This is a genomic window from Phormidium sp. CCY1219 (assembly GCF_035615515.1).
GTDB lineage: Bacteria > Cyanobacteriota > Cyanobacteriia > Cyanobacteriales > Laspinemataceae > CCY1219.
The window spans coordinates 1-57,671 of record NZ_JAJENT010000724.1 but is presented as its reverse complement, the minus strand read 5'-3'; the positions used below and the strand labels follow the sequence as shown (position 1 = coordinate 57,671).

The 57,671-nt window shown below is 50.4% G+C and carries 45 protein-coding genes; 24 read left to right on the top strand and 21 right to left on the bottom strand.

Annotated elements, in window-relative coordinates; all coding sequences use genetic code 11:
• The first annotated feature begins 26 nt into the window (after nt 1-26).
• Nucleotides 27-176, top strand: a complete 150-nt coding sequence (locus tag LKK83_RS21715) for a hypothetical protein (RefSeq protein WP_324633432.1) — start codon at nt 27-29, stop codon at nt 174-176.
• Between the two features lie 37 nt (nt 177-213).
• Nucleotides 214-1,287: a fatty acid desaturase gene (locus tag LKK83_RS21710; protein WP_324633431.1), complete on the top strand. Its 1,074-nt coding sequence runs from the start codon at nt 214-216 to the stop codon at nt 1,285-1,287.
• Between the two features lie 532 nt (nt 1,288-1,819).
• On the opposite strand, the gene LKK83_RS21705 is transcribed toward LKK83_RS21710, so the two are convergent.
• The 3 genes from LKK83_RS21705 to LKK83_RS21695 all read right to left on the bottom strand — a co-directional run bounded on the left by LKK83_RS21705 (nt 1,820) and on the right by LKK83_RS21695 (nt 4,122).
• On the bottom strand, nt 1,820-2,581 hold the full coding sequence (locus LKK83_RS21705; protein ID WP_324633430.1) for a phycobilisome rod-core linker polypeptide: 762 nt from the start codon (nt 2,579-2,581) through the stop codon (nt 1,820-1,822).
• Between the two features lie 256 nt (nt 2,582-2,837).
• Entirely contained in the window at nt 2,838-3,551 is a 714-nt protein-coding gene (locus LKK83_RS21700; RefSeq protein ID WP_324633429.1) for a hypothetical protein, read from the bottom strand.
• Nucleotides 3,508-4,122: a phycobiliprotein lyase gene (locus LKK83_RS21695; RefSeq protein WP_324633428.1), complete on the bottom strand. Its 615-nt coding sequence runs from the start codon at nt 4,120-4,122 to the stop codon at nt 3,508-3,510. The genes LKK83_RS21700 and LKK83_RS21695 overlap by 44 nt, the downstream gene beginning before the upstream one ends.
• 222 nt (nt 4,123-4,344) lie before the next feature.
• On the opposite strand from LKK83_RS21695, the gene LKK83_RS21690 reads away from it, so the two are divergent.
• Nucleotides 4,345-4,515: an NblA/ycf18 family protein gene (locus tag LKK83_RS21690; RefSeq protein WP_324633427.1), complete on the top strand. Its 171-nt coding sequence runs from the start codon at nt 4,345-4,347 to the stop codon at nt 4,513-4,515.
• Nucleotides 4,516-4,725: 210 nt separating this feature from the next.
• Here the strand turns inward: LKK83_RS21690 and pstB are convergent, their stop codons facing one another.
• Complete coding sequence (gene pstB, locus LKK83_RS21685; protein WP_442957353.1) at nt 4,726-5,541, bottom strand: phosphate ABC transporter ATP-binding protein PstB; 816 nt, start codon at nt 5,539-5,541, stop codon at nt 4,726-4,728.
• 636 nt (nt 5,542-6,177) lie between these two features.
• Between pstB and bioB the strand changes: the two genes are divergently transcribed.
• From bioB to lspA, 3 genes are all read left to right on the top strand, one after another.
• The gene (bioB, locus tag LKK83_RS21680) at nt 6,178-7,227 is read left to right on the top strand and encodes a biotin synthase BioB (RefSeq protein WP_324633425.1); all 1,050 of its coding nucleotides are present in this window, start codon (nt 6,178-6,180) and stop codon (nt 7,225-7,227) included.
• A gap of 231 nt (nt 7,228-7,458) precedes the next feature.
• Nucleotides 7,459-8,028: a biotin transporter BioY gene (locus LKK83_RS21675; protein WP_324633482.1), complete on the top strand. Its 570-nt coding sequence runs from the start codon at nt 7,459-7,461 to the stop codon at nt 8,026-8,028.
• 114 nt (nt 8,029-8,142) lie between these two features.
• On the top strand, nt 8,143-8,628 hold the full coding sequence (gene lspA / locus LKK83_RS21670) for a signal peptidase II (RefSeq protein WP_324633481.1): 486 nt from the start codon (nt 8,143-8,145) through the stop codon (nt 8,626-8,628).
• A gap of 87 nt (nt 8,629-8,715) precedes the next feature.
• Here the strand turns inward: lspA and LKK83_RS21665 are convergent, their stop codons facing one another.
• Nucleotides 8,716-9,822, bottom strand: coding sequence for a hybrid sensor histidine kinase/response regulator (locus LKK83_RS21665; protein ID WP_324633424.1), 1,107 nt, complete (start codon nt 9,820-9,822; stop codon nt 8,716-8,718).
• A 541-nt stretch (nt 9,823-10,363) separates the two neighbouring features.
• Between LKK83_RS21665 and LKK83_RS21660 the strand changes: the two genes are divergently transcribed.
• The gene (locus LKK83_RS21660) at nt 10,364-12,628 is read left to right on the top strand and encodes a PBP1A family penicillin-binding protein (RefSeq protein ID WP_324633423.1); all 2,265 of its coding nucleotides are present in this window, start codon (nt 10,364-10,366) and stop codon (nt 12,626-12,628) included.
• Nucleotides 12,629-12,729: 101 nt separating this feature from the next.
• Here LKK83_RS21660 and LKK83_RS21655 read toward each other — a convergent pair whose 3' ends face one another.
• The 5 genes from LKK83_RS21655 to LKK83_RS21635 form a co-directional block, all read right to left on the bottom strand.
• A complete protein-coding gene (locus LKK83_RS21655; protein ID WP_324633422.1) occupies nt 12,730-12,999 on the bottom strand; it encodes a hypothetical protein in 270 nt (89 codons plus the stop codon).
• Nucleotides 12,996-14,261 carry a response regulator gene (locus tag LKK83_RS21650; RefSeq protein ID WP_324633421.1) on the bottom strand — a complete coding sequence of 422 codons (1,266 nt, stop codon included), beginning with the start codon at nt 14,259-14,261 and terminating at the stop codon, nt 12,996-12,998. Before LKK83_RS21650 ends, LKK83_RS21655 begins: the two co-directional genes overlap by 4 nt.
• 67 nt (nt 14,262-14,328) lie before the next feature.
• A complete protein-coding gene (locus LKK83_RS21645; RefSeq protein ID WP_324633420.1) occupies nt 14,329-16,431 on the bottom strand; it encodes an ATP-binding protein in 2,103 nt (700 codons plus the stop codon).
• A gap of 370 nt (nt 16,432-16,801) precedes the next feature.
• Nucleotides 16,802-21,655, bottom strand: a complete 4,854-nt coding sequence (locus LKK83_RS21640) for a PAS domain S-box protein (RefSeq protein WP_324633419.1) — start codon at nt 21,653-21,655, stop codon at nt 16,802-16,804.
• Between the two features lie 436 nt (nt 21,656-22,091).
• Entirely contained in the window at nt 22,092-28,436 is a 6,345-nt protein-coding gene (locus tag LKK83_RS21635) for a PAS domain S-box protein (protein ID WP_324633418.1), read from the bottom strand.
• A 366-nt stretch (nt 28,437-28,802) separates the two neighbouring features.
• On the opposite strand from LKK83_RS21635, the gene LKK83_RS21630 reads away from it, so the two are divergent.
• The gene (locus LKK83_RS21630) at nt 28,803-29,501 is read left to right on the top strand and encodes a glutathione S-transferase family protein (protein ID WP_324633417.1); all 699 of its coding nucleotides are present in this window, start codon (nt 28,803-28,805) and stop codon (nt 29,499-29,501) included.
• Nucleotides 29,502-29,590: 89 nt separating this feature from the next.
• The gene (locus LKK83_RS21625) at nt 29,591-30,949 is read left to right on the top strand and encodes a TrpB-like pyridoxal phosphate-dependent enzyme (protein WP_324633416.1); all 1,359 of its coding nucleotides are present in this window, start codon (nt 29,591-29,593) and stop codon (nt 30,947-30,949) included.
• A 163-nt stretch (nt 30,950-31,112) separates the two neighbouring features.
• On the opposite strand, the gene LKK83_RS21620 is transcribed toward LKK83_RS21625, so the two are convergent.
• The 3 genes from LKK83_RS21620 to LKK83_RS21610 form a co-directional block, all read right to left on the bottom strand.
• Nucleotides 31,113-31,463: a cupin domain-containing protein gene (locus LKK83_RS21620; protein WP_324633415.1), complete on the bottom strand. Its 351-nt coding sequence runs from the start codon at nt 31,461-31,463 to the stop codon at nt 31,113-31,115.
• A 342-nt stretch (nt 31,464-31,805) separates the two neighbouring features.
• Nucleotides 31,806-32,435, bottom strand: a complete 630-nt coding sequence (locus LKK83_RS21615) for a class I SAM-dependent methyltransferase (RefSeq protein ID WP_324633414.1) — start codon at nt 32,433-32,435, stop codon at nt 31,806-31,808.
• A gap of 40 nt (nt 32,436-32,475) precedes the next feature.
• Nucleotides 32,476-32,598 carry a hypothetical protein gene (locus tag LKK83_RS21610; RefSeq protein ID WP_324633413.1) on the bottom strand — a complete coding sequence of 41 codons (123 nt, stop codon included), beginning with the start codon at nt 32,596-32,598 and terminating at the stop codon, nt 32,476-32,478.
• 132 nt (nt 32,599-32,730) lie between these two features.
• Here LKK83_RS21610 and LKK83_RS21605 point away from each other — a divergent pair, with 132 nt between their 5' ends.
• Nucleotides 32,731-33,780, top strand: a complete 1,050-nt coding sequence (locus tag LKK83_RS21605; protein WP_324633411.1) for an endonuclease/exonuclease/phosphatase family protein — start codon at nt 32,731-32,733, stop codon at nt 33,778-33,780.
• On the opposite strand, the gene LKK83_RS21600 is transcribed toward LKK83_RS21605, so the two are convergent.
• Nucleotides 33,766-33,921, bottom strand: a complete 156-nt coding sequence (locus LKK83_RS21600) for a hypothetical protein (protein ID WP_324633409.1) — start codon at nt 33,919-33,921, stop codon at nt 33,766-33,768. The genes LKK83_RS21605 and LKK83_RS21600 overlap by 15 nt on opposite strands.
• Before the next feature lie 81 nt (nt 33,922-34,002).
• On the opposite strand from LKK83_RS21600, the gene LKK83_RS21595 reads away from it, so the two are divergent.
• The 3 genes from LKK83_RS21595 to LKK83_RS21585 all read left to right on the top strand — a co-directional run bounded on the left by LKK83_RS21595 (nt 34,003) and on the right by LKK83_RS21585 (nt 37,433).
• Complete coding sequence (locus LKK83_RS21595) at nt 34,003-34,203, top strand: hypothetical protein (protein ID WP_324633408.1); 201 nt, start codon at nt 34,003-34,005, stop codon at nt 34,201-34,203.
• A 213-nt stretch (nt 34,204-34,416) separates the two neighbouring features.
• Nucleotides 34,417-35,091 (top strand): SDR family oxidoreductase, encoded by a 675-nt coding sequence (locus LKK83_RS21590; RefSeq protein ID WP_324633407.1) that lies wholly within the window; start codon nt 34,417-34,419, stop codon nt 35,089-35,091.
• Nucleotides 35,092-35,504: 413 nt separating this feature from the next.
• Entirely contained in the window at nt 35,505-37,433 is a 1,929-nt protein-coding gene (locus LKK83_RS21585) for a sensor histidine kinase (protein WP_324633406.1), read from the top strand.
• A 248-nt stretch (nt 37,434-37,681) separates the two neighbouring features.
• Here the strand turns inward: LKK83_RS21585 and LKK83_RS21580 are convergent, their stop codons facing one another.
• Entirely contained in the window at nt 37,682-38,890 is a 1,209-nt protein-coding gene (locus LKK83_RS21580) for a hypothetical protein (protein ID WP_324633405.1), read from the bottom strand.
• Between the two features lie 365 nt (nt 38,891-39,255).
• Between LKK83_RS21580 and LKK83_RS21575 the strand changes: the two genes are divergently transcribed.
• Nucleotides 39,256-40,440 carry a glycosyltransferase family 4 protein gene (locus LKK83_RS21575; protein WP_324633404.1) on the top strand — a complete coding sequence of 395 codons (1,185 nt, stop codon included), beginning with the start codon at nt 39,256-39,258 and terminating at the stop codon, nt 40,438-40,440.
• Nucleotides 40,441-40,455: 15 nt separating this feature from the next.
• Here LKK83_RS21575 and LKK83_RS21570 read toward each other — a convergent pair whose 3' ends face one another.
• The gene (locus tag LKK83_RS21570) at nt 40,456-41,697 is read right to left on the bottom strand and encodes a glycosyltransferase family 4 protein (RefSeq protein ID WP_324633403.1); all 1,242 of its coding nucleotides are present in this window, start codon (nt 41,695-41,697) and stop codon (nt 40,456-40,458) included.
• 136 nt (nt 41,698-41,833) lie between these two features.
• On the opposite strand from LKK83_RS21570, the gene LKK83_RS21565 reads away from it, so the two are divergent.
• The 3 genes from LKK83_RS21565 to LKK83_RS21555 are packed head-to-tail and all read left to right on the top strand — an operon-like array spanning nt 41,834 to nt 44,064.
• Complete coding sequence (locus LKK83_RS21565; RefSeq protein ID WP_324633402.1) at nt 41,834-42,712, top strand: hypothetical protein; 879 nt, start codon at nt 41,834-41,836, stop codon at nt 42,710-42,712.
• 18 nt (nt 42,713-42,730) lie between these two features.
• Nucleotides 42,731-43,420: a hypothetical protein gene (locus tag LKK83_RS21560; protein ID WP_324633400.1), complete on the top strand. Its 690-nt coding sequence runs from the start codon at nt 42,731-42,733 to the stop codon at nt 43,418-43,420.
• A gap of 5 nt (nt 43,421-43,425) precedes the next feature.
• Nucleotides 43,426-44,064: an FHA domain-containing protein gene (locus LKK83_RS21555; protein ID WP_324633399.1), complete on the top strand. Its 639-nt coding sequence runs from the start codon at nt 43,426-43,428 to the stop codon at nt 44,062-44,064.
• 181 nt (nt 44,065-44,245) lie between these two features.
• Here the strand turns inward: LKK83_RS21555 and LKK83_RS21550 are convergent, their stop codons facing one another.
• Complete coding sequence (locus tag LKK83_RS21550) at nt 44,246-44,500, bottom strand: hypothetical protein (protein WP_324633398.1); 255 nt, start codon at nt 44,498-44,500, stop codon at nt 44,246-44,248.
• A 102-nt stretch (nt 44,501-44,602) separates the two neighbouring features.
• Nucleotides 44,603-45,268: an iron-sulfur cluster biosynthesis transcriptional regulator SufR gene (sufR, locus tag LKK83_RS21545; protein WP_324633397.1), complete on the bottom strand. Its 666-nt coding sequence runs from the start codon at nt 45,266-45,268 to the stop codon at nt 44,603-44,605.
• 276 nt (nt 45,269-45,544) lie between these two features.
• Between sufR and LKK83_RS21540 the strand changes: the two genes are divergently transcribed.
• The 7 genes from LKK83_RS21540 to LKK83_RS21510 all read left to right on the top strand — a co-directional run bounded on the left by LKK83_RS21540 (nt 45,545) and on the right by LKK83_RS21510 (nt 54,961).
• Complete coding sequence (locus tag LKK83_RS21540) at nt 45,545-45,907, top strand: ferredoxin-thioredoxin reductase catalytic domain-containing protein (protein ID WP_324633396.1); 363 nt, start codon at nt 45,545-45,547, stop codon at nt 45,905-45,907.
• 129 nt (nt 45,908-46,036) lie between these two features.
• A complete protein-coding gene (sufB, locus tag LKK83_RS21535) occupies nt 46,037-47,473 on the top strand; it encodes a Fe-S cluster assembly protein SufB (RefSeq protein ID WP_324633394.1) in 1,437 nt (478 codons plus the stop codon).
• A gap of 93 nt (nt 47,474-47,566) precedes the next feature.
• Entirely contained in the window at nt 47,567-48,355 is a 789-nt protein-coding gene (gene sufC / locus LKK83_RS21530; RefSeq protein ID WP_324633393.1) for a Fe-S cluster assembly ATPase SufC, read from the top strand.
• Nucleotides 48,355-49,722, top strand: a complete 1,368-nt coding sequence (sufD, locus tag LKK83_RS21525; protein ID WP_324633392.1) for a Fe-S cluster assembly protein SufD — start codon at nt 48,355-48,357, stop codon at nt 49,720-49,722. Before sufC ends, sufD begins: the two co-directional genes overlap by 1 nt.
• A 365-nt stretch (nt 49,723-50,087) precedes the next feature.
• Nucleotides 50,088-51,350 carry a SufS family cysteine desulfurase gene (locus tag LKK83_RS21520; protein WP_324633391.1) on the top strand — a complete coding sequence of 421 codons (1,263 nt, stop codon included), beginning with the start codon at nt 50,088-50,090 and terminating at the stop codon, nt 51,348-51,350.
• A 100-nt stretch (nt 51,351-51,450) separates the two neighbouring features.
• Complete coding sequence (locus LKK83_RS21515; RefSeq protein WP_324633390.1) at nt 51,451-52,101, top strand: Uma2 family endonuclease; 651 nt, start codon at nt 51,451-51,453, stop codon at nt 52,099-52,101.
• A gap of 349 nt (nt 52,102-52,450) precedes the next feature.
• A complete protein-coding gene (locus LKK83_RS21510; protein ID WP_324633389.1) occupies nt 52,451-54,961 on the top strand; it encodes a CHAT domain-containing protein in 2,511 nt (836 codons plus the stop codon).
• A gap of 66 nt (nt 54,962-55,027) precedes the next feature.
• On the opposite strand, the gene rppA is transcribed toward LKK83_RS21510, so the two are convergent.
• The 3 genes from rppA to LKK83_RS21495 all read right to left on the bottom strand — a co-directional run.
• Entirely contained in the window at nt 55,028-55,717 is a 690-nt protein-coding gene (gene rppA / locus LKK83_RS21505; RefSeq protein ID WP_324633387.1) for a two-component system response regulator RppA, read from the bottom strand.
• Between the two features lie 328 nt (nt 55,718-56,045).
• The gene (locus tag LKK83_RS21500) at nt 56,046-57,053 is read right to left on the bottom strand and encodes a copper resistance protein B (RefSeq protein WP_324633386.1); all 1,008 of its coding nucleotides are present in this window, start codon (nt 57,051-57,053) and stop codon (nt 56,046-56,048) included.
• On the bottom strand, nt 57,053-57,671 hold a 619-nt coding region (locus LKK83_RS21495; RefSeq protein WP_324633385.1), incomplete at its 5' end, for a multicopper oxidase domain-containing protein. The genes LKK83_RS21495 and LKK83_RS21500, both read right to left, overlap by 1 nt.

The window sequence follows — 57,671 nt, the reverse complement described above, 5'->3', positions numbered from 1 at the left end:
GACCCATTGAATTTTCTGATGCAATCATGCAAGTTATCCCTATGCTCCGACTCTATGCCCTGGACAAACCCCTTGGTTTGAGATTCGCCTCCCGTTGGGAATTGGCGATCGCCCTGGAAGCTTTGCTGAGTCACATACCGGGCTGCAAATTCTTTGGGGTCATCGGTGAAAGGTGAAATTTTGGCTTTAAAATCAGGTAGAATTGTAAGTTTCGTGCAATCAAACACTGTTCTCAATCAACCGACGGTAACAGCCTCATCCACCCGGACCGCAGAGTTACCCTTTACCCTGCAAGACCTCAAAACGGCAATTCCTGCTTTTTGTTTTGAACCCTCGGTGGGAAAGTCTCTGTTTTATTTTGTTCTCGATGTTTCGATTATCGCGGGTTTGTACGCGATCGCCGCTACCCTCGATTCTTGGCTTTTTTTCCCCATTTTCTGGGTGATGCAAGGCACCATGTTTTGGGCGTTGTTTGTGGTGGGGCATGACTGCGGTCATGGATCCTTTTCCAAAATCAAATGGCTGAATAATCTCATTGGGCACCTGTCCCATACGCCGATTCTCGTGCCTTTCCACGGTTGGCGTATCAGTCACCGCACTCATCATGCCAATACGGGCAACCTGGATACGGATGAAAGCTGGTATCCGGTGTCGGAAACCAAATACAACGAGATGAGGTGGTATGAAAAGCTGGTGCGCTTTTATTTACCGTTGCTGGCGTATCCCATCTATCTATTTAAGCGATCGCCCGATCGCGACGGTTCCCACTTTCTGCCCAATAGCCCCCTATTCCGTCCCTCGGAAAAATGGGATGTGGTAACCAGTTCTGCCCTTTGGCTGCTGATGGTTGGCTTTTTGGGTTTCCTGACTTATCAGTTTGGTTGGCTGTTTCTAGTCAAATACTACCTGGTTCCTTATCTTATCTTTGTGATGTGGTTGGATTTAGTCACCTTCTTGCATCACACCGAAGCGGATATCCCCTGGTATCGCGGAAAAGATTGGTATTTCCTGAAAGGCGCATTGTCCACTATCGATCGCGATTACGGGTTTATCAATCCGATTCATCACGATATTGGCACCCATGTGGCCCATCACATTTTTTCTACCATCCCCCACTACCATCTAAAAACCGCAACTGAAGCGATTAAACCGGTATTGGGTGATTATTATCGCCAGTCTAGCGAACCGATTTGGAAGAGCTTTATTCGCTCTTATTTCTCTTGCCATTTCGTCAGCGATCGCGGTTCCCAGGTTTACTATCAATCTGGTTGGAAGCGCTCTAATTAATTCGCTTTTTCCCCTTTTAATTGCCCGGTGCAAACCGGGCACTCTACCGACAAAGCCCGCCCGCGCGGGCTATTTTTTTGCCGATGTAATTTATATATTGCATAAACCCCGCGATCGACACCGCATCAGCCATGAAAGCTAGAGGCGGATGATGGAAGATATCCAGGTCTTCACAAGGAGTTTCTCGCGCCTCTGAGAGATTCCGAGATGACACCCCGCATCGGGTCGAGGGGCTGTTTTTCGCGTTACCCAAACAGGGCGATCGCATTTTCCTCCCCAACTTCCCCACCAATTGCAATTGTCAATTGTCAATTTCAGGACTTACGCACCACCTTCACGGGTAGGGTGGGCAAGGAGTTGCCCACCCTACGGCTCAAAATTACTCAATTCTTAATTTTCAATACTCAATGCAGTTAGGGGTCAAAGACTAGAAAGTGCAGCCGACGAGCCATAACTCTAGCCGCGCGCTTCTAGTCTGTGACCCCTAACAAAGCGATGGAACTGCGGTTAGTTCCAAATTAGCAAGGTGCAATTATTTTTTGCGAGGCACCAGAGCTTCGTAGTTCATGTTGAACGTAGAGACTCTTGGCGGTGGATTGCCTTGAGCGTTATTCAGAGAGCGCGCCATACCCAGATAGCCGGCGGGGTCGCCTTCGCGAAGCCGCTTGTCTTGGGGAATAAAGCGGCGCACTTGATTTTGCCAGACAACTTGGGGGAAGCCCAACTGACTGCGGTGGTACGCACCATAGCGGGGAGTTTTCAGGTTAAAAGGAGTATCGCCTTTAGCCTGCTGGGGAAGGATGCGACGGCGCTGATAGGGCACCGTATCGTAGCCGAAGTTGTCCAGATACTCTTCGCTATCGAGCACAGCATCGATAAAACCTTCCACGCCTTTAGTCGCGATGACAATCGACCAAGCGATTTTTTCCCGTTCGTTGTAAATATCGCGGCCCAAAATCCGCTGCACGCAGATTTCAGCAAAGCGATAGTTGCTGTTGGTTTCGTAATTGAGGGTCAAAAACGCCGGCGAAGTTGCCAAAGCGCGGATGAAATCGCGGACGGTGATTTGACCGTACCGCAGTTGGGACTCAGCGAAAGTTTGACGATTGCTCTTCAGGATTTGGTGTTCGCTGAACACTTGACGATAGCTGGCCCAAATCAACTCATCCATCTCAGTGGGAGAGGGTAAGTTTTCGGTGGAATAGACCTTGGGTTGTTCTTCGCTACCGACTTCGTATCCAGCAACGCGCTCGTTTTGGCTCTTTGGAGCGTACTGTAACAAAGGTATTGCCACGTCAGAATCTCCGTAATGTCAAATTCTAATTATCTGCGTTCGGCACAGAAGAGAAGCACCGGGGGTCCAACGTAACGGATCCGTACAGAGGGATGGGACTCCGAAAGTACGCGATCGCCGATCGTTGGCGGAGGATGCTTGCTCGCCGAGCGCCGATTTAATAAATAGACATCATTCAGATTACGGGATTACGGTAATCTGCGTCTAAATTTTCTCACCGAACGCAACAATCTGTAACATTTCGAGAAAAAAAGTATTATTCGCGACCCATCCAGAAGGCCAAAGAGTCAGCGGTGGAGCCACAGTGAGGCCAATTTCGCAAAGTAGCCTCCATTGTTTGGGGATCCATCCCCTCCACCACCGGGGGTGGGAGGCCCAAGCCCAAACACAGATGAGTCAGAACCTCGAAAAAGGGGCGATCGTGTCCGGGAGACTTCAAATGGGCGTGGGCATATTCATGCACCACGATGCTCAACCAGTCGGCGGGTGCAGTGCGACCCACATCAATCAGAATCACCACCGGATCCAAGAGAATATTGCAAAGGGCATCGATGCCAAATTCCGGGGCGATGGGGGCGGCAAAAATTTCGATCGCCCGCCTGTCTTGGGTGGGAAAGCACTGATGACAGGCGCAGAGACACTCCGCCAGTTCTTGGTTGAGGGCGTCAATATGTTCGCCGATCCAGGTACAGATGCGGATCCGATCGATGATGTCCTCCCCGCCGGCGATCGCATCCGAGGTCAGGGCTTTTTGACGCAACCCATTCAAATACTCCGATCCGCGCACGAACGGATCGCTCATCGGGTCTGGAAGTTGCGACGCCGGTGGGCGATCGCTCCGGGAGTGACTCCCCGGGGAAAGCACCGGGGAGAGACCTTCACTCGAGGACTTCGGCGGTTCCCCGGGACTCCCTTCCCGGTGTGGATCACCAGCCGAAGGCGGAATGGAACTGTGGGGGGGTTGTGGCATTCTCCGTGGATTCTGCTTTGCGATCGCTATGGCTGGCTGAATCTGGGGCGGCATGGATCCGGCTTTCGCTACAGAAAGAAGCGGTACTAAACCCGCCAAAGCGCGTTACCGTACTCGTCCGCAGACGCAGATCCGGACTGGCAAACCAAAAGCGCTCGATAACGCTCATGGTTTCGTATTCCGTAATCAAAACCAGCCCGTTTTCATCATCGATATGATACTGACCCGCCACCGGGACAATTTCTGCATAACCGCGTTCCCGCAATAGTTTGCCCATTGAGGGATTGTTCGGTTCTGGTACCAAGGCAAACACCGTGGATCCTTCGTGATTTTCATCCTCGCGGTCCCACGCCATCGACCCGGCCCAGGTGACATAGGCTCCCCCTACCGCCGTCCTTGGATCCACCTGATGCATTTCGCAGATCTCTATGACTTTGGGGTGATTTTGCTCCAGGGTTTCCACTTGGATTTGCGAATCCCCCATCTCCGCCCGTCTAAAGGCAAGATGGTGGGTCGTGCGCTGCGATCGCCAAGTTCCAGCACTTTGGCGAAAAAACTCCATTGCATCCATGAAAGTTATCTCCGTTGGGTGATGCTTCGCGGCTGTTTCCCTTTTATGATAAGGCTTACAGGGCTTTAAACCATTTTTTTTTTCAAGATTTTTGCCAAACTGTACATCATGGACAGTTTGTCAAGGGTTTGTTACGATAATTTACAAACCAAGGAATCAAACCCGACACTACCCACGTCTGGGTGAATAATTCAATCATTGAAAAACAGGAGGACAATTCTCATGGAGATGCCCACAGGTTTGAGCATGGAACAAGAATTCAAACTGCAAGTGTTGCGCGAACAAGTCGCTACCCTCACTCGGGAACAGGCGCAAGAGTATTTACTCGAAGTGTTGCGGCAAAATATGGTCAAAGACAATTTGTTCAAGTACCTACTGAAAAAGTCGGCGTAGGGAGGCGGCGAATGCAATTGCGATCGTCATCAAACCTATCGCGTAAAAGCAAATCGGGTGAGTTGCACCCTCGAGTTGCAAAGAATATTCTGGCGATCGCTGTTTCCCCCATCCCACTCAACTGTGTTTTTCGTTACTAATTGAATCGGGAGGTGAGTCCAACTCAATTCACACTCTTTCCCCCCATCGTTCGCTTCCTCGCAGAATTCCTTAACCAAAACGACCGCGAATATATTGTCGCGTTAAAGATTGAGCCGGATTCAAGAAAATCATCGGCGTTTCATCGTACTCCACAAGATAGCCGACTCTTCTGTGATTTTCACTGAATTCTACATTAAAAAAAGCCGTCATATCCGACAGGCGCGACGCCTGCTGCATGTTGTGCGTGACGAGCACGATGGTGTAATGTTGCTTGAGTTCTTGCAGGATTTCTTCCAGGGTCAGAGTGGATATGGGATCTAGGGCAGAACAGGGTTCGTCCATCAAAATCGCTTCTGGTTGCACGGCTAACGTGCGGGCAATGCACAACCGCTGCTGCTGACCCCGAGACAAAATCAAAGCACTTTTGCGGAGTCGATTTTTCACTTCTTTCCACAGATCCACTTGGATGAGCGATCGCTCCACTAACTCATCGAGATTCTTTTTTAATCCGATGCTTTTCGGACCAAATGCAATATTTTCGTAAATCGACATGGGCAAGGGATTTGGTTTTTGAAACACCATGCCGATCCGACGCCGGATTGCCACCGGATCCACACCAGAATCGTAGAGATTTTGCTGGTAATAGGAAACACTTCCTTTCAGACGAAAGTTTTCGATGCGATCGTTGAGTCGATTAAAGCAGCGAAGTAACGTACTTTTACCGCAACCACTCGGGCCAATAAAAGCGGTAATGTTGTTTTTGGGTATTTCTAAATTAATGTTACGCAGGGCGAGAGCATCTCCGTAATAAACATTTAAGTTTTTTGTCTGCAAAACGCTCTCGGTTTTTTTGACGGTGGGAATGCGATCGGGCATAGAAATCATCATCGATCCTAGGAATTTATAGTGGATCTCGCGGGTGAGTGGGCGACAAAAACACGCTCGGGGTACAGAGAGTTTGGCACAGGGTCGATGGCGGAAACGCGCCGATGATGGCGCAGGGGTATGAGAGCGATCGCGAGCATTTCACGAGGGAGTCTCAATTTAACCTGTGCTTAACCCGGCCATAAAATGGCACGCGCTGCTGTAGTTAGTATTACCGTAGTGCGAGAAATCTCTACCGTCTTTCCCTCAAAATTGGGTTAATTTTTAATACAGTAATTTTTCAGTTTGTCAATAAATATTGCAAAATATTGCGTTAGTTGCGCCAGAGTGCATAAGAATTGAGAATTGAGAATTGAGAGAACTGGCTGAAGGTTGGCGGTGTGAAGGTCAGCAGAAGGTTCAGGGGGAAGAATTGAGGAATTTTCCTTGACAAAAGAGAGGAGTTGTGGTATGTCAGGGAGGATTTGAAGGGAGGAAGTGGGAGCGGATCCGGTGGCATGAGGGGAAGGGTACGGCTTTGGCGTGGTAAAATGCCTAAACTTCACGAACACAGAACTCAAAGGGCTGAAAGTGGTTCAAGCACCCAGATCGACAACCTCAACTCCGTCAACCCCACGGTGGACTGGAAGCGCCGCCGTGCATCCAGGGGAGTCAACCCAGCAACTTCGCGAGTCTCTAGACCAGTTAGCCAAGCGGATTATAGCAGGCGATCGCCTAGAGCGAGAAGAAGCCCTCGCCCTCACCGAAATTGAAGGCGAAGAAAACATCATGCTGCTGTGCGAAGCCGCCGATCGCGTTCGACAAGCCTGCTGTGGCAACACCGTAGACCTGTGCAGCATCGTCAACGTCAAATCGGGCAATTGTTCGGAAAACTGTAGCTTTTGCTCCCAGTCAGTACATCATCCCGGGCAAGATTCGCCGATTTACGGTCTCAAATCCACCGAAGAAATTCTCGAACAAGCCAAATCCGCCGAAGCTGCAGGGGCGCGTCGGTTTTGCTTAGTCTCCCAAGGACGCGGACCGAAATACAGCAGTCCGAAATCCCAGGAATTCGAGGGCATTTTAGAAACCGTGCGGCGCATCATTGCCGAAACCAATATCAAACCCTGCTGTGCCTTGGGAGAAGTGAGTCCAGAACAAGCTCAAGCCCTGGCTGAAGCAGGAGTGACGCGCTATAACCATAATTTAGAGGCATCGGAAAACTTTTATCCCGAAATCGTCACCACCCATACCTGGAGCGATCGCGTGGAGACGGTGCAAAATCTAAAAGCTGCCGGGATCCAAGCTTGTACCGGGGGAATTATCGGGATGGGCGAAAGTTGGTCCGACCGAGTAGACTTAGCCTTAGCGCTCCGAGAGCTAGAAGTGGAATCGGTGCCGTTAAACCTGCTCAATCCCCGCCAGGGAACTCCCCTGGGCGATCGCACCCGGTTGGACGCCTATGAAGCGCTCAAGGCGATCGCGATTTTCCGCCTGATTCTCCCCACCCAAATCATCCGCTATGCTGGCGGACGAGAATCCGTCATGGGAGAACTGCAAGCCCTCGGACTGAAAGCGGGTATTAACGCTATGCTCATCGGGCACTACCTGACCACCCTCGGTCAACCGCCAGAAAAAGACCATGAAATGCTCGCGGAACTCGGACTCGAAGGTGGCGAAGCGCCGGTACCGGGCATTGAGAAGTGAGCGATCGCAAATTGAAACGCGATCGGCACTGAAATTGTGCCGTTCAATTTTGGATTTTCATCCGGAATCCGGTTGAGATAGTCTGACAAAACCCCCTACCCGACAAGGGTGGAGGTGAACAACTGTCGCCCGCCTGCGCGGGCTAATTTGAAAAAATACTTTTGTCAGCCGGATTGGCGATCGCCTCTCGATTCTACTAACGTCTTTATCCTTCAACTTTTTGTGTCCACCGTGTTTGCTCCACTGGAAATCATGTGGGCTTTAATTGGCTTAATTCTGACAATTGGCGGCACCTTTCTGGAAGCCTCAATTGCCAGTCCCTCCTGGAATGTATTGCAGGAGGGAATTCCCATATACTCTCTCGGTGTCACCTATCAAGTGGGAGCTGTACTTCTCGTGGGCTGTCTCGGGGGAAAAAATGCCGGCGCACTGTCCCAAATTGCCTATTTGGTTTTGGGGTTACTGTGGTTGCCGGTTTTTACCCACGGCGGTGGACTTGACTATATAAAACAGCCTACGTTTGGTTATTTACTCGGTTTTATTCCCGGGGCGTGGGTATGTGGATGGCTGGCGTTTAAACTCCCACCGCGCTTAGAATTTCTTGCTGCAAGCAGTTTGTTGGGTTTGCTGTGCGTTCACGCCATCGGGCTGTTGTTTTTGGTGGTGATTGTTCACGCCAATCAAAATGCCCTCGCCAATGCGGCGATCGCCTATTCGGTTTATCCGTTACCCGGTCAATTAGCAGTGGTTTGCGCCGTCAGCGTGGTGGCATTTATCCTGCGAACCATTATGTTTTATTGAAGCGTCAACAGTTCGTGCCAGCTAGGGCGAATTCTCCAGGGGAAATGCCTCCCCTTGCCATTTGCAATCAGTCACCAAACGAGCGATCGCTCACCCCCTGCCATGAAGTATGCCATGAAGTTGAAAAAAAATCGCATTTTCTGGATTATTGCTGCTGTTAGTGTGGTATTAGACCAGCTTACCAAATTTTGGGTTTTGCAAAATTTTGAACTCGACGAATCTTGGCCATTATGGGAAGGGGTTTTTCACTTTACCTACGTGACGAATACTGGTGCGGCATTTAGTTTATTTAGTAACAATGGCGGATGGTTGCGCTGGTTATCGTTAGTGGTGAGTCTGGGGTTGATGGCATTGGCGTGGTTTAGTCCGCGATTGAACAAGTGGGAACAAATGGGATATGGGTTGATTTTAGGCGGGGCGATCGGCAATGGTATCGATCGCTTTTTTTTGGGGCATGTCACCGATTTCCTCCATTTTACCTTAATTAATTTTCCGGTCTTCAATATTGCTGATGTGTCTATTAATATCGGCATTGTTTGTCTGCTCATCGTCGCCTTGAAAACCCCCCCGCAACAAAGCAAGGGAAAAGCCCGAAAATAGGGGGTAAAGTTGAAGTGGAAGGATAAAGAATAAAGGAGAAACAATAGAGAAATTTTTCCTTGAAACTTTATCCTTTTGCCTTTTTCATCACCCCTCACCTGCGGGTTTTGGCAAGACAACCCTGACGGTGGTGTAGGAAACACTCGGATCGCTGTAGATGGTTAATGTGCCGCCGTGTAATTCGGCGATTCGTTTGGCGATCGCCAATCCCAAACCGGATCCTTGTTGTTCGTGCAGTTTGCGCTCGAATTGCATATATGCGCCGACCTGGGCAATTTGTTCTGCACTCATCCCGCGCCCTTTGTCGCTGACGGAGAAAATCGCGCGATCGCCCTCGGATTTGAACGCCACTTCCACCGGGGTTCCCGCCGCCGAAAACTTCAACGCATTATCCACCAGTTCTCGCACTAACTTTTGCAATTTTATTGCGGATATTGCCACGGTGGTATTGTGCAGTTTCAGTTGCAAATCTGCTTGGCGATCGGCTTTTAGAGCTTGGTACATGATGCAATCGGCTAAAGCTGCATCGGCGGAATGAATCTGCTCATTTCGCAGGGCTTGAACTTGCTGCGGATCTGAAGCAATTAAATCCAGTTGCGCGCAGAGCAAAAAATTTTCGATTTGCCGCGATAACCGTTTTCCCGCATGATTGATGCTTTCTCCCATCTGTTGGATTTCTTCCGGGTGAAATTGGGAAGTTCCATTCATTAAGACTTCAGAAAAACCCAGAATAGAGTTGAGAGGTGTCCGCAGTTCGTGAGGCAGAGATTGGGCGATGTTGGCGCGTAAATTTGCCAGTCTGGCTTCGCTTTGGCGAGCGATCGCGGCTTGTTTGTCCAACCGCGCGGCGATCGCTGCCAGCATTTCTTCCGGTTGGCAAGGCTTCGTCAAATAATCATCAGCGCCTCGGGTCATCCCTTGGCGCAAATCCACTTTTTCGGCTTTAGCCGTCAGAAAAATAAACGGGGTCGTCTCCATTTTCGGATCTTGACGCAAGGCCCTCAGCACCCCGTATCCATCCAGTTTCGGCATCATAATGTCGCAGAGAATTAAATCCGGTTTTTTCTGCCTTGCCAATTGCAGACCCACAATGCCATTGGTCGCACCAAAGGTTTCAAACCCCTCGGCTTCCAGCAGTTCTCGAATATTTTCCAAGATTCCTTCTTGGTCTTCGATGACTAAAATTTTGGTCACTGACCCTTCTCCTGTGTACGAGTATGATTCAATTTTAAGTTTGGGATTTCCCCGTTGAGAATCCATAGGTGTATCGAATTGTGTGGTCTCTCCAGAAGACCAAGGGCAGCCATTTCCCCTTTCGGAAAATAATTGAACCGGTGTGATAAATTTTTGACGCCGGAACCGGGAAGCGGCTTAGGGTTTAACCTTGGTTTCAGTGAATTGATATCTTAAAACAGCCGTTTGATTAAATTGAATCGGTTAAATTTCAATCGTTCTGTTGGCCGTAACGGTTGACTAAATTGTAGTTTTATGATAAACCAAGCCAATGGGTGGGTAAAAATGGGATCGCATAGGGAGTCGAGCCATCTGTGGCGCAGCAAGCTATCATCATCAGAGAAGGGCATGTCTGCGAAGCAGCGGCGATGATGCAGGGCGTTTGCGTCTGGAAAAACGAGCCGATCCGTTGTAGTGATGCCCACGGTCGGCGTTCACTGGGGGTAAACCCCAGGCGTGCCTGTTGTGAATTTGGTTATTGTTGCTTTTTCGAGATTAGCAAATGAGTTCTTCTATGCCTCCCGGTCCCCCCCAAAAACCGAAAACGCTCCTGGGTACGATTACTCAAGCCACCCAGACGATGTTAGCCAAGGTTAATTTTTCGCAGTTGGTTCTCAAACCCAATGCCAGGGTGCCGGAACTGAGGATTTTCGATGGGGGGGCGAACAAGGCAGATGTGTATCCCTTGTTGGGCGATCGCTACATCATCGGGCGATCGTCGAAAACCAGCGATATTGTAGTCCGCAATCCGGTGGTCAGTCAAACTCACGCCTCCTTATCTCGCGATAGCAAACGTCCCCATACCCCGTTTTACCTGAAAGATGAAAACTCCACGAACGGCATCTATCGGGGCAAACGACGGATAAAGCATTCTCCCATACGTCACGGACAGAGCTTCACCCTCGGCCCGCCGGAACTCGCCGATAGCGTGGATATCCACTACTACGATCCGCCGCCGTGGTACATTCGCGCGGCACGATGGACCTTTTACAGCGCCAGTGGGTTGGTCGGTTTAGCCGCCGTTTATATCGGCATCGAATGGCAGAAATTTGAAGTGCGCCCGTTGCCGATTTCCCTTCACGGACCGGTGGTGGTATATGCGCGAGACGGACAAACTCCCCTGCGTCCGCCTTACAACAATGCCCACGTGGAAATGAAACAGCTCTCGGACTTTTCCGAATATCTGCCGCAAGCGTTAATGGCCTCGGAAGACAGTCGGTTTTATTGGCACTTGGGCATCGATCCGATCGGTACCCTGCGCGCCTTAATGGTCAATTTGCGCGGGGGAAGTCTGCAAGGGGGGAGTACCCTGACCCAACAGCTTGCCCGCAGTTTGTATCGCGATTATGTGGGCACTCAGGATTCGGCGGGTCGGAAAATTCGCGAGGCGATCGTGGCGTTAAAGTTAGAAACATTTTACAGCAAAGAAGAGCTGTTGTTAGCTTATTTAAACCGAGTTTATTTGGGGATTGACCTATATGGGTTTGAAGATGCGGCACAGTTTTATTTTGGCAAATCGGCGAAAGCGCTAACCCTATCGGAAGCGGCAACGTTGGTGGGGATTTTGCCCGGACCGAATGCGTTTAATCCGGTGCAAAATTACGATTTAGCGGTGAAGTATCGCAATGGGGTATTGTATCGGATGCAGCAGTTGGGGATGATTTCTCAGTCACAGGCCGATCGCGCGCGGCGATCGCGGATTGAAATTAACCCAAAAGCTCTAGAAATTATCGGCAATACGATCGCTCCTTATTATTACAATTACGTGTTTATGGAATTAGAGGAACTGTTGGGGGAGCAACTGGTGCGAGAGGGGAATTTTATCGTCGAAACGGCATTAGCTCCGCAGGTTCAAACACAGGCGGAGCGATCGCTGAAAAACTGGGTAGAAACTGCCGGCGATCGGTATGCTTTCGACCAAGGGGCGATCGTTACCCTGGACTCTCGTACCGGGGAAATTTTAGCCTTAACCGGCGGGGTGGATTACCAGGAAAGTCAGTTTAACCGCGCGACCCAAGCTCTGCGCCAACCGGGTTCGACGTTTAAAGTGTTTGCCTATGCTGCAGCACTTGCCGAGGGGATTTCTCCGAGGAAAGCTTATTCGTGCAACCCCCTGCGCTGGTCCGGTCAGTATTATAATGGCTGCGAGCGCAGTAGTGGGAATGTGGATATGTATCGGGGGGTGGCGCAGTCGGAAAATGCGATCGCTCTGCGGGTTGCCCGGGATGTGGGCTTGGGTAAAGTGGTGCAGATGGCACGCCGACTGGGGATAAAGTCGGAGCTGAAGGCGGTTCCGGGGTTGGTACTCGGTCAAAGTGAGGTCACGGTGCTGGAAATGACCGGGGCGTTTGGGGTGCTGGCTAATGAGGGGAAAAAAAATCCCCCTCATGCTATCCGGCGAATTCTCGATAGCAGCGACTGTGACGATCGCAACGACCCGAACACCTGTCGCGTGATTTATGACGCCGAACGCGATCCCAGTGCCAACCGACGGGCGATCGACCCGGATGTGGCACGAACCATGACCAATTTGTTGCAAGGTGTGGTGCAAGGAGGCACGGGACGCAATGCTTATCTCGGTCTCGGCGAAGCGGGAAAAACCGGCACTACGAATTATAATGTAGACCTCTGGTTTGTGGGGTATATTCCCCGTGAGGATTTAGTCACGGGCATTTGGTTGGGCAACGATGACAACAGCCCCACCTATGGCAGCAGCGCCCAAGCGGCTCAGCTTTGGGGAAATTACATGGATCGAATCCTGCCGTAGGCGGGATTGAGAGAAACTTCACCCTCTCATCGTGCGGGGAGTTGGTTGCGAGCTAACTCTGGATCAATGTACCTTCAGACACAGGCTTTTCGTGGGGGAAGCTATCTGAATGATGAAGAAGACACTAAAGTTGATACAATCTGAATTTGCGAGGCTTCCCGTTTAATAAACGAGATGGCTTTTTTGTCGTCAGTGGCGATCGCCCATCCTCGGTGAACGGCGATCGCACAGGAGGCAGATTCTCCATCACCCCTCAATTCAAAAACATAATTGACGAACAATTCTGCCTCTTCTATTGAGGCTAGGGGAAAATGGAGGGAAGGGCGAATGGGTGAGCGGGAGGGGAGGAGCGATCGCCTGGAAGCGCTCATCTATCCGGGGTGGAATCGGAGGGAGAGTGAGGTGGGCGGTGCTGACGAATGGGAATGGCGATCGCCAATTCAGTGCCCTCACCCAACTGAGAAACGCACTCTAATTTACCGCCATGTTTTTCCACCACAATTTGATAGCTAATCGTCAACCCCAATCCCTTGCCCGCGCCCACCGGTTTAGTGGTAAAAAACGGATTAAACACTTTCGAGACTAATCCTCGGGGAATGCCTACCCCATTGTCAGAAATCCGAATTTCCACCCATCCATCGTGGCGGGGGAATGTGCGAATTGCAATCTGCCCGGTGTCCTCATGGATTTGGCGCACCGCATCGATCGCGTTATTCAAAATATGCAGAAACACTTGATTCATTTCCGCCGGATAGCATTCCACCCGGGGGAATTCGCGATACTCCTTCATCAATTCAATTCCGCCGAGACGGTGCTGCAAAATAGACACAGTATTATCGATTCCTTCATGGATATCCACCGCCTTCATCTGCGCCTCATCGAGACGAGAGAAATTCCGCAGAGAAAGCACAATTTCCCGAATTCGCTCTGCGCCTCTTTTCATGGAGTGCAGCAATTTGGGAAAATCTTTCATCAGGTATTCTAGCTCGATTTCTTCGGCGAGTTCTTGCATTTCAGGCACCGGGTGGGGATAGTATTTTTGATAGTGATGCAAAAAATTTATCAATTCATCGAGATATTTTGCCCCATGACTGAGATTCCCATCGATAAAGGTCACGGGGTTGTTAATTTCGTGAGCGATGCCGGCCACCATTTGACCGAGAGAGGACATTTTTTCAGATTGAATGAGTTGAGCCTGAGTTTTTTGCAAATCGCGCAATGTTTTGCTCAGTTGCCGATTCGATTCGCTCAATTGCAACTGAGACTGATAGAGGCGAAGTCCGGCGCGCACCCGGGCGAGGAGTTCTGCCGGATCTACGGGTTTGGAGAGAAAATCGTCAGCGCCGGCATCGAGTCCTTGTACGCGATCGTCGAGGTCCACTTTGGAGGTCAAGAGAATAAAAAAAGTGGCGAACAAATCGGCATCGGATTTAATGCGGCGACAGACTTCCACCCCATCGAGATTGGGCATGACCCAATCACAAATAATCAGGGCGGGTTTAAAGGCGATCGCCGATTCTAACCCTTCTTCTCCATCTTTGGCCAGCTCCACTTCATGCCCTTCGAGCTTTAAATCGCGCTTGAGCAGTAAGCGGGTGGCGGAATCATCATCAACAACCAGAATTTTCGCCATTGTCTTCCTTAAAGATGTTTTCGAGCGCGGGTGAAATACCCATGTTGCATGTTACAATCGCCGAGGCTCATTCCAAACGCGGATCCCTGGTTTTTTCTGAGGTAGAGGGTTGGCCGATCGCCGTTTCTGGGGTCAAGGGCAGGCGCACGGTAAAGGTGGTTTGTCCCGGTTCGTTATCCCGGGCCAGTTGACTGGTGACGGACACTTCACCGCCGTGTAATTCCACGCATTTTTTCACAATAGACAACCCCATGCCGGTGCCGGATATTGCGCCCACATTGCGACAGCGGTGGAACGACTGAAAGAGATGGGGTAGGTCTTCTGGGGGAATGCCAATGCCGCGATCGGCGATGGTAAAAATGGCGTGGCGATCGGCACAAGATAGCTGGAATCGGATCTCACTGCCCGCCGGAGAATACTTCAGTGCATTGACCAGCAAATTATTGAGAATATGGCGCAGGAGCTTGTCATCCATTTTGGCGGGAATGCTGCGATCGGCAGCAACAAATTGAATCTGATGCTGATTAATATCCAGTTGTTCGATTTCGGCAATTAAACCTTGACAAAATTCGCGCAAATCCAGGGGAATGGGTTTCACCTGAAGGCGTCCGGTTTCTGAGCGATTCATCAATAAAACATCATCGATAAGTTGGCTCATATTCACGGCGGTGGTTTGAATGCGCTGCAAGCACTCTACTTTTTTCTCAGCTTTGTCATGGGGAAAGTCTTCCAGGTAATATTCTAATAAATCGGCAGAAGACAGAATCGCCGTGAGCGGGTTGCGAAATTCGTGAGATACGAGGGAGACAAAATGAGTTTTCAGCTCGTTGAGTTCCTTTTCTTTGGCGAGAGCTTTGAGGGTTTCTTGTTCGGCTTGCTTGCGTTCGGTGATATCTCGCCCCACGGCTTGGAACTCCACGATCCGATCGCCGGAATAATCAAACAAGGCGCGTTGGGTCCACTGGTGCCAGCGAACTTGTCCGTTGGGGAACCTCACCCGTTCTTCGCGCGTAATCACCGGATGGCGTTTCAAATCTTTATCGAGGGAGGGGCGAAAGGGCAGGCGGGTGCTTTGCGTCACCTCTTCTCTAGTGAGGCCAAAATTGCGACAGTAAGCATCGTTGACAAAGGTGAGAGTACCGTGGGGGTCAAAGCGACAGATCGATTCGGTTTGGTCTTCCACGATCGCGCGATAGCGGGCTTCGCTCTTTCGCAGGGCCACCAAAGCCGCCGAGCGATCGCGATGCACGGAAATGGCACCGGCGGCGGCTTGCAAAATCGAAATCAAAGCGCTATCATCCGGCGTTACCCGAGAGTTTTCCAAGCCGATCGCGCCAAATAATTCTCCCTTAACCATCAAGGGTAACATCAACAGCGATCGAATCCCGAGTTGGGTGAATTTTTCTCGTTTTGACGGGGGAAAATCCTCGGCGGTACAGGTGACGCTCTCACCGCGAGCGAGCAGGTCTAACCATTGAGAAAAGTCAGAAAAGGGACAGTAACCGGAGAGGGTTTTCCCCAAGTGAGAATCCGGGGAGCGATCGCCGGAATTCATCGTCGATCTGTCGGCACTTTGGGCAACCCACTCGCCCAAAAGCATCGCCTCGGGTTTGGGATTTTTGCGTTTTAATTCGCATAAATAAACGCGACTGGCTCCCGACACTTCTCCCAGGGGTTCTAACAACTCGGTGTAAGAGATCGGTTTGCTTTCGTTCTCCCATTCCACAGTTGCCAATAACCGCTGCTGTACCGCGACTAGGGCGGATAAATGTTTGTTGGCTTGGCTCAATTGCTGGGTGAGCTGGCGCAGTCGCAATCCCGCCCGCACCCGCGCCAATAATTCTTCATTTTCAATCGGTTTTGAGAGAAACTCATCGGCTCCCGCATCGAGTCCTTCAATGCGATCGCCGAGTTGTTCGCGCACGGTGAGCAAGATAAAAAATATGGTCGCCAATTCCGGGTCTGCTTTCAATTGCCCACAGACTTCCACGCCATCGAGGTGAGGCATCACCCAATCGCAAATAATCAAATCTGGGCGCTCTTCTCGGGCCAGTTGCAGTCCTTCTGCACCGTCTTTTGCGAGGATAACCTGATATCCTTCTAACTGAAGATTTCTTTTCAGGAGTAATCGAGTGACTCCATCGTCGTCAACTACCAAAATTTTTGACATGGTTTGTTCTCTCCTAGGTTTACTGTGGACGCTTTTTCCTTGAGTTTAAGAGTTCGAGCCTATCATTTTATGAAATAGACATAAAAGTTAATTTTTGCTCTCCTGGCGTACTCAATCCGCGTTCATTTTAAGTCAAATAATAGAAGCTTGCAAAGGAGATACGAGGAGGGAGGTTTGCCGTACCACTATGGCTCAGGAATTTCTCGTAACCATTATCCCTCCCCGGGGGGTAACGGTCGTCAAATCCGGGTGAGTCAATCGTCAAAGGAAAGACGATGGGGTGGATCGAAGTGCCCGGTTTAGAGGCAAAGTGTCAATGAGCCGTTTCTTGAGGTAGAAAACCATATTTCTCATCAACTTTAATAGATTTCTAATCTAGGGGAGCCGATCGCCGATCGCGCGATTGGATAAACGCCTCGATTTGCGCCACAATTGCTTCCAAGCGATCGAGGATTTTCTCTGCATTTTCCAGACGCTCGTTTTTGGCGTCTCGTTCCAGAGAGGCGGCGATTTCGGGCATTTCCAGAACCGCCACCGTGGCGCTACCGCCTTTGAGCTGATGGGCTTTGTGGGCGAGGGTGGTGGTATCCTGGGCGGCGAGGGCTTCTTGGGCTTGTGCGATATACGTGCGAGCATCTGCCACAAAGGCGGCGAGCAGTTCCACGGCGAAAGCGCGATCGCCCCGGGAGATTTGGTTGAGGCGATCGAGGTTCACCGGGAGAGGTTCGACGATCGCGCCGGGGGAGGATTGAGTTTGGCGCGTCTCGGGGTCGGCGCGGTTCTCGGGTGCTTGGCGATCGCCAGGGGATTCCCAGTTGTCCATATCCGCCGTGAAGCGCTCGAAAATCTCCTGCAAGGAGGCGAGTAATTCCCTGGCATCTTCCAGTCGCTCGGACTTCGCCTGCGCTTCTAATTGGGAGGCAATTTCGGGGATAAATCGCACGGCTACGGTGCCAGACGCGCCTTTGAGCTGATGGGCTTTTCGCGCCAAGGTCTGTGTATCTTGGCTTTCCAGGGCTTGCCAGGCTTGTGCGATATAAGTGCAAGCGTCGTTGGCAAAAGTGCTGAGCAGTTCCCGGGCAAATTCCGCATCGCCTCGGCTAATCTGATGCAGGCGATCGCCATCCACCGCCGCGATCGTCGGTTGAGGGTCGAGGGTGGAGGGGTTCTGCACTGTGGCGGGGGGATTTTCCCCAGTGGGTATGCGATCGCCGATATCCGTGACCCAGCGTCGGATGGTCGTTTCCAAGTCTTCCAGGGAAACCGGTTTGCTGAGATAGTCATCCATGCCCGCCGCCAGACATTTTTCGCGATCGCCTTTCATTGCATAAGCGGTCAACCCCACAATTGTTGTATGACGTTGGCTGTTGGCTTCCCGGTTTCGCAGGGCTTTCGTGGCGTCATACCCATCCAAAATGGGCATCTGACAATCCATGAAAACGATATCATACTCTCGCTCTTGCAATTTGTCAAGGGCTTCTCGACCATTATTCGCACAATTTGCCTGGAGTCCTAACACATCGAGCTGATTGAGCAGGACTTTTTGATTGATCGGCGTATCTTCTACCAACAAAATATCGATCGCTGAAGGAAGTGGAGTGCGATCGCTCGAGGGTTGGTCAGGGTAGAGAATCGCGGAGGATTGACCGCTCACCGTTGAAGCCCGATCGCATAAAACGCTAGCGAGACAGTCGAGCACTCGCCGTTCTTTTACCGGCTTGATTAAATACCCGGCAAATCCGAATTCAAGCAACTTTTGCGCTCTATTAACCTGACCCAAGGATATCATTAAGACTAATTTGGTGCGCTCCAAAACTGGCTTGAGGCGAATCAACTGTCCCAGGATGTTCGGATTGGGATGGAGTTCGTCAAAATCCAGCAGCGCCACATCATAGGGAGTGGTTTTCGCTGCGGAACATAACCGAGTTAATGCAGAAATACTGCTGTCTGTTTCTTCCACATTTATCCCCCACATTTGGGCAGAGAACTGCACCACGGTGCGATTGGTTAGATGAGAATCCATCACCAACAGTTTTTTTCCGCAGAGGGTTTCGCGAACTCCCGGCATTGAGGGAAATTCGGGGTAGCGATCGCCCACTTGGCCCAAGATGGCGGTAAACCAAAATTGCGACCCCACACCTTCTTCGCTGTCCAAGCCAATTTCTCCGCCCATAAGCTGCACTAACTGCTTGCAAATCACCAATCCCAAGCCGGTGCCCCCATATTTTTTGGTAGTGGAGGGGTCTACTTGGGAAAAGGATTGAAACAGTTTTTTCTGGTTTTCTGGGGAAATGCCGATGCCAGTGTCTTTTACTATAAAGCGAATCGGAATTGGCGGTAAATCATTGGCAGTGGAAGATGGGTTGGGGGAATATTCGCGAGGGAGGGAGCTTGCAGAAGCGCGATCGCGCGAGACAAAAATCGCCACTTCTCCCCCTTCGGTAAATTTCATTGCATTCCCGACTAAATTGCTCAAAATCTGTCGCAAGCGGCTCGGGTCGCCGAGTAAATGTCGCGGCACCTCCGGCTCTACAATTAAGGCAAAATTCAGATTTTTGCGCTCGGCTTGGCTGGCGAATAAATCCACCACTTCTTCCAAGCAAGCCATCAGCTCGAATTCTTCCACAGACAGCCGCATTTCCCCGGCTTCTAATTTAGAAAAATCCAGAATATCGTTAATAATCGTCAGCAGGTTTTCCGCACTGAGCAGTAAAGTGTGAGTGAAGTCCATTTGCTGATGATTTAGGGGAGTTTTCATCAGCAGTTCTATGGTGCCCAAAACCCCATTCATCGGCGTGCGAATTTCGTGACTCATATTGGCCAAAAACTGGGATTTCATCTTCGCGGCTTCGATCGCCTGTTCGCGAGTTTCCACTAATTCGTTGATAATATTCGAGACGATCGCGATGCCTCCCACAGTTGTCTCTTCGGCGGTGGAAGTCTCGGTCCCGGAGAGAGGCTTCTCGCTCTCGAACCAGGGTTGAATCGCCCAACTCAGATATAGTTTCGTGCCATCTTCTCGCTGCCAAACGTCTTCCGGGTGAGCGATGACCTCTCCTTGCAATGCTCTTTCCACCAAGGGTTTCCAACGCGGCGGAAAATCGGGAATCGCGTCATACAGCTTCATGCCAATCAGAGACGAATGCGGGAACTTGTAATCTCGCAACCAGCGCTGAGAATGTGCGATATAGCACAATTGGGAGTCGAACATCGCCATCGCCACTGGGGCGTGGGTGACGATTTGCTGTAGTTGCTGGCGTTCTCGCTCGATCGCGGCTTCATAGCGCTTGCGTTCCGTGATGTCGCGCATCACGGCGGCAAAGGTCTCGATTTCGCCATTCGGCGCGTATTGGATGGCAAAGCAATCAATGGATACATCAATGGCGTCCTCGGTTTGGAAGTGCCGCAGTTGACCTTCTCCATCCCAGTTTCCGCATTCCACCACCGTGGGAATGGCGGTGTCTCGCAGCAGGTTCCAGGTGAGTTCCGGATGGTAGTGGGCAAGATGAGCCACGGCGTTGCCCGCGCCATTTTCCAAGCCCACCAAGCGCTTGCCGGCTGCGTTGAGGAAGATTATATTGCCGGCAAGATCGGCCATACAAATAAAGTCGTTGCTGTTTTCCACCAGTAATGCGAGTTTCTGGCTTTCTTCTTCTCCTCGCTTGCGTTCGGTGATGTCGGTGGTAATGCCATCGATGCGGACCGCCATGCCAGTAACATCCTGGATCGGACGGCACCTCACGCGCAACCATCGCACTTCACCGTCGGGGCGCAAAATCCGATATTCCATATCTTGACTTTCGACCTCGAACAGACTGTGGAGGCTGTTTTTTACAAATTCCCGGTCTTCGGGATGGATGGTTTCCAGCCACAGGGTGGGACGCTGGAAAAAGTCCGCGAGCGATCGCCCATACACGGCTTCTGCCGGCGGGTTTACATAAAGCATTTGGAAGGTTTTCGCATCGATGGACCAGACGATATCCTGTAGGGAACTGAGAATATTGTCGATCCGCTCTTGGCTTTCGCGCAGTGCCGCTTCGGCTCTTTTTCTCGCCGAAATGTCTTGCGCCAGACAAATAATTCCTTGCAGATTTCCTTCGCGATCGCGCATCACCGATGCCGAAAACGACACCGGAATATGGCGTCCATTTTTGGCCAGCAATTTGGTCTCTTTTCTGCCTACTAAACTGGTTCTCGCTAATTCGTTGATTTCTAAAAAATCGCCAATATTTTTTTCGCCAAATAACTCCTGAATTGGTTTGCCAATCAGTTCTGATTCTTCATATTCTAGCAAGTAAAAGGTGGCTAAGTTAAAATCTTTTATCGTACCATTTTCGGGGTTTAAAACAATCAGAGACTCGCTGAGGTGTTTGATTAAATTATCTAAGTAGACTTTAGAAACGGTGGTTTGTTTTAAATTGTCTACCATTTGATTGAAGGCCGTAGCTAAAACTCCGAGTTCGTTATTGCACTTGGTGTTGAGCTTGGCCTCATCCAGTTGTCCCTGGCCGATTTTGACGGCTTTATCTTTGATTTCGATTAAAGGACGAGTGATTTTTTCCGCAAGTAGCACCCCGGTACCAATCGCGATCGCGCAAGCGACTAAACTAGAAAAAATGCTAATCCAAATCGAAACATCCGCGCGGTTCTCTGCCCTGGAAATTTCCCCGGCTAATCTCTGACGCTCTACTGCGATCCAGTCTTGGATTAAAGCGAGTAATTCTTGTTGTTTCTCCTCGAGTTCTCTCCCTTTGCTGCGAATTGCTTCGCCTGTGGCTCCGTTGCGATTGAGTTCGATGAGTTCTCTGGCGGTTTGGTAAAAAGCATCATGGGCTTGTTTGATGTCTTCATACCGCTGACGAGTTAACGGGTTAGATGGTATATTCAGTAAATATTCTAACCCGCGTTCCGATGAGGCTTTTGCCTCGGCTAAGGGGTCTTTGAGCGATGCTTGCGGTTCTGCTGGGAGGAGAGTGCGATCGCCACTGGCAGATCCCTCAGCGGGTTGCCAACCCCCTAACGCATCGCGCAATATTTCAGTCATCACCTGTAGGGAAGAAACTTTCATTTCTTCTAATACCAGCAGGGTGCCTGTTTTGGTGCGGGCAATGCGATCGAACTGGTGTTTGACCCGTCGTTCTTGTTGGATATTAATCGCCCCTGAAATGGCAAACAAACAGGCAACCGCTAAAAAAGCCGACAGAATTTGAGATTTTAATTTCATTGATTTGTCCCGTGATAGAAACCCCGATCTAAACCCCAGCTTATCTGATGGGTGAGGGCGCGATTCCGCAGAGGATAAACCCACTGTAGCAGAATCATGCCGTCGCCCAACCTCACTTTAGTCCCCGAACCGATTGGCTTCGGGGGAGGTTGCCCAATTTTGTGGCGACACACCGAGTTCCAAACAGAACCCACCCCTACAGAGGGAAAATTATGCCGCGCCATCTTGATGGCGGTACTCAAAAGCCATCTCAGGATCCAGCAACACTGGAAGACAACAAACCTGCTGGTAAAATAGCCCAGAACCCGAGAATCTGCGGCTAGGCAAGGGGGGTCTCGGTAAATCCCGATTTGTGCCATAACTGAGAGAATCGCCTCGCAATCGAACGGCAAACGAACTGAACCAGATAAGAGAGAATTTTCCCTCGTGTTTTCTATTATCCACCACTTTGGGCAGCAATAAAAGCGTTCAATCCATCCAAAGCTTGCTGTAACTGGATTAGAAGTTTCTCGGCATTTTCGCGATGATTTTTTTTGGCTCGCTCTTGTAAATTAGCCGCAACTTCTGGTATAATACGCACGGCAACGGTGGCAGATCCTCCTTTGAGTTGGTGCGCCTTGCGGGCGAGAGTGTCCCAGTCTTGCACTTCCAGGGCTTGGAATGCCTGGGCGAGATAGGTGGCGGCATCGTCGGCGAAGGCTTGTAGTAATTCTAATGCAAATTCCATATCGCCTCGGGCAATGTCATTGAGCCTTTCGCGATCGACGATAGAGGCGGGGAATTTAAAGTCGATGGCGGGTGTATTTTTTACCTCTGGGAGAGGTGGAGGAGAAGTTTTCGCCCCGGAATTCTGGTCATTGTAGTGCAACTGAGGGAGAAAAGCATCGAGGCGATCGCAAATTTCGTGCATCTGTACCACTAAACTTGTCGCATTTGCTAGCTGATTTTTTTTGGCAAGCTGTTCTAAAAACGCGGCAATTTCGGGGATAAAACGCACGCCGACGGTGCCCGCACCTCCTTTAAGTTGATGCGCTACTTTCGCCACAGTGGCGCAATCCTCAGAGGCAATTGCTTCTGTGGCTTGAGTTAGATAGGTTTTGGCATCTTCGGCAAATGCTTGTAACAGTTCCCGGGCAAATTCCTCATTTCCCTGGGAGATTTGTTGCAGGCGATCGCCATCGACAACGGTAGAGTTTTCCCCGGGAAGTAAAGCCAGTGGATCCGCGAGATTGGATGCGGATAAGGGGCAAGTTTCCCCCGGATGAATCCAGCGGCAAATTGTGTTGCTTAAGTCTTCCAAGGAAACCGGTTTGCTGAGGTAATCGTCCATGCCTGCTGCCAAACATTTTTCGCGATCGCCTTTCATCGCATAAGCGGTCAAACCAATCACAATTGCATGTGGGTTCGACCCTTCTGCCTCCCGAATGGCTTGGGTGGTTTGATAGCCATCTAAAATCGGCATTTGACAATCCATTAAAACAATATCGTACTGCCGCTCTTGCAATTTGTCCAGGGCTTCTTGCCCATTATTCGCACAATCCGCGATCGCCCCGAGGCGATCGAGTTGATTGAGAATCACTTTTTGATTGATCGGCGTATCTTCCACTAACAAAACATGCAGGGGATTCTGGAGTTGCTCCACAGGTTCTGCCGATTTTTCCGGGGCGAATTCTGCTGGCAACCGCTTCTGTGTTTCCTGCTCTTGACCTGCTAAAATAGGAGATTGACCGCCGAGTACCTGTAGCAAACATTCAAGCAGTCGGTATTCTTTCACTGGTTTGATTAAATACCCGGAAAAACCACTTTCGAGCAACGGCTTGGCTTTATTACTTTCATTCACCGAAGTCATCATAATTAACTTCGTTTCCCCTAACGCTGGTTCGCTGAGGATGAGTTCGCCAAGGGTTTCGCCGTCCATTTTGGGCATTTGCATATCCAGCAGAGCCACCGGATAAGGGTTGCCTGCTGCTGCGGCTTTTCGCAAGGTTTTGATGGCTCTCAATCCATCGGTAACTTCGGTAACATTCATCCCCCAGTTGCTCGCTTGCAGTCGGATTAATTGACGATTGGTGGGATTATCGTCTACCACTAACAGGTTTTGCGACTTGAGAATCGAGAGGGGAACAGAAGGGTGGGAAACGGCTACGGTTCCTTCGGATATTTGGGGAAGTAATCGGTCGGTAGTTTGGCTGAGTTTGGCGGGTTTAAATTGCGCGGTAAACCAAAAGGTAGAACCGATGCCAATTTCGCTTTCTACGCCGATTTTCCCTTGCATGAGCTGCACTAACTGCTGGCAAATGGCTAATCCCAATCCGGTGCCGCCATATTTGCGGGTGCTGGAAGAATCGATTTGGGAAAAGGATTGGAACAGTTTTTGCCGATCGCGTTTGGAAATCCCGATGCCGGTATCTTTGATGGCGAAGCAAAGCCGGATATCCGATGAGGAGGAACTGGTGGATTGCGGATGGGGTTTGACTTCGACGATGACTTCTCCGGCGTCGGTAAATTTAACTGCATTGCCCACTAAGTTGGCGAGCACTTGGCGCAAGCGGGATGCATCTCCTTGGAGCGATCGCGGCAGTTTTGGGTCGATGAATAAAACGATTTCTACTCCTTTTGGCGCGGCTTGCAAGGCGAATAAATCTACCACTTCTTCTAGGGTGCGGGTTAAGTTAAAATCATGGCAGTCCAGACGCATTTCTCCGGCTTCGAGTTTGGAGAAATCGAGAATATCGTTGATAATGGTCAGTAAGTTTTCGCCGCTGACTTTCAGGGTTTTGACAAAATCCAGTTGTTGAGAGGTGAGCGGCGTTTTCAAGAGCAATTCGGTCATGCCCAAAACGCCATTCATGGGGGTACGAATTTCGTGGCTCATGTTGGCCAGAAATTGGGATTTCAAGCGGGCGGCTTCTAGGGCGGCTTCCCGGGCTTGGACTAATTCATCGATCGCGGTACTGGCGATCGCGATTCCGCCCACGGTCAATTCGGGGGTGTACCAGGGGTGTATCGCCCAATTCAAATATACTTTACTCCCGTCATCCCGTTCCCACAGATCTTCGGCGCAGGAAATCGCTTCTCCTTGCAGGGCTTTTTGGTAGAGGGTTTTCCATCGCGGGGGGATATCGGGCAACAGGTCGTAATGACACAGCCCGATCGCGTCTTCGGCAAGGTGATAATCGCACTTCCAGCGATTGCTGTGCGCCAGGTAGCGCATCTCGCTGTCGAACACTGCCATTGCGACTGGGGCGTGAGTGACGATTTGCCGCAATTGCTGGCGTTCCCGTTCCAGGGCGGCTTCGTAGTGCTTGCGATCGCTGATATCGGTAGCCAAACCATCCATGCGAATCGGGGTTCCGCTTTTATCGTAAAGCACCCGGGCGCGATCGCGCAGCCAGCGCACTTCCCCATCGGGTCTCACGATCCGATATTCCAGGTCGGCGCTACCGGTGGCTAAAATTTCTTGCATCTTGGCCTCCACGCGGGGGCGATCGTCGGGATGGAGAATCTCCAACCACAAGTGAGAATTAGCAAAAAATTCACCTAAGCTGTGCCCGGAAATTTTCTCAGCCGCCGGATTCATATAAATCCGTTCGTAACTGGGCAGGGAAACGGACCACAATACATCGTCGATGGAACCGAGAATGCTGTCGAGTCGTTCGCTGGTTTCGCGCAATGCTCGCTCGAAGCGCACTTTATCGCTGATGTTACGAATGATAGCAATGGTTTGCTGATTTTGAAACGGCACGACCCGGGCTTCGTAATGTTCTTCCCCGTCGCTTTTGGGCAAGGAATATTCCATCGTCACGATGGAATTCGCCTGCTGCACTAGGGCGATCGCTTCGTCAAATTTGCGGTTCACCGGTTCGGGTAAAACCTCTTGAATTCTGTGCCCCAAAAACTCTTCTGGCGGGAGATGCAAGACTTCTTTGTCGGCTTTATAATCGAGAATGGTGCCATCAGAAGCCAGGCGAAAGAATAAGTCGGGAAATACGGCAAAAATGGCTTCCATTTCGGCGTTTTTTTGCTGCAGTTGGGCTTCGGCAGCTTTGCGATCGCTGATGTCTCGGCCAATGGCTTGAAATTCGATAATGTTACCCGTTCCGTCAAAAATCGCCCGATCGCTCCAATGGTAAATTCGCGCTTCTCCCTGGACGAGGGCTTGATGTTCGATGGTTCTCACTGGCTCTTCCGGCGTGAGCTTTAACAACGACTGGTGGTAGCGTTCTATCTTGTCCCGGTCTGCATCGCACACCATGCGGTTCATCGGTTGTCCGATGCAGGCTTCCCGGGACATGCCCACGAAACGACAGTAGGCTTGGTTGACAAACGTGAGAGTTCCGTCGGGTAAAAAGCGACAAATCAATTCGGTTTGATCTTCTACAATCGCCCGGTAGCGATTTTCGCTCTCGCGCAGGGATTGTTCGGCGAAAACGCGATCGGTGATATCATTCAGGGTGCCGGATGCTCCCACCACCGTGCCATCCGCCGCCATTTGCCGAATGCCGAAGACTTCCAACCAGCGGGTTTCTCCCCTTTTGGTCAAACATCGAATCTGGCAATGACACTCTTCTTGTTCCCCAGACATTAAGGCGGCAAATCGCTCGCCACTGGCGGCACGATCGTCGGGATGAATGAAGTTTAAAATCGGTTGTCCGAGGCTTTCGGCGATGGAATAGCCGATGATTTTCGTCCAAGCAGGATTGAGGAATGTCCAACATCCGCGATCGTCGGTTTGGAAAATTACTTCTTTGATGTTTTCTACCACCGAGCGATATTTTTCTTCGCTGTGGCGCAATGCGGTTTGTTCTTGCTGCAGGCGGTTGTTAATCCGCTCTAATTGTGCGGTGCGTTCTTCGACTAATTCTTCCAACCGTTCGCGATATTGACGCAATTGTTCGTCGGCAAGATAGCGATCGCGCTGTTCGATGCCCAGGGCGACTAAATCGGCAATGGATGCGGCAAATTGTCGCTCTTCTAATAACCACTGGCGATCGCTTTGCGTTCTTTCGCAACACACCAGCCCCACCACTTCCCCGCCTAAGCGAATCCCTGCATCCAGACGGGCTAAACTGGGGGGTTGACGGTTTCCACGCGAGGCAGTATCACCTAAGTTTAATTCCTCGGGCACTACAATTTCAAACGTCGGCAATTGAACCACTATCTCGCGGCGATTATTCAAAGCAAGGGTTCGCTGGGTAACTAATGCTTGAAAATAGTCTCCATAGTTGGCATAATTGAAGTTTTCTCCCCGTAAATACGCCTGGGTATGGCCATCGTAAATCGCCGCGCATTCCCAGTGCGATTTGTCCGCCACTGGCAACCAAATACTGACGCGATCGACCTCTAAGGTTTCTGCGGCTACGGCGGTAATCTGCTGACAGGTGGCTTTTAATGCCCCGGCTTTTAAGCGATCGCAAGTGGTGAGTTGAACTAAGGCGTCATTCTGTCGGCGCAGAATGGTTTCTTTGCGGCGCAGGGTTTCTTCGGCGGCGACGCGATCGGTGATGTCGAGCACTAATGAGATGGCTCCGATGGGGCGGTCATTGCGATCGCTTAAGGGGGTATTATACCACTCGCAGAGAATTTTTTTTCCGCTTTTGGTCACATTTTCTTTGACGATGCGATAGCCGCCGGAATTGGTCAAGCAAGCTGTGGCCATCCCCTGGCGTTTTTTGGTATTTTGGGGTCTTAAAAAGCTAAAATTTCGCCCGATCGCTTCGGCGCGAGAATAGCCAAAAATTGCCGAGGCTGCGGGGTTCCACCCGGTAATTTCTAACTGATGATTCCATTCGATAACGGCTAGGGCGGTTTGCCGAATTAATAGAGATTGTTTTTGGGCAAACTGCTTGAGTTGTTGTTCGATGGCGATGCGATCGCTAATATCTCGGGCAATGACAATTAACCCGATAACATTGCCTTCGGCGTCGCTGTAGGGACTTTTCGTACATAAAAAGGTATGGGTTTCTCCCTGAATCGGCATCACTTGTTCGACCACTTTGGTTTGCCCACTCGCCATCACATTGCTGTCGTCCCATCGAATGCCAAATGCTACATCTGAGGGCAACAAATCGGTGTCATCTTTGCCAAAAATATCCTCGGGAGAGCGACCGAATAGCAGGGCGCAACTGGAATTAACTAATAAATATCGCCCTTCTAAGTCTTTGACGAAAATCGGATCGCTGGTGCCTTCTACTACTGCATACCACAAGTTATAGCTGCTTTCTAGGGCGGTTTCTACTTGCTGGCGCTGCTCGATTTGCGTTTGTAATTCGCAAATGACCTGACTTAATTCGGCGGTTCTTTCGGCAAAGCTACGTTGCAATTGTGCGGAAGTTTGCTGCAATTGTTGCTGAATTGCCCCGCGCCCGATCGCGTGGCGCAATGCGTTGACCAGCGATCGGGCATCGATTTTTCCTTTCACTAAATAATCTTGGGCACCGACTTGAATCGCATCGGCGGCGAGTTGTTCGTCATCGATGCCGGTAAAAACCACAATTGGGGGCATCTGGGCACGGGCGATCGCTTCTTTTTTTCTCCCTTCTTCCCGAAAATTTAAAATCCGCTGCAAGCTGTGGAGTCCCTGACTGTCTGGCAAGGATAAGTCGAGCAGAATCACGTCAAATTGCTGTTGGTTTAAATGGGCGATCGCCCCCGTTAAGTTCTCCACATGGGTTAGCTCAACCTGAATGCTCTCGGTTTCGGAAAATATGTCTTTAATCAGTTCGGCTTCCCTGATGCGGTCTTCTACTAGTAAAATTTTTAAACCCGTGCTGTCGTTCATACCACTGACCACTCACTCGCTTAAGCTAACCGGGTAGAAACCGGGAGACAAAACACTTCTGATGAAAGCCTCCCTCTCGTTCCCCCTCTGACAAATACTAGCCCATTCTGCTTAATTTTTCGAGTTTTTTTACCCAATGTTACAAAACTTTTCAATCCTTCCGATTTGGGGCATCTTTTGGCCGCGTCCCGCCCCCTACAGAGGACTTTCACATTCCAGAATCCCTTACTCGGGCCTGAGTTTTCGCCATTCACCGAGGGTGGAGCCAATTTGGCCTCGGATCGGGAGAGGCGATCGCGCCCCATCGAAAAACTTCTGCATTGTCGTTGGTTATGATAGTCTGTAGTTGCTAACCGACCTTTCTAGATGCTGGATAAAGTGAAAATTTATAGCGCGAAAGTTTGTCCCTATGCCCAACGCAGTCGAATGGTACTGCTGACAAAAGGGATTGATTTTGAATTGGTGGAAATTGACTTAAATCATAAACCGTCTTGGTTTACCGAAATATCGCCCTATGGGAAAGTGCCGCTGCTGCAAAATGGCGAGGACATTCTGTGGGAATCTTCGATTATTAATGAATATTTAGAAGAATGCTTTCCCGCAAGACCCTTAATGCCCGCCCAACCCGGAGAACGGGCCTGGGCGCGCATTTGGATCGATTTTGCCAATACGAAATTAACCCCGGCGTTTTACAAATTGATTCTCGCCCAAGAGCGGCAAAAACAGCAAGAGTGGCGGGAAGAATTGCGGAATTATTTATTGTTTATCGAACGAGAAGCACTGCAAAAGCGATCGCAAAACGGTCCGTATTGGTTGGGAGAATCGGTGAGTTTAATCGACCTGACATTTTATCCCTGGTTCGAGCGCTGGTGCGTGGTGGAGCATTATCGCGGGATCGCGATTCCGGCGGAATGTGCCCGCTTGCAACAGTGGTGTGAGGCGATGCAGGATATCCCTGCGGTGCAGCAGACGCAACAGCCCCCGGAATTTCATATCGAACAATATGCCAAATACGCCAACAATACCGCCACGGGGATAACCGCCCGGGAGATGCGCCGCGATTGAATCGGCGATCGCGCTAGGGTTGTCGCCCCTTCCCACAAGGCGTCAAGTCTGGCAAAATAAAGTCTGGACAATTGTTGCCAATCAATTCAATGGACACGATTAAATACCTGCTCTCAGAAGACCAAATGCCCACCGCCTGGTATAATATCCAGGCCGATCTGCCCAAACCGGTGCCGCCGGTCCTCCATCCGGGAACCCACCAACCGATTACGCCGCAGGATCTTGAACCCCTGTTCCCTGCGGCGCTGATCGAACAAGAAGTCAGTCGCGATCGCGACATCGAAATTCCCGAGGAAGTGCAGCAGATCTATCGTCAATGGCGACCGACTCCCCTGTATCGCGCCAGACGCTTGGAACAAGTCCTGGATACGCCAGCCAAAATTTACTATAAATACGAAGGCGTCAGTCCCTCGGGCAGTCACAAACCCAATACCGCCGTTCCTCAAGCGTATTACAACAAAATGGCCGGGGTCAAGCGCCTGACCACCGAAACTGGTGCGGGACAGTGGGGGTCTTCCCTGGCGTTTGCCGGCAGCTTGTTCGGGCTGGAAGTGGAAGTGTATATGGTTAAGGTGAGCTACGAGCAAAAGCCTTACCGTCGGGCGCTGATGGAGTCCTACGGGGCGCGGGCGATCGCCAGTCCCAGTTCGCAAACGGAAGCCGGACGGCAGATTTTGCAAGCGAATCCGGACAGTACCGGCAGCTTGGGTATTGCGATCGGGGAAGCGGTAGAAGTGGCGGCGCAAGATGAGAACACAAAGTATGCCCTCGGCAGCGTCCTCAATCACGTCTTGCTGCATCAAACCGTTATCGGGTTGGAAACCCTGGCCCAGTTGGAAATGGCGGGGGATTATCCGGATATTATCGTCGGCTGTACCGGGGGCGGGAGCAACTTCGCCGGTATTGCGTTTCCTTTCATCGGTGCCCAATTGCGCGGCGATCGCCCGGTTCGCTGTATCGCCGTGGAACCCGCCGCCTGTCCCACTTTGACCAAAGGACAATATGCCTATGACTTCGGCGATACCGCCCATCTCACTCCCTTAGTGAAAATGCATACCCTGGGTAGCACTTTCGTCCCCCAAGGCTTTCACGCCGGCGGTCTGCGCTATCACGGTATGGCACCCCTGCTCAGTCACCTGCTGCAATTGGGTCACATCGAACCCACCGCCTATCCCCAACTCAGTTGTTTCGCCGCCGGTGTCACCTTCGCGCGCACGGAAGGGATTTTACCCGCCCCGGAAGCCAACCACGCCGTGAAAGGGGCGATCGATGCCGCATTGCACTGCAAACAAGCCGGTGAGAGCAAAACCATTCTGTTTAATTTGTGCGGTCACGGTCATTTCGACATGCAAGCCTATATCGACTATCAAGCCGGAAAACTGCGCGATTTGGAATATAGTTCTGAAGAAGTGGCAATGGCTCTGGCTGGTTTGCCTGTGGTACCCTAAGTAAGATAAATCGGAAAAAGTCCCTGGGCCAGAACTATACCAACCAAGCCCGCCTGCGCGGGCTTTTTGTGAGACAATTCGAGCGATTGAAATCTTGCCTATGCAGGCTATAGTCCGCGGAGGCGGACTATTTTTTTTTACATCTATTCCGGCGGAGAGAATGTCACCCTTTGCCTGTCTCGACTTTGAGGCCAAAATAGGTTAAAATCAACTCGGTTTTCCCCGTGTTGGCCACTTCGTGAGCTTCTCCGGGTTCCACTGCAATGCAACTGCCCGGTGTCAGGGGATATTCTCTCCCGTCAATGTGAATAGTTCCCGACCCTTGGGAGACAAAAAACACTTCGCACATATCGGCATGGGCGTGGCTGGATGCCACCTGTCCGGGGGCAAATTTGGCCTGGGAAAAATTGGTTAAATGGGGCAATTCTCCCGCGCGCAACATCACTTTTTTCTGAATTTCTCGATTGTGGGAAACTTCTTCCCACGGTAGGTCATTGAGAGCGGTTCGTTTCATGTTCTTTGGCAACAATAACGGTGAATCGATAAACTCTAATCGAGCGGGTCTCAATGATTCGTTTCATTGATGACCGGAGTGGGAGCCTCTCGCTACTTCCATTAATAGCAAGCTAGAGGCTCGCATCCCATTTATCATTTTACCACTAAAATCGATTGTATTTAGGGGAATAAATTTATCCGAAAGCATGGCGATTGTTTGGCTTCCCAACTGAAAAAAGGCGGAGCTTCGGTAGAACCGTTCCCAGCATGAGCTGGGAACGAGTCAACTTACTTAAAAAAAGGATTAGTCCGCATAGGCGGATTAAAGTTTTTGCCTCGGCACAATTTCAATCGCCTTTGATTAACCATCGAATTGGGCTTTTTTAACCGCTACGCCTTTGTACATATAACCCACGGTTTTGGGAACGTTGGGCGCATAAAAACGCTCTAGTTTGACCAGATGAAATTTGCTTTCCACTAAATTTTGGATGGGACGATTCAAATGACAGCCATCGCCGACCAGTTTTTGCAAGGGAGTCAAGCGATGCTGCCACACTTGCACGTTGGGTTCTTCGCTCAGTCCATGCTCGATAAAACAGAATTTTCCGCCCGGTTTGAGGACGCGATAGATTTCGTCCAGGGCATTTTCTACTTTGGCAATGCTGCACAAAGTCCAGGTACTCACGACGCTATCGAAGCTGCGATCGCCAATCGGCAATTTTTCCCCATTAATGACTTTGTTTTCCACCGGAATTGAGGCATTTTTTAGCCGCTTCTCGGCGATTTTTGTCATGCCAGGATTGGCATCAATTGCGGTCAGTTGGCGCACGGTTTGCGGATAATGGGCTAAGTTCAATCCGGTGCCAAAGCCAATTTCTAAGACCTCTCCGGATACTTCCGATAGCACCTCTTGGCGGTACTGTGCGAGGCGCGAGTCGGACATGGTACGATCCATAAACCGAGGCAGGATAACCTGTGAATAAAAACCCATTGGCACGTTCCTTGTGGTAAGAGGGCGATCGACGACACTGTTAGTTTAGCACAAAATGGGCTGGGGTGACATGCTGGGGGAAATGGGGAAGTGACGGGAAGATAGATAAAACCGAGAGAGGCACCTCGCCAGAGACGGCGATCGCCGGGGTTTCCCAGGGCATAGATTCTCCTCTATTTCGATAGTGTTACTGGAGATTTCGCCAACCTTTAAGATAAGTAAATATTTCTAGACATTTGGAAAATCGAAGTTATGTTGGAAGTAAAGCTGACTGAATGATAAAAATTAACGAACGATGATTAAGCCTTACCGAATTTTGAAAAGCGCCACTGCAGGGCTAGCTTACACCTACCTCGGGGTGCTGATTGTCTATTTAATTCTGCGCCTGCTTTTCTGGGATACCCTGTGGATTGTTGCCTTGGTTGGTAGCTTGATACCTTGGATTTTCTTTCCCTTATTTCTGTTGCCGATTGTCTCCCATTTTATCCTGAAAAAGCGCAGGCTTTTGATTGCTTCATCGATTATTTGTCTGTGGTTTGTGGGATGGTTGCACGCGAACTACTGGTCTCCCAATCCCAGCGCAATGGATGATTCGGCGACCCGAATTAAGATTTTATCGCTCAACTGCACCTGGTACAAGACTACGCCAGAAACCTTAGTCAACCTGGTGGAAAAAAACCAGCCGGATATTGTTTTTTTGCAAGAAGTGGTTGCCCCGCATGTGAACCGGGCCTTTCCGGAGTTAAAAGCCTCCTACCCCTATCAATTTTCTGCGCCGCGAATCGCGATTATCAGTCGATATCCGATTCTGTCGAAAGAGAAAATCCATCTGGCGGGTCACGAAGAATTCCAAAGCCGAAATATTATTCAATTACCGGGACAGGAGATTGTGGTTTATAACGTACAAACCATCGCTCCTTGGATTCGAGAGCGTCAAGTATTGCCGTTTTTGACCCTACCGAAGTTTGAATACGAACAGCGCACGGCAGAGATTAAAGATTTAGTCCAGCGGTTGGAAAGGGAAACTCTACCGGCGATCGCAGCGGGTGATTTTAACCTAACCGACCAAGCGCAAGATTATTTTATTCTCCAGAAACAGATGGAAGATTCTTTTAAAGAATCTGGATGGGGATTTGGGTTGACTTGGCCCTATGGTTGGCCGTTAAGTGACTTATTTAAAAAAGCCACTTTGGAAATGAAATATCCCCTGTTTAGAATCGACTATATTTGGCATTCGCCGCAGTTTGGGTCTCGCGCCAGCCAAGTTTTAGACCCGACTGGTTCGGAACATTTGCCGATGATGAGCGAACTGATTTTACGTCGAGACTCTTCAATACCGAGTTAGAGAATGAAACAAGCAAATGGAGAGGCGATCGCCATTGAGTGAGTGAAAGCAGCGATCGCGGTGATGGCGATCGCCACCGTTGCGAGAAAGCGATCGCCCGATTCGCGCTTTCAAATCACAGCTTGTCGATAAAATTATCACTGGTGCGATGAGATAGAGGTCACACAGGGGATTTCCCACATTGGATAGAATAGAGTAAAAGATTGAATTGGAGATTGACCTATGAACGCACCACGAACCATTTCCCCGCATCCCGCCACAGTTCGACCCACGGACATGGAAACCACCCTGCGCGAGATGTCCCGGGCGATCGCCCTGTACTTCGCCTGGAGATCCACCGGGTTGCTCGATCCCAGAGAACCCCCAACCGCCTCACCCCTGGTAGCGCCGGAAAAACCCCCGGAACCCCGGGATTCCGGCTAGAGTGGGGGGGAATTCCACCCAAATTGCGACCCTGTAGAGACACGCTTAGCGCGTCTCTACACAAGTATCATTTAAACTGCAACTTTTTTTGCAGTGAAGGCCAAGAGATTTGTCAGCAGGGAATTGAGGGGGGGGAGGGAGCTAAATTGTAAGCAAAAGGCTCAATAAGCTATCCTAAACAATAGAAAAATTAATCGAAGGAACTGAATTTCCATGACTGACCCCTCCAATATTTTTATCGCCGGTGCCTCCCGAGGTTTGGGACTAGAAATTGCCAAATGCCTGCGGGGGAAACAAATCCCTGTCAAGGCATTGCTGCGCTCTGCCGATGCTGCGCCCGGATTAGAAGCAATGGGAATCAAAGTAGTAATGGGGGATGCACTCGATCGCGCCCGGATGGAGCAAGTGATGCAAGAAGAGCCGCTGCAGGCGGTTATCAGTACCATTGGCGGTTTACCCAAAGAAGGGCAACGCGCCGATTATTTAGGGAATAAAAATCTGATTGATGCCGCCTCCCAAGTCGGGGTAAAAAAATTTATTCTGATTTCTTCGATTGGGAGTGGCAATAGTAAAAACGCCTTATCAGAGACCGCGTTAGAAACCCTAGGAGCGGTATTAGCCGAGAAAGAAAAAGCCGAATCGCACTTGATAAATAGCGGGTTAATTTATACGATTATTCGTCCCGGAGGACTCAAATCAGAACCGCCCACCGGCAATGGCGTGCTAACCGAAAATACCACGGTTTCTGGCATCATTCACCGAGCCGATGTAGCGCAATTAGTCTGTGCCTGTTTGGGATCGGATGCCGCAAATTGTAAAGTGCTGTCGGCGATCGACCGTGAGATGGCGTTTGGGGAAGCGCAGTTTGAGGAGTTCAAACTCAGTTAACTTTCACCCTTGGCGCGCTATTGTTGTGAGTGTTTGCCTGCGGATAGAGACCTTGCGCCCGGGGTTTCTATCCTTTACAGAAACAAAATCAAGGCTAGGGAGAGGGGTTGGGGGGGGAAGGAAAAACTGCCCCTCAGTTTTGCTATCATAGCGCGAAAGACATGATGGCGAGTCTCCATTTCTGGTTCAAGGGCTGGAGTCTGCGTAAATCTGCGGATTTGTAAAAAAATGTAACAAAGGTGCTTTAAAACCTGCGCGGTGGTTTATAACAACTCTAAAGGGGTGACTCCAAGTAAAGCCAGTTAAAATAAATCAGTTAATCAAAAAGTTAAGCTCAACAATTGCCGGGAAGTGGATTTTGGCATTTTGCCAAACCTGCCGGCTGGTGGGCTGAGTAAAAACACGGAAACTACATGGGTAAATTCATCTGGAGAAAAGGCTCGCTTGCCACGAAACTCACCCTCTCGGTCACCACGTTTGTCATTGTCGCAGTGGCAAGCGTCACCGGGCTATATCTTCGCACTCAGCAGCAGACCTTGCGCGAAGAACTCGAACAGCAGGCGGAGATATTGCTCGATTCTCTAGAGGTTGGCGTAGCCGATGCGATCGCCGATGAAGACAGACAGTTTCTCGAGCAATTGGTGGAACAACTGGGGACGCAAGAGATGGCGATCTCGGGGTGGGTGTACCAACCGGACGGAACTCTTCTCGCCGAAACCGATGACTTGAGCGGACAGGAGCCGCGATCGAAGCCGGATCCGTTCGTGCAGGCGGTGATGGAAAGCAACCAAGTCATCTACCAGTGGACCGATGAGCGACTATTAGCCGGCACAGCGGTAGCACAAGGGGATCGGGCGATCGCGGTAGTCACCCTGGCTTTATCCACTGCACCGCTACAGCAAAAAATGACCGAAGCGATCGGCCTGAGTGTGGCAGCAATCGTTGTATTAGGGTCACTCGGAACTGCGATCGCCATGTGGCTCGCCCGCTCGATTGCAGAACCGCTGCAAGAAATCGCCGCCGGCACCGAACAGATTGCCGAAGGAGACTTAACCCATCAAATCGAGATTCATCGCGATGACGAACTCGCCATGCTCGCTCGTGCATTTAATACCATGAGCGAGCGCCTGCGAGAACTGTTTGAAAGCATGGCAGAACGTGCCGCCCAACTCCACCAAAGCGAAGCCAAAAATGTCGCCTTACTGCTTGCAATTCCCGATTTAATGTTTGGATTTACCGAAGATGGAACCTTTGTGGATTACAAAGGCGGAAGAGGCGACACCATCATCAGACCCCAAGGAGAAGGGGAACTCTTGCGAAAAAATGTAGAGGAAGTCTTCCCCCCAGAAATTGCCGATTTGTATCTCAATTACGTCCAGCAAACCTTAGCCACGCGCGAAACCCAAGTATTTGAATACGAGTGGTTTATCAACGATCGCCGTCGCCATTTTGAAGCTCGGTTTGTGGTCTGTGGCGAGCAAGAAGTGCTGGCGATCGTGCGCGATATCACCGAAGGCAAACTGGCCCAATTTGAACTGCAAAAGGCGAAAGAAGCTGCCGAGTCTGCTAACTATTCTAAAAGCGTATTTCTCGCCAATATGAGCCACGAACTTCGCACCCCGCTCAATGCAATTATTGGCTATAGCGATTTGCTCGAAGAGGAAATGGAAGATTTAGGTTACGAGGATTTAATCCCCGACCTGAATAACATTCGGCAAGCGGGGAAAAATCTCCTCACCATCGTCAGCGATATCCTGGATATTTCCAAACTCGAAGCGGGCAAAATGACCCTTTCCCTGGAAAATTTCGATATCTACACCCTCATCCTGGAAATCCAGACCCTCGTTCAACCCCTCGTGGATAAAAATCACAATACCCTGGAATTAAAATGCGCCAGAAATCTAGGCAGCATGTACGGCGATCGCACCAAAATCAAGCAGGTTTTGTTAAACCTGCTCAGTAACGCCGCTAAGTTTACCAAAAACGGCGTCATCACTCTATCTAGTCAACGCATAACTAAGGAAAAATCCGGCGACACCCAACTGCCATCTCAGGAGAAAAAGCCGCGTGAATTTATCATTTTTCGGGTAAAAGATACCGGAATTGGCATGAGTGAAGAAGAGCTGCAGCATATTTTCAATGCCTTTACCCAAGCCGACGCCTCCACCACCCGCAAATATGGCGGAACTGGTTTGGGACTCGCGATCGGTCAGCGATTTTGCCGCATGATGAGCGGTAAAATTGTGGTAGAAAGTCAGCTTGATGTGGGTTCCACTTTTACCGTGGTTTTGCCCGCAGTGGTGAAAGAACCTAAACAAAATACCGCCGCAAAGAAAGGGTAATAAATAATGCACAACCAGCCATTAGCCATTCCCTGGCCAACCCCCGAAGAAACCCGGCATCAGCGTAGCTTTAGGTGAAAAATTAGGCAAGAAAACGGCGTGCTAAACGCCCTTAATTGGATAGCTCGGTGGCTGCTGAATGGCAATTTTTAGGTAGAGTCTGGTAACAGAAATTAAGAGATAAGGTGGGCATTACCCACCCTACAGTTTTGCGGTGAAAAAACGGACAAATTATTTTGCAGAATTGCTTATTTTAACTCTTCACTCACTAATCTTCTCAAAATTTCCGTCACTTCAGTGGCCATCCGGGCGTCAATTTCTACTGCTTCGCGATCGAAGTTTCCTAATGCTCTCGCCCCGCGCAATGTCATCGCCACTGACATCGGCATTCCTTTGTAGGAAAATTGGGTAAAGCAGGTGTAAGTCAGTTCGGTACGCTTGCGACTGTTGCTATACCCAAATCCCATTTTCGAGAGAATCACGGGAGATTGAAGATTTTCGGTAATTCCCAGTTTGGCGATCGCCACATCCAGGTAACGGGAAATATCTTTCCCCAACGCCACAATAAATGGCTTTAAATTCTCCCACTCAATGGAAAATTGCGCCTCATGGGGCAGATGAAAGTGCCATCCCACCATTGACATTAACCGCGTTAAATCGTAAGCCGTCACCAAGTTTTCCCCCGGTTGAGTTTCCCGCTTTTTCGTTTCCGGGGCGGCGCTCAATATTTCCCGGTTTCCCTGACAGACTTTCGGCGATGCAATCAACGGTTCCTCGCCATAAAGTCCCTGGAATTCCGCATGATGATTTCCGGTGACGTTCATCATCCACTCTTCTAAACCCTGATAGGTTTGGAAACACTTAAACATTGCCGCGATCGCATTAGAACTGCCGATTTTTTCCTCATAGGTGACCACATCCTCAAACAGTTGCCACAAACTGAAACTTTTCTCCTCGCCCCGCACTTCACTGCTTTGCACGTCGGTTTTCAACTGAGAAAGTAAGTTGAGAATCGGAATAATTTTAGTCGCACTCCAAAACTGCTCTTTATCTAGGGCATTTCTACCCAACCAGCGCGCTTTCAACGGTCCCCCCGCCGATCCACCCACGCAGACACAAGCTTGTTTGATATCGGGATGAAGAAAATGTAAAGCTTGCTCATCAATCTCGGGAACTTCTCCCACATTCGGATAGGTTTTCGCCCCGGCTAATGCTAAAGTCGGTCGTTGGGTTAAGCGATTGGGATAATCCGATACCGCAGTGTGGTAAGGGGAGGTTTTAATTCCTTTGTCGAGAAATGCCAATTTCTGCGCGTTGAAGCCAGACTCTTGTTCGAGGAAATCTTGATAAACTTGTTCTCGGTTTTGTGCCATTGTTAGCATGTAGGTTTCGGTTAATAGAGTAAAAAATTCACTAATGAATTCCGGAATGGATTCGAGAGGAAATTCAAAATTCATGGTCAATGCACCTAAACAGAAAAAATCTTTCACCCGCAGAGCAAGGAAACCCTGGCAATGTACCCCAGACATTAGCCCCGATCGCCCCTGCAAAATTGCGATCGCCGACCAGTTTTTGAACTGACCCTTAGAAATATCCGGGCGACTAGAAGTCGCGACTGGGCAAACAAAGTCCGCCTGCGCGGACTAATTTTAATGCCGATGTTTGCTAGCCGGATTCCGCATTCTATTTTGCTTTCGGCGATTTGCCAATAAGGCTCTCTGCGATTATAGCCGGATTTCATCCCCCCTGCTTCTTGAATTTATTTTTTCTTCCTATTCCCTTAAAATATTTGAAAATTCACCATACTCGGAGTCACTTCAACGTGAAACGATTATTATTTATTACCGAAAGATTCCCCCCAGATATTGGCGGCGTAGCCAGAAGTGCCGATCGCATCACAGAAGCGCTCTGTCAACTGGGATTAAACGTCGATGTTTTGGTGTGGACGCGCTATTTGCAAGCAGGCGAAGTTGCCTTTCCCCACCGAGAAAATACCCCGGATATAGAGTCGCGCCAAATTTACCGCGTCGGGCGATATCGTCATTGGGATATGACCCTCAACCACACCATGAATCTGTTAGATTGGATGCAAGAAAACCATCCTTATGATGCCGTTTGGGGGCACTATCTTTTTCCAGCGGGATTTCTCGCCACTTGGTTTGCCGAATTAAACCACTTACCCTCCACGGTTAGCGCCAGGGGAAACGATATCGATCGCGGCATTTTTCCCCCGGGAGATTTTGCCCGCCTACAGTGGACTTTAGAGCGCGCTAGTTTGATTACCACCGTCAGTGCAGATTTGCAGAAAAAAATTCAATGTTTGACCCGACGGGATGATATTATTTTGCTGAAAAATGCGGTGGATACGCAGATATTTTCGCCCCCAGAAGACAGGCAAAACAGTTTGGATATGCGCCCCGATCGCCACGCGCTTGGCATCGGCGAAGATGAAGTGATTTTGGGCTTTTCCGGAGAGTTGCGCGAAAAGAAAGGTCAGCGGTTTTTATTCAGTGCCTTGAGTACCGTGCGACAGGTTTATCCCGCTTGTTTGTTAATTATCGGCGAAGTGCGCGAATCGCAAAAACCTGCCCTCCAATTGTATGGGGCAACCCACCCAGAAGACAGCGATCGCGTCATCATTACCGGACATTTAACTGATGGCAATTCTGTGGCCCAATACCTACAGCTTTGTGACCTTTTTCTCCTCCCTTCATTGTGGGAAGGAATGCCCAATTCCCTCCTCGAAGCAATGGCTTGCCAGTGCTGCTGTATTGCTAGCGATGCAGGCGGAATTCCCGAGGCGATCGAACATGGCAAAAATGGCTTTATTCTCTCGCGATCGCACCTGCATCATTTAGGCGATGCGATTTTAGAATCCTTGAAATTGCCCCCAGAAAACCGCCGCAAAATCGGCCAAGCCGCTCGCGATCGCATTTTAGCCGAGTTTTCCCCCGCCCAAGAAAAAGCCCGCCTGCAACAGGTCATCCACCGCTTAAATTCCGATTAATTCCAACCGACAATTTTAATTGTAGGAAACGGATGGTATTCCCAAGCGGTGATAAGCGGCAATTAAGGCATCGCCTGCTTGTTGCCAGGTGTAATGGGTTTCAATTCTTTGGCGGGCATTGCGCGCCAACCGGGCGGCGAATTGCGGTTGAGAATGGTACTCGACGATCGCATCTTTCAGGGAACCCGCCGAACCCGGTTTAACGAGTAGAAAATGCTCGCGATCGCCGCCAATTTCGCGCACCACGGGCAGATTGGTAGCAATGGTGGGGGTTGCGGTTGCCATTCCTTCCAGCACTTTTAGGGGGCAGCATCCTTGAATTAAATTGCGATCGTTGGGAGTTAAAGGGGCGACAATCGCATCGGCTTGATGAATCTGCTGCACTAAATTCCCTTGGGACATGGGCGATAAAATTCGCAGATTTTCGCTCACCCCTAATTTATTGGCCAGCTTTTGCAATCGTTCAATTTGCTGCGATCGCGCCTGTCCGATTGCCGTCAGTTTTGCCGGAAACCGTTCGTTAACCTGAGCTAATGCTTCGATTGCAATATTGACACCTTGCCAAGCAGAAAGAGTGCCAAAATAGATTAAATGATACGGGAAATTTTCCTCTAAATTCACCGCCGATGCTTGTTGTGGAGTTGGGGTAAAGATGTCTAAATCCACGCCGTTGGGAATCACGCAAATTTTTGCCCGGGGAACCTGTCGCCCTTCCAGATAATCCCGGGTGACGCCACTGGGGGTAATAATTAAATCCGCTGCATCCAGGCAGATTTGTTCTTGGGCGTGTAATTTTTGCAAGAGTTCGCGATCGTCTGCCACGGCGGGATAGCGATACTTGAGTTCGATAGAAGGTAGCCCGTTAACTTCAAAGATGAGGCGATCGCAGCATTTTTCTTTCTGCAAAGCAATCGGAAATCCCTCATAAATCGACCGAATATGCACCACGTCAAACCGTTTGTTTTTAAACCAACTGCCCAACATCGTGCGGAAATACATCACGCGATCGATGAGGGTTTTTCCCACCGCCGGTAACGCGGTTTGCATCACATTCGGGTAACGTTCTTGTGGATCCATAGCTTCCCAATTGGGAGAAACCGTCACCAGTTCGACATTGCCAAATGCAGCCCCTAACGCTCTAACAAAAGCAGCAATATGAATGGCTGCCCCTTTCGGTGCGGGTACGATATCGAAAGAAATGTAGGCAATTTGCGGCTGGTTCATCGTTGCGATCGTCCCTCGATTTGTTTCGCCCATCAACAGAGTCGCCAATCTGAAAACTCTAGTTTATAATAGGATGGCTCGATGCGGGACAGTTTACAAAAATTGATGATGTTTTGTTAAGTTTTTCACAACAATGCAGACCCTTCACTTAGGAGAATTTGCTTAGATTATGTCCATCGACCCAGACAAGTTGCTCGAAACCTTAACCTATAAAGCCACAGCACCTTCCTCAGAGATTTGCCAGGATTTGCATGACATCTCCAAGCTCGATCGCGTCGTCGAGAACAAGCAAGCCTTTTGGAACCGAGTTCGCAATATTGGCTTTGTGGGGGTTTTTCTGTGGTTTTTTGTCGCGTTTTTATTTTCCGGAGCCTTCCTTGCTGTTTTTATGATATTGTGGTTGGTCTTTTTGGGGCTGGCGATCGTCGGCTTGATTCAAGGGCATAACTATCACAAAAAAAATATCCCCAACCATCGCTATAGATTGGCAGAGAATTTTATCGACCTGCTCGATCGCGATCGGGACAAAAGTCACCCCCTGAGCATTCGTCTGATTTTGAGTCAACCCCTAGACGACAGCAAGAAAATCAGCACCGACCCCCATCCCACCCGTCGCGGGTGGAAAGTGGAGAGTTTTGAAGATAATTGGCTCGTCTTGCAGGGAGCTTTTGTGGATGGAACGGAATTTTTTATAAGTTCCACGGAAAATTTTCAAAGAAAATCCGGCACCAAGCGATCGCGCAGTGGAAAAACCAAATTTAAAAGCAAAATCAAATACAAAGGGGAGCAAATGGAACTGAGCTTAAACTTCCCCAAAAAGCGCTATGGCGGCATCAAAATTTTACAATATGACGCCAAAGGAGCCGTGCAACTTCCCAAAAATGCGCGCGTCAAGCGGTTAAAAGTTGCGGACAACAAAATGCAGCTCACCGTGAAACTCAAACCCGCATCCGAGGAGAGTATTTATCAAACGGTGACGATGATGTTAATGAGTTTGTATCAGGTGCTTAATTTAGCCCAAAAGCTGACAAAAAAAACCACGGCATAATGCCAGGAGTAGATGAAAATGAAACGGATTGTGAAAAGGGTTTTATCGGTGTCCCTGATTTCCGTGACCTTGTGTTTAGCAAGCTGTGGAAATAATGGCAATGCCCCCTCGCAAACGGACAACATGGCCAGTCCTAGCGTCCCCAGCGCGCCGACCCCGGAGGTGCCCAACCCGGACACCACCTTGAACAAAATTAAATTTAAACTCGATGGCGAGACCGAAGCTTTTTCGTTTAAATTTAAACCGGATGGGGCGAAATTGGTGGATGCCAGGGATGCCGAAATGGCGCGGCTAACCGTGGATGAAACGCAAAAAATCAAGATTAAAAATCCGGCAGATGAAGCGATCGGGTATGTGGTCAGCGAAAAAGGATATTGGAAGATAAAGAATGCCGACCAAACCCAGGAATTGTACGTGTTGCGGCGGCAAACCGATGGGGATTACAAGTTAGAGACGGGAAGCGATCGCCAAATTTACCGCATTAAAAAACGCGACTATGGCTACGAGATAGAAACCCCAGACAAACAATCGCTTTATAAAGTGAAGCTGAAAAATGGCAAACTATCTTTGAGAAATGCCAACGAGGAAACGGTTCTCTATACCAAAGACGACTTTTTGCCCATTGCCTTAGCCAGTTTTGGCTTTGACGAACTCACCCGCGAACAACAAGCCGCTTTGGCTTATGCGGTTTATCTTTCCGGAGGTTAACCCCGATGAAAATTCAGCTCGTTATCACCAATGTTTCCACCCAAGAAACGGAAACATTCCTGAGAGAAACGCCGATAGCCCTGGGTCGCGACCCGAATGCCATGCCCGGGGAAATTAACGGCGAATCGGTATCGCAGGTGGTGTTAAATGATGGGTTAGTCTCCGAGTATCACGCTGTCATTGAGGAAAATAACGGCGAAGCGATTGTGGTGGATTGTAATAGCAGCACCGGGATTGAAATCAATCGAGTGCAATTGCCAAGCAGCACCTTGGTGGATGGCGATCGCCTGCAAATCGGGTCCTACACTATTCTCGTACAAATCGGCAGTGGAATCACCGGCGACAACCGGGAAGGATGCAATCTGAAAGTCGGTTTTTTATTCAAACATCCCTGCGGGCGTCTCGACCCCACCGGTTGTCCGTATTGCGAAGGGGGTCAGCGCGATCGCGAGGTGGATTACCACGAATATTCATATTACTCAGGGTACGGGCGTTACGATAACTGGGGCAGCTACTATTACACCCACCGCCATTCCTACTGGTACGATCGCCACAGCGATCGGGTGGATTTTACCGAAGCGGATAACGAAGCCTTTGAAACCGAAAACGACACCGATTTTGAAACCGATATGGGAGCGAGTTAAAATAGAGAATTGAGAAGAGATAATTGAGAATTTTTCTCGTTCCCAGGTTGGGCCTGGGAACGAGTCAAAAAACAGCCCGCCTCGGCGGGCTAGGTTTGTATTTAGCCCTACCCTTGTTGGGTGCGGGGCTTTTTGAAAAAAACCGGGGGGTTCAAAGAGGGGATTGGCGAATCAAGGGGGATCACCACTTCAAAAACGCCGCATCTGGACCAATTTCGCGACGGATTTTGCCATCTTTTTCAAACCAGTCAATCACCTGCTGTGCCGTAAGTTCCTCCATCGGCACCGACAGATCTTGAGAGATATGCTTGAGCAGCTTTAAAGAAGAAATTGTCAATCGGGTTAGAAACTTTTCGTGGGAAGCGAGCAGCGCGCCATCAACAGCATAAGACTCTTCTGGGGTTAAAAACTGAGCGGAGGGTTGTTGAGGTTCCATGATTAAGGGGGGTGGAATTAGACAGCATGAATTGATGTCGCGAGGGGCGACAATATGAAATAATAGAATTTTGACTGTGGATTTTAAAATTAAAATCGGCAGTTATTTGTCGCGTGGCTGAGGAGTAATCAGATAGCCACACCGATGTTCCCCATCAATCATCCAGTAGGTGCGTTCCACCGTACAATCCGGGAGAATTGCGCCAAACATGTCCAACTCGTGACCGCAGACACTAGGGAAAGACTCAGCCACAGTAGAGATAGCGCAGTTGTGTTCGGTGAACATAAAGCGCTCGGCGATCGCATCCGGGGAGGATTCGACCGGATAATATTCTGCCATGTAGCCTTCTGCCTTGCGCAGTTCCACCAAAGCGGCGATCCGTTCTGCCAGAGAGCGATTGCCCAGGGCATTGCGATATTCCAGGGCCTTGCGTTCCCATTGTTTTCGCAAAATGGTGCTGACTTGATCTTGGCCCACAGTTTCCGCCAGGGTATCGAGCAGAGAGACGGCAAAATCATCGTAGCCACTGGGGAAGCGATCGCGACCCTTCGGGGTGAGTTCGTACTGATGCTGGGGGCGGCCCATGCCCACCTGCACCGTTTGATGCGCGATTAGCTTTTCCGCCTCCAAATCCTTTAAATGGCGGCGGATGGCTTGGGGGGTGATCGCCAAGACCTCAGCTAATTCCTGAGCTGTAGCCTGACCCTGCTTGAGTAAGTATTGCAGGATGTCCTCTTTTGTGGAAGGTTGGTGAGTAGTGGTCATCATCTTCCTCGGGGTTAAACGCCAAAACACTAAAAAAAATCAAATTTGGACTTTGACAACACGGATGTTGCTAAAATACCCTACAATGGAATTAAGCAACACTCGTGTTGTTTTAACCCTATTATATATAGACGGCGATCGCGAATGCCCATTTTCCGACAAAATCGGAAAGCGCGACGGTTGCCAGGACAAGCGGAAAGCCCCGCTTGCGCCGCCTGGAGCCTTCGTCCCCAGGCATCCGATCCCCAAGAAGTTAGCTGCTTAATATCAAATCGCATAATGAGTGCAGAAGAGAACCCCAAACAAGCCACAGACAAGAACCTAGAAGCCATGCGGCGCTTTTCGGAACAGTACGCGAAGCGCACGGGAACGTATTTCTGTGCCGATCTTGGCGTAACCTCTGTGGTGATCGAAGGACTCGCCAAGCACAAGGAAGAATTAGGTGCCCCCTTATGTCCTTGTCGCCACTACGAAGATAAAGAAGCCGAAGTCAAAGCAGCATACTGGAACTGCCCATGCATTCCCATGCGAGAGCGCAAAGAATGCCACTGCATGTTGTTTCTGACGCCAGACAACGACTTTGCCGGAGACCAACAAGAGATTGACTTCGAGCAAATTCGAGCGACCACGAATGAATACTGAAGAGAACCAAGCACAAAACGGCTAAAAGTCAACCCGTAGAAATACTTATTTTTTTTAAATCGGTTGACTGAATTGAGAACACCCGCCGCCGAAAAACCTGAAAAGAGAGAGAACACAATCACGCGAACTATGACTTCTACAGCAAAAACCTTAGTCAATCAACCCTACAAATACGGTTTCGTCACCGACGTCGAATCCGAGAGCATCCCTGCCGGTCTGAGCGAAGAGGTCGTGCGCTCCATCTGGGCTTTAAAAGAAGAGCCAGAATTCATGCTAGAATTTCGCCTCAAAGCCTATCGGCAGTGGGAAAAAATGCAGGAGCCGACCTGGCCCCACGTCCACTATCCGCCGATTAACTACCAAGATATCGTGTATTATTCGGCACCGAAGAAAAAGCCAAAACTGAATAGCATCGACGAGGTAGATCCTGCCATTCTCGAGACCTTCGAGAAACTAGGGATTCCCCTGTCCGAACAAAAGCGCCTGAGCAACGTAGCGGTTGACGCCGTATTCGATAGCGTCTCGATCGCCACCACCTTTAGAGAAAAACTCGCCGAAGCCGGGGTCATCTTCTGCTCCATCTCCGAAGCGGTACACGAATACCCCGAACTGGTGAAAAAATATCTTGGCAGCGTAGTGCCCGTGGGGGATAACTACTTCGCCGCCCTCAACTCCGCCGTATTTAGCGATGGCTCCTTCGTCTACATTCCCAAAGGAGTCACCTGCCCGATGGAACTGTCCACCTACTTCCGGATCAACAACGGCGAGTCGGGTCAGTTCGAGCGCACCTTAATTATCGCCGAAGAAAAGAGTTCCGTGTCCTACCTGGAAGGCTGCACCGCCCCCATGTTCGACACCAACCAACTGCACGCCGCCGTAGTGGAACTGGTGGCACTCGATGACGCCGACATCAAATATTCCACGGTGCAAAACTGGTACGCCGGGGATGAAAATGGTAAAGGTGGCATTTACAACTTCGTCACCAAGCGCGGATTGTGCAAAGGGAAAAACTCGAAAATTTCCTGGACCCAAGTAGAAACCGGTTCGGCAATTACCTGGAAATATCCCAGTTGCGTATTAGTCGGCGATAACTCCGTGGGAGAATTCTACTCCGTGGCGCTGACGAACAACAAACAACAAGCCGATACCGGCACCAAAATGATCCATATCGGCAAAAATACCCGCAGCACGATTATTTCCAAAGGAATTTCTGCCGGCAACTCCGCCAATAGCTATCGCGGGTTGGTGAAAATGGGACCGAAAGCCAAAGGCGCGCGCAACTATTCCCAGTGTGACTCGATGCTGATTGGCGATAACGCCGAGGCGAATACGTTCCCCTACATCCAGGTGGAAAACGAAACCGCCAAGGTCGAACATGAAGCATCCACCTCCAAGATTGGAGAAGATCAACTGTTTTACTTCGCCCAGCGCGGCGTCTCGGCGGAAGATGCAGTGTCGATGATGATTAGCGGATTCTGCAAGGATGTGTTTAACCAGCTACCGATGGAATTCGCCGTGGAAGCCGATCGCCTATTGAGCCTGAAATTAGAAGGCAGCGTGGGTTAAAACCACTTCCTGTTTTGCCCGGTTTCCCGCATCGGGGGAACCGGGCAACCAAACCGATCGCCATAGCACAATTGTCAAATCATCGAGGAGATAATGATTAACGAAAACAGCGAAGTGATTCTGTCCGTTCGCGATTTAACGGCGAATGTGGATGGCAATCAAATTATTAACGGTTTTAATTTAGAAATTAAAGCCGGAGAAATTCATGCCATCATGGGACCGAATGGTTCCGGTAAGAGTACCTTTTCTAAAGTATTGTCCGGTCATCCAGCCTATGAAGTAACTGGCGGCGAGGTAATTTTTAAAGGAAAAAATCTGCTGGAATTGGAACCGGAAGAGCGCGCCCGGGAAGGAGTGTTTTTGGCATTTCAATATCCCCTAGAAATTCCGGGGGTCAGCAATCTGGATTTCTTGCGCGTGGCGTATAATGCCCACCGCAAGCATGAAGGGTTGGAAGAACTCGATTCGTTTGATTTTGACGAGTTAATCCAAGAAAAGCTCGAAATTGTCAAGATGTCGCCGACATTTTTGAGCCGCAGTTTGAACGAAGGATTTTCTGGCGGCGAGAAAAAGCGCAATGAAATTTTACAAATGGCGCTGTTAGAGCCGAAGCTGGCCATCTTGGACGAAACGGATTCCGGATTGGATATCGACGCGCTCAAGATTGTGGCCAATGGAGTGAATCAGTTAGCCTCGGCAGAGAATGCGATGCTGGTGATTACTCACTATCAGCGGTTGTTGAATTATATCGTGCCGGATTACGTCCACGTGATGGAAGGCGGTCGCATTCTCACCAGTGGCACGAAAGAACTGGCGCTGGAATTGGAAGAGCGCGGGTATGACTGGGTGCTAGAAGCCGATCGGGCTAAGGTAGGTGTGTAATGACCGCTGAGGTTTCGAGTAAGCCAAAGGTGTCTTATCTGGACAATCTGCTGCGTCAGGCGTTTAACGGTGCGGCGCGGGTGATTCCGCAAGACTGGGGCATCGCGGCACCGACGGCGGCATGGTTGCAGCAGGTGCGCGATAATGCGGGAACCTGGGTGCGCGAGTTAGCGATGCCCACGAAAAAGGATGAGGAATGGCGGTTTACGGATATTTCGCCTTTATTGGCGGTGGATTTCGAGACTGCGCCGACGGTAGAGTTGCCGAAAGCAGCGATCGCGCCATTTGAATTACCGGAAGTGGCAGACAGCCGCTTGGTCTTCGTCAATGGCGTGTATGCCCCGCACCTGTCCGAGGTGTCCGGATTGCCGGATAGCGTGTTTGTGGGCAATCTGGGACAATTGACCCAGGGGCAACGCGATCGCCTACCGGAATATTTGGCCCAAGTAGAGGGAGGCAAAGAAATCTTTACCGCCCTCAATACCGCCGGGTTAACCGATGCGGCGGTGGTCTGGGTGGCCAAAAATGCGATCGTGGACACCCCGATTCACCTGCTCTTCGTCAGTGTCAAAGGCGAGAAAGCCGCCCTGGTGCAGCCTCGCACCTTGGTGGTGGCCGAAGGGGGCAGCGATTGTACCCTGATTGAAGAGTATCTGGTTGCCGGGGAAGAGTGGTGTCACGCCCAGGGGAAACAACCCTATTTTACCAATGCGGTGACGGAATTCTGGCTGGCAGACAATGCCCGGGTGAATCACGCGCGAATACAGCGTGAGGCGAGCGACTCCTTCCATATCGGCAAAACCGCGATCGCCCAAGGGCGAGACAGCCAATATACCTGCACGGCAGTCTCCACCGGCGCGAAGCTCTCGCGGCACAATCTGGAAATGTTCCAAAAAGGCGAAGGCACTTATACCACCCTCAATGGCTTGACCTGCGCCGAAGGGGAACAAGTGGCCGATACTCACAGCGCCCTCGCCCTCAACTACCCCCACGGGAACAGCACCCAACTGCACAAGTGCATTATCGGCGATCGCGCCCATACCATCTTTAACGGCAAAATCTTCGTTCCCAAACCCGCGCAAATGACTGACGCCAGTCAGCTCAACCGCAACTTGTTGCTCTCCCCCAAAGCGCGCGTCAACACCAAACCGCAACTAGAAATCACCGCCGATAACGTCAAGTGCGCCCACGGTGCCACTGTCAGCCAACTAGAAGATGACGAACTCTTCTACCTGCAAAGTCGCGGTTTAGATGCGACCACCAGTCGCAATTTGCTCATCGATGGGTTTGCCGGAGAAATTATCGACCATTTGCCGATAAAATCCTTGAAAACCCATCTGTCTCGCTGTATTGCTTGCCGCGCATAGGGAGAATTTTCCCCGGGTAACAGGGCAAGTCTGAGTTCAACTTTCCCTGACATTTGACCCACCCCCCCATCCCCCCGAAAGAATCAATTTCCGGAGAAACTTCCCGACTCGGAAGTCTCTCCCGGGGGGAAATTCCATTCCCGAGGGCTTCCTGCTTTTTCCCCGTAAATTCATTCTTGAGGCTGATAGCGCAACTTGGTTAAAACCCCCTAAACCTGAAAAAAACTACACTAACTCCTTATAATTTCTTCAGTCCTCCTCAAGAGGAATTGAGCGCTTAGCCTTCCGGGTTTTAACCCAGGGATGAGGAGTTTAACCCTCGATTCAATTCACCCTTTATTGTTTATCGTTCCTTCTTGAATCCCATGATAGCCACAACCGAAAAAACCTTAGCCGACCGAGTGCGCGACGACTTTCCGATTTTAAAGCAAGACATCAACGAGCAACCGTTGGTGTACTTGGATAATGCCGCCACCTCGCAAAAACCCGTGCAGGTTCTCGACACCCTGCGCCGCTATTATCATCTCGACAATGCCAACGTTCACCGAGGCGTCCATACCCTCAGTTCTCGCGCCACCGATGCCTATGAAGGGGCGAGAGAAAAAATTGCCTTCTTTGTGAATGCCGCCTCAGAAAAAGAAATTATCTACACCCGCAATGCCAGCGAAGGAATTAATTTGGTGGCCAATACTTGGGGGGCGAGCAATATCCGCGAGGGGGATGAAATTATCCTCACGGTGATGGAACACCACAGCAATTTAGTGCCCTGGCAAATTCTGGCGCAAAAAACCGGGGCAGTGTTGAAGTTTGTCGAACTGACGGAAACCGAAGAGTTCGACATGGAGCAATATAAATCCCTGCTCTCGGAGAAGACAAAATTGGTTGGGGCGGTTCATGTTTCTAATACCTTGGGCTGCATTAATCCGGTGAAAGAAATTGCCGCTTTAGCCCACGAATGGGGGGCGAAGGTGTTGATTGATGCCTGTCAAAGTACGCCTCACATGAAAATCGACGTGCAAGACCTGGATTGCGATTGGTTGGTGGCGTCGGGTCACAAAATGTGCGCCCCTACCGGGATCGGGTTTTTGTATGGGAAGTTGGATTTGCTGCGATCGATGCCGCCGTTTTTGGGCGGTGGCGAGATGATTGCCGATGTGTTTTTAGACCATTCTACCTACGCCGACGTGCCCCATCGCTTTGAAGCGGGAACGCCGGCGATCGGGGAAGCGGTTGCCCTGGGGGCGGCGATCGACTATATCAGCAGTATCGGCATGGAGCAAATCGAAGCTTACGAACAATATCTCACTAAGTATCTATTCGAGCGGTTAAACCAAATTTCGGAAGTGCGAGTGTACGGACCGCAACCGAAGCCCGATGGTTCTGGGAGAGCGGCGTTAGCCTCCTTTACCTGCGGTAGCGTTCACCCCCACGACCTTTCGACTATTTTAGACCGCGCCGGGGTCGCTATCCGCGCCGGACACCACTGCACTCAACCCCTACACCGCGCGATCGGGGCACAGTCCACTGCCCGGGTGAGTGTATATTTCTACAACACTCGCGAAGAAATCGACGTGTTTATCGCAGCGCTGAAAGAGGCGATCGAGTTTTTCAGCGGCATATTTAGTTAATTCAAATGGCTGGGCTTCCGCCCAGCCATCAGGCGAAGCACAAGGGCGTCAACAAGTCCCGGCGCGATCGCATTTTGTGACGCAGTGAGGCAACCCGCAGATGATAGCAACCAATCGGATTCCCGGAGAACAAAAAACTGTCCTCAAACCGATTAGCTGGCAAACCTTTACCGCTTTGCTACAAGAAACTGGTGAGGATCGCGGTTCTCGATGGGCTTATGATGGAGAACAACTCGAAATTATGACGCCTCTTTTAGAACACGAAAGCTATAAGAGCAATCTGGGAAATTTTGTCCTTGCCTTAGCGGAAGAATTAAACCGGGAACTCAAAAGTGCAGGGTCGATGACTCTGAAGCAAGAAGCGTTAGAAAAAGGCATCGAACCGGATAATTGCTATTATATCCAAAGCGAACCTGTGGTTAGAGGCAAGCAAAAACTCAATTTAGAAACCGATCCGCCACCGGATTTAGCGATTGAAGTGGATCTGACCCACAGTTCTATCAATAAGTTGGGCATTTACGCGGCGCTGCAAGTTCCGGAACTGTGGCGATATAACCGAGGGGTTTTGACGTTTTATCAGCTTGTCGAGGGAGAATATGTAGAGCGGGAATTGAGCGTTGCCTTTCCGGTGGTCTCGGTGCGCGATTTGGCGCGGTTTGTCGAGGAAAGTCAAACCAGCGGCGAAATTGCTGCGCTCAAAGCGTTTCGCAGTTGGGTGCGGGAGAAACTCCACGAAAGGGGCAGTTCTTAACCCCAGGGTTTGTCTGTTGATTGGCGATCGTCCGGGTTTGCCTCGCCCCCCCCTCTTGTAGAGACGCGATTCATCGCATCTGCTTCGGGGACTGGTGGGTACCCAACTCTAACACCAAAATCGAAAAATGGTAGAAGTTTTGGCCGGATAAAATTCCGGGTTGTAAAAAAAATATTAATTTTTCGCCTTTTTTATCAAAAATCCAATACAATTAGACAAATTAAAATGGAAATTTAGCCACCGCGAAGCGAAAGGGGTTTGTTTGGGGGGCAACGTTCTGCGGGTGGCTTTTTTATGGTACTGGAAAACCCTGCTTATGCTGTTCCAACTTCCTCGCCTTAGTGTTTTAGTGACGGCAACGATCCTGTTCTCTCTCCCCGGCGCACAGGGGTGGGGTATGCCGCCATCGGGAGATGCTTTGAGTGACAATGCCGATCGCCCATCGGCGCAGGTGCCGCGAGAGGTGTTAGAATTTGATGCGGGGATGCTGTTTCAACAGGGTCGATCGCAGTTATCCCAGGGCAAGTATGAAGACGCCTTGCAAACCTTCGAGAACTATCTGGAAGTGGTGCAAAAGTTGGGCGATCGCGAAGCAGAAGGAATTGCCCGGTATTATATCGGGTGGGCGCGGGCAAATCTCAGCGAATATCAAGCGGCATTAAGCGTGACCGAGCAAGCATTAGCCATTTTTCAAGACTTGGGGGAGGAAGGTTGGCAAGGAAACAGTTTTAACTTAATTGCTTCTATTTATGAGAGTATCGGGCAGTATGAAAATGCCTTAGAGTTTTACGATCGCTCGTTGGCTATTTATCAACAAATCGGCGATCCGTTAGGGGAAGCGACCAGTCTCAATAACATCGGTCTCCTTTACCGAGGGTTGGGACAACTGGAAAAAGCCCTGGATTTCTACCGCCGCTCTCTGGCGATTTTAGAAGCGATAGACGAACCGCGATCGCAAGCGGTTAGCCTGAATAATATCGGCTACCTTTATTCCGAACTGGGAGACTACGAAAAAGCCTTGGAGCTTTACGAGAAATCCTTGGCGATCGACAGGGAATTGGGGTATAAACCCGGACAAGCGAATGTGTTAAGCAACATGGCGTCAGCATACCACAGTTTGGGGGAATACGACAAAGCGCTGCAGTTGTACGAAGACTCGTTAACCCTGGAAAAAGAGATGGAAAATTTGGCAGGGTTTAGCCCGACCCTGCACGGGATGGGAAATGTTTATCTCGATCGCGGCAACTACGAAAAAGCGTTAGAGTATTACGAAGAAGCCTTAGAAATCGAAACCGAACTCGGCGATCGCATTTGGCAAGCGTGGAGCCTCGATCGGATTGGGTTGGCGCTGCTGCGGGCCGGGGACTTCGCCGCTGCAAGTGAGAAACTGTGGCGGGCGATCGCCGTCTGGGAATCCCTGCGCCCCTCGCTGACTGACGATAACAAAGTATCTCTGTTTGAGAAACAAGCGGATACCTATCTCTATCTGCTCGAATCGCTGATTGCCCAAAATCGAGCCGAAGACGCCTTAGAAATCGCCGAACGCAGTCGGGCGCGGGCATTTGTGGAACTGATCGCCTCGCGGATTGCGGAAGACTCTAAAGCGGCGATCGCCGCCGAACCGCCCACCGTGGAACAAATCAAAGCCATTGCCCAAGCGCAAAAGGCCACCTTAGTCACCTATGCCCTGGGATTGTCCGAGTTGTATATTTGGGTGATTCAGCCCCAGGGAACGGTATCGTTTCGCTCCGTGGATCTCGCCGAACTGGATCTGTCCATCGAAGATTCTGCCGAGCGATCGCGCGTTGCGGCGGCAACCGGAATCAGTCGCGGCACCGAATGGCCCACCCGCGCGGTGACTTCCGCAGTACGCGGCACTCGCGACGCCATGCAACTGAACGCGGAACGTCTGGTTTCTCCGGCACAGTTGGAAACCGAACCCACCCGGCGACTGATTCCGAGACTATATAAAAGTTACCAGCTCCTCATCGAACCGATCGCCGATTTGCTGCCTGAAAATCCCAGCGATCGGGTTATCTTCATCCCGCAAGGGGCGCTGTTTTTAATTCCCTTCCCCGCCTTGCAAGACAAACAAGGTACCTATTTAATCGAAAACCATACCATTCTCACCGCCCCTTCCATTCAGGTACTCGACCTCACCCGTCAGCAACGGCAACAAAATTCCCCGCAGACCTCACCCACCACTGGAGAGGATACGTTAGTGGTGGGCAATCCCACCATGCCCAGCATTCCCCTAGAGTTAGGGGAAGCGCCAGTCCCCTTAGAACCGTTACCCGGTGCGGAAGCAGAAGCGATCGCCATTGCCCAGCTATTGGCAACCGAAGCCATCATCGGCGATGCCGCCACCGAAGCAGCAATTGTGAGAAAAATGCCCCACGCAAGTATCATCCATCTAGCCACCCACGGCTTACTCGACGAACTCGAACACCTGGGATTTGGCATTCCCGGGGCGATCGCCTTAGCCTCCCTCGGCGAAACCCCAGACGGAACCCCCGCCACCGAAGATGGGTTTCTCACGTCCGGGGAAATCCTGGATTTAAACCTGAAGGCTTCTCTCGTCGTGCTGAGTGCCTGCAACACCGGCAGAGGCAACATTACCGGGGATGGCGTTATCGGGTTGTCTCGTGCTTTTATTTCTGCCGGCGTGCCCAGTGTGGTGGTGTCTCTCTGGGCCGTCCCCGACGCACCCACCGCCGAGTTAATGACCGAATTTTATCGGCAAATGCGGGACCGACCCGATAAGGCGATCGCCTTGCGAGAAGCGATGCTCTACACAATGGCACAATATCCCCATCCGCGAGATTGGGCGGGGTTTACCTTGATTGGAGAAGCGGAATAATTGACAGATAACATCGCCGATTGTTTCAATTTGCTTGCACCCAAAAAGTTGCCCCCCGGCGCAACTTCAATGTTTGAGGCGATAGCCGAGTCCATACACCGTTTCGATCGCCAGGGGGCAGTTATTGTCCGCTAGCTTGCGGCGCAACAGTCGGATCTGTGCCGCCACCACATTGCTTCCCGGTTCTGTGCCCCATTCCCATAACTGGGCTAAAATTTGGTCGCGATTGACAATTTGATTCGGGTGTCTCATAAAATATTCGAGTAACTGAAATTCTTTATTGGTTAAAGCGATCGGCACCGATTCACTGGGGGTTTTTTGGTGATAAAGAGTGCGACTGCCATAATCTAAGGTCAGATTGTCTAACTGTAGTTGCTGGGGTTGGATTTGAGGCGATCGCCGCTGCAGCGCCCGCAACCGCGCCAACAATTCCGCCATTCCAAATGGCTTCACTAAATAATCATCCGCACCAGCATCTAACCCCGCCACTTTATCGGCTTCTGTATCTTTTGCGGTGAGCATCAACACCGGTAATGAGTTTTTCCGGTCTCGCAGTCGCTTGCACAATTCCAGTCCCGATAAACCGGGCAGTAACCAATCGAAAATGGCCAAGGTATATTCCGTCCACTGACTTTCTAAATACCCCCAGGCATCGGTACCATTTTGCACCCAGTCCACAATATAAGCCTCGTGGGTCAGGGTGCGCTTAATTGCCGCCCCTAAATCCGGCTCATCTTCCACTAACAAAACTCTCATACTAATTTTTCCTGACTTAATCTCCGGCGAATGCCCTTAGCTCAATTAATCAGTCAAGGGCAGTAAGCAATGGATAGAGCAGTTTTCATGTAAGTAAGGTGTTGAATGGTTTCTAAATTTCCGCCCATGACAGATGTGGGCGGCGTGCTTTCCCTACATGAAAAATGCGCTCTTGGCGAGATAATTATAAACGAAATCGAGATGAGCGGAGACAGAAAAAGCTGGATCGAAACATTGCAGTACAGGAATCGGTAGTATTTCCTCCAGGAAACCCACCGATTCCATCAATGGGATTTAAAAGCATCCCCAACCCGATTGGCGCTCTGGCTTAAAACAACAGTCGCAGACCGCCAACCACTGCGAAATTATCCACGTCTTCTCCTTCTTCTCGTGCAAAGTCGGCAGTTTCGCCAAACTTGCGGCTCCAAGAAATTCCCGCATAGGGTGCAAATTCACGGGTAATTTCATACCGCATTCGCAGTCCTAAATCGATATCATTCAGACCGGAACCTACACCGAAATCCGCGACTTTCTGGGCAGAAACATTGACTTCAAATTCCGGCTGCAATATCAATCTTTGGGTGAGCAGCAGTTTATATTCGGCAGAAAATCGCGCCGAAACATCGCCATTTTCACTGACAAATAGCGCCGCATCAACCTCGAACATGTAAGGGGTTAAGCCTTGAACGCCAATCACCGCAAAGCCACGACCGCGATCGCCTTCCGAACCATAAAGTCTATCGTACCGCAGACCGGCCTGCACATCCCAGAAAGGGGCAACGAGCTGACCGTAAAGAAGCTGAACTTCAGCTTCACCGCCCGTGTCTTCCACGAGAGCCACCTCACCTTCAGTTTTCAACCAAAGCCGGCGGTAGTCGCCACCAACCCAACCTAATCCTTCCCAATTAAAGGAAGCTTCTCCCTCGTTGTTGCGAGATTCAAATTGCTCGATGAGTAAGGACCAATAAGTTCGACTATCATTGACGGGTAAAGGCCAGTCTTCTTGCGCGGTATCGTTAGGGATTTCTACAGGAGTTGTCAGGGTTTCTGGGCGATTTTCCCCTAGGGGTAAGAGCAATTCTGCGCCCTGGACTTGTGGGCGTGTTTCCCGATTAAATCCTCGGTTTTCTTGCTGCTGGTTTGTCACAAGCCAGCCTGGGTTTTTCCCGGTGTCATTCGCGGTTTCTACGGTGGAGTAAATGGTTTCAAATCCCGGGGGTTTTATCCCGGAGGGGGGGTGTTCTTCTGCCCGCATGTGCGGGGCGTAACTCATCAAGCTGAGAAGAGAAATTAACCCTGCCACAAGAGAGGGGAAATCTGTGCTTCGGAATTTCATTAGCTAGCCTCCACCGGGCGATCGACCACAGCGATCGTGCGGAACATTCCCGCCTTCATGTGATAAAGCAGGTGGCAGTGAAATGCCCAGTTACCCGGTGCATCCACGGTGACTTCTACGGAACAGCGTTCGGCAGGTTTGACGTTGACCACGTGCTTGCGAGGTTTATACTCACCCGCGCCATTGTCCAGTTCCATCCACATGCCGTGCAGGTGAATGGGATGTTCCATCATGGTGTCGTTGACAAAGGTCAGCCGCAATCGTTCCCCGTTGTAGAAGGTAATTTCTGGGGAGTCGGAATACTTCTTGCCATCAAACGACCACATATATCGTTCCATATTCCCGGTGAGGTGGAGTTCGATTTCTCGTTCGGGTTCCCGTGGGTCGTAACCGGGCTTCACGCTGCGTAAATCGGTGTAGACCAGTACGCGGTGGGTATCCGTACTCTCTAAGCCGATTCCCGGTTCGTGCAGCCGACTTCCCACCATCATCGGCTTCCCGACGTTGCCCGGACCGTGAGCGTCTGGGCCGTGCATGACGCCCTCGCTGTGAGACATACCATGTTGCGAATGTGCCTCATTGCCGTGAGACATACTATGTTGCGAATGTGCCTCCTCG

Coding starts and splice junctions, on each gene's coding strand:
- LKK83_RS21500 (WP_324633386.1), bottom strand. CDS start 57,053: ATGAAATTCCGAAGCACAGATTTCCCCTCTCTTGTGGCAGGGTTAATT.
- LKK83_RS21615 (WP_324633414.1), bottom strand. CDS start 32,435: ATGGGTTTTTATTCACAGGTTATCCTGCCTCGGTTTATGGATCGTACC.
- LKK83_RS21630 (WP_324633417.1), top strand. CDS start 28,803: ATGCTGGATAAAGTGAAAATTTATAGCGCGAAAGTTTGTCCCTATGCC.
- LKK83_RS21620 (WP_324633415.1), bottom strand. CDS start 31,463: ATGAAACGAACCGCTCTCAATGACCTACCGTGGGAAGAAGTTTCCCAC.
- sufD (WP_324633392.1), top strand. CDS start 48,355: ATGACCGCTGAGGTTTCGAGTAAGCCAAAGGTGTCTTATCTGGACAAT.
- LKK83_RS21540 (WP_324633396.1), top strand. CDS start 45,545: ATGAGTGCAGAAGAGAACCCCAAACAAGCCACAGACAAGAACCTAGAA.
- LKK83_RS21660 (WP_324633423.1), top strand. CDS start 10,364: ATGAGTTCTTCTATGCCTCCCGGTCCCCCCCAAAAACCGAAAACGCTC.
- LKK83_RS21555 (WP_324633399.1), top strand. CDS start 43,426: ATGAAAATTCAGCTCGTTATCACCAATGTTTCCACCCAAGAAACGGAA.
- LKK83_RS21695 (WP_324633428.1), bottom strand. CDS start 4,122: ATGGATGCAATGGAGTTTTTTCGCCAAAGTGCTGGAACTTGGCGATCG.
- LKK83_RS21625 (WP_324633416.1), top strand. CDS start 29,591: ATGGACACGATTAAATACCTGCTCTCAGAAGACCAAATGCCCACCGCC.
- LKK83_RS21640 (WP_324633419.1), bottom strand. CDS start 21,655: ATGAAATTAAAATCTCAAATTCTGTCGGCTTTTTTAGCGGTTGCCTGT.
- sufR (WP_324633397.1), bottom strand. CDS start 45,268: ATGATGACCACTACTCACCAACCTTCCACAAAAGAGGACATCCTGCAA.
- LKK83_RS21515 (WP_324633390.1), top strand. CDS start 51,451: ATGATAGCAACCAATCGGATTCCCGGAGAACAAAAAACTGTCCTCAAA.
- LKK83_RS21690 (WP_324633427.1), top strand. CDS start 4,345: ATGGAGATGCCCACAGGTTTGAGCATGGAACAAGAATTCAAACTGCAA.
- LKK83_RS21715 (WP_324633432.1), top strand. CDS start 27: ATGCAAGTTATCCCTATGCTCCGACTCTATGCCCTGGACAAACCCCTT.
- LKK83_RS21610 (WP_324633413.1), bottom strand. CDS start 32,598: ATGCCCTGGGAAACCCCGGCGATCGCCGTCTCTGGCGAGGTGCCTCTC.
- LKK83_RS21560 (WP_324633400.1), top strand. CDS start 42,731: ATGAAACGGATTGTGAAAAGGGTTTTATCGGTGTCCCTGATTTCCGTG.
- sufB (WP_324633394.1), top strand. CDS start 46,037: ATGACTTCTACAGCAAAAACCTTAGTCAATCAACCCTACAAATACGGT.
- sufC (WP_324633393.1), top strand. CDS start 47,567: ATGATTAACGAAAACAGCGAAGTGATTCTGTCCGTTCGCGATTTAACG.
- LKK83_RS21645 (WP_324633420.1), bottom strand. CDS start 16,431: ATGTCAAAAATTTTGGTAGTTGACGACGATGGAGTCACTCGATTACTC.
- rppA (WP_324633387.1), bottom strand. CDS start 55,717: ATGAGAGTTTTGTTAGTGGAAGATGAGCCGGATTTAGGGGCGGCAATT.
- LKK83_RS21565 (WP_324633402.1), top strand. CDS start 41,834: ATGTCCATCGACCCAGACAAGTTGCTCGAAACCTTAACCTATAAAGCC.
- pstB (WP_442957353.1), bottom strand. CDS start 5,541: ATGATTTCTATGCCCGATCGCATTCCCACCGTCAAAAAAACCGAGAGC.
- LKK83_RS21605 (WP_324633411.1), top strand. CDS start 32,731: ATGATTAAGCCTTACCGAATTTTGAAAAGCGCCACTGCAGGGCTAGCT.
- LKK83_RS21520 (WP_324633391.1), top strand. CDS start 50,088: ATGATAGCCACAACCGAAAAAACCTTAGCCGACCGAGTGCGCGACGAC.
- LKK83_RS21635 (WP_324633418.1), bottom strand. CDS start 28,436: ATGAACGACAGCACGGGTTTAAAAATTTTACTAGTAGAAGACCGCATC.
- LKK83_RS21590 (WP_324633407.1), top strand. CDS start 34,417: ATGACTGACCCCTCCAATATTTTTATCGCCGGTGCCTCCCGAGGTTTG.
- LKK83_RS21595 (WP_324633408.1), top strand. CDS start 34,003: ATGAACGCACCACGAACCATTTCCCCGCATCCCGCCACAGTTCGACCC.
- LKK83_RS21700 (WP_324633429.1), bottom strand. CDS start 3,551: ATGCCACAACCCCCCCACAGTTCCATTCCGCCTTCGGCTGGTGATCCA.
- LKK83_RS21580 (WP_324633405.1), bottom strand. CDS start 38,890: ATGAATTTTGAATTTCCTCTCGAATCCATTCCGGAATTCATTAGTGAA.
- LKK83_RS21650 (WP_324633421.1), bottom strand. CDS start 14,261: ATGGCGAAAATTCTGGTTGTTGATGATGATTCCGCCACCCGCTTACTG.
- LKK83_RS21585 (WP_324633406.1), top strand. CDS start 35,505: ATGGGTAAATTCATCTGGAGAAAAGGCTCGCTTGCCACGAAACTCACC.
- LKK83_RS21655 (WP_324633422.1), bottom strand. CDS start 12,999: ATGAGCGCTTCCAGGCGATCGCTCCTCCCCTCCCGCTCACCCATTCGC.
- lspA (WP_324633481.1), top strand. CDS start 8,143: ATGAAGTTGAAAAAAAATCGCATTTTCTGGATTATTGCTGCTGTTAGT.
- LKK83_RS21570 (WP_324633403.1), bottom strand. CDS start 41,697: ATGGGCGAAACAAATCGAGGGACGATCGCAACGATGAACCAGCCGCAA.
- LKK83_RS21550 (WP_324633398.1), bottom strand. CDS start 44,500: ATGGAACCTCAACAACCCTCCGCTCAGTTTTTAACCCCAGAAGAGTCT.